This window comes from Youxingia wuxianensis, assembly GCF_014385085.1.
Taxonomy (GTDB): domain Bacteria; phylum Bacillota; class Clostridia; order Oscillospirales; family Ruminococcaceae; genus Youxingia; species Youxingia wuxianensis.
In genome coordinates this window covers 1-57,671 of record NZ_JACRTD010000005.1, presented here as the reverse complement: position 1 = coordinate 57,671, position 57,671 = coordinate 1, and the positions used below count along the sequence as shown (strand labels likewise).

The 57,671-nt window shown below is 47.3% G+C and carries 53 protein-coding genes (1 of these 53 running past the window's edge); 18 read left to right on the top strand and 35 right to left on the bottom strand.

Annotated elements, in window-relative coordinates:
- From H8705_RS07910 to H8705_RS07890, 5 genes are all read right to left on the bottom strand, one after another.
- Positions 1-418, bottom strand: partial view of a hypothetical protein gene (locus H8705_RS07910; RefSeq protein ID WP_262395299.1) — the 5' portion only. The gene continues 356 nt to the left of window position 1, outside the view; the window shows 418 of its 774 coding nt (coding positions 1-418); the start codon lies at positions 416-418; its stop codon lies off the left edge, out of view.
- A gap of 13 nt (positions 419-431) precedes the next feature.
- The gene (locus H8705_RS07905; protein ID WP_262395298.1) at positions 432-1,163 is read right to left on the bottom strand and encodes a cupin domain-containing protein; all 732 of its coding nucleotides are present in this window, start codon (positions 1,161-1,163) and stop codon (positions 432-434) included.
- Positions 1,164-1,659: 496 nt separating this feature from the next.
- A complete protein-coding gene (locus H8705_RS07900) occupies positions 1,660-3,072 on the bottom strand; it encodes an ABC transporter substrate-binding protein (RefSeq protein ID WP_262395297.1) in 1,413 nt (470 codons plus the stop codon).
- A 12-nt stretch (positions 3,073-3,084) separates the two neighbouring features.
- Positions 3,085-3,915 carry a carbohydrate ABC transporter permease gene (locus H8705_RS07895; RefSeq protein ID WP_262395296.1) on the bottom strand — a complete coding sequence of 277 codons (831 nt, stop codon included), beginning with the start codon at positions 3,913-3,915 and terminating at the stop codon, positions 3,085-3,087.
- The gene (locus H8705_RS07890; RefSeq protein ID WP_262395295.1) at positions 3,915-4,823 is read right to left on the bottom strand and encodes a carbohydrate ABC transporter permease; all 909 of its coding nucleotides are present in this window, start codon (positions 4,821-4,823) and stop codon (positions 3,915-3,917) included. The genes H8705_RS07895 and H8705_RS07890 overlap by 1 nt, the downstream gene beginning before the upstream one ends.
- Before the next feature lie 365 nt (positions 4,824-5,188).
- Between H8705_RS07890 and H8705_RS07885 the strand changes: the two genes are divergently transcribed.
- The gene (locus tag H8705_RS07885) at positions 5,189-7,096 is read left to right on the top strand and encodes a sensor histidine kinase (RefSeq protein WP_262395294.1); all 1,908 of its coding nucleotides are present in this window, start codon (positions 5,189-5,191) and stop codon (positions 7,094-7,096) included.
- 159 nt (positions 7,097-7,255) lie between these two features.
- Here H8705_RS07885 and truB read toward each other — a convergent pair whose 3' ends face one another.
- The 10 genes from truB to H8705_RS07835 all read right to left on the bottom strand — a co-directional run bounded on the left by truB (position 7,256) and on the right by H8705_RS07835 (position 16,760).
- A complete protein-coding gene (gene truB / locus H8705_RS07880) occupies positions 7,256-8,149 on the bottom strand; it encodes a tRNA pseudouridine(55) synthase TruB (protein WP_262395293.1) in 894 nt (297 codons plus the stop codon).
- Between the two features lie 64 nt (positions 8,150-8,213).
- On the bottom strand, positions 8,214-9,170 hold the full coding sequence (locus H8705_RS07875; protein ID WP_262395292.1) for a DHH family phosphoesterase: 957 nt from the start codon (positions 9,168-9,170) through the stop codon (positions 8,214-8,216).
- An 18-nt stretch (positions 9,171-9,188) separates the two neighbouring features.
- Complete coding sequence (gene rbfA / locus H8705_RS07870; protein ID WP_262395291.1) at positions 9,189-9,527, bottom strand: 30S ribosome-binding factor RbfA; 339 nt, start codon at positions 9,525-9,527, stop codon at positions 9,189-9,191.
- A gap of 68 nt (positions 9,528-9,595) precedes the next feature.
- Positions 9,596-12,088, bottom strand: coding sequence for a translation initiation factor IF-2 (gene infB, locus H8705_RS07865; RefSeq protein ID WP_262395290.1), 2,493 nt, complete (start codon positions 12,086-12,088; stop codon positions 9,596-9,598).
- Between the two features lie 87 nt (positions 12,089-12,175).
- A complete protein-coding gene (locus H8705_RS07860) occupies positions 12,176-12,511 on the bottom strand; it encodes a L7Ae/L30e/S12e/Gadd45 family ribosomal protein (RefSeq protein ID WP_262395289.1) in 336 nt (111 codons plus the stop codon).
- Positions 12,504-12,773 (bottom strand): RNase P modulator RnpM, encoded by a 270-nt coding sequence (rnpM, locus tag H8705_RS07855; RefSeq protein ID WP_262395288.1) that lies wholly within the window; start codon positions 12,771-12,773, stop codon positions 12,504-12,506. The genes H8705_RS07860 and rnpM overlap by 8 nt, the downstream gene beginning before the upstream one ends.
- Positions 12,774-12,809: 36 nt before the next feature.
- Entirely contained in the window at positions 12,810-13,871 is a 1,062-nt protein-coding gene (nusA, locus tag H8705_RS07850) for a transcription termination factor NusA (RefSeq protein WP_262395287.1), read from the bottom strand.
- A 36-nt stretch (positions 13,872-13,907) separates the two neighbouring features.
- Positions 13,908-14,390, bottom strand: a complete 483-nt coding sequence (locus tag H8705_RS07845) for a ribosome maturation factor RimP (RefSeq protein ID WP_262395286.1) — start codon at positions 14,388-14,390, stop codon at positions 13,908-13,910.
- A 125-nt stretch (positions 14,391-14,515) separates the two neighbouring features.
- Positions 14,516-16,186, bottom strand: coding sequence for an AMP-binding protein (locus tag H8705_RS07840; protein ID WP_262395285.1), 1,671 nt, complete (start codon positions 16,184-16,186; stop codon positions 14,516-14,518).
- A 25-nt stretch (positions 16,187-16,211) separates the two neighbouring features.
- A complete protein-coding gene (locus H8705_RS07835) occupies positions 16,212-16,760 on the bottom strand; it encodes a helix-turn-helix domain-containing protein (protein WP_262395284.1) in 549 nt (182 codons plus the stop codon).
- A 432-nt stretch (positions 16,761-17,192) separates the two neighbouring features.
- On the opposite strand from H8705_RS07835, the gene H8705_RS07830 reads away from it, so the two are divergent.
- From H8705_RS07830 to H8705_RS07820, 3 genes are all read left to right on the top strand, one after another.
- Entirely contained in the window at positions 17,193-17,924 is a 732-nt protein-coding gene (locus H8705_RS07830; RefSeq protein ID WP_262395283.1) for a DUF523 domain-containing protein, read from the top strand.
- A gap of 19 nt (positions 17,925-17,943) precedes the next feature.
- Complete coding sequence (locus H8705_RS07825; protein WP_262395282.1) at positions 17,944-20,499, top strand: 3'-5' exonuclease; 2,556 nt, start codon at positions 17,944-17,946, stop codon at positions 20,497-20,499.
- Positions 20,500-20,633: 134 nt separating this feature from the next.
- Entirely contained in the window at positions 20,634-21,590 is a 957-nt protein-coding gene (locus tag H8705_RS07820) for a carbohydrate kinase family protein (protein ID WP_262395281.1), read from the top strand.
- Positions 21,591-21,625: 35 nt separating this feature from the next.
- On the opposite strand, the gene H8705_RS07815 is transcribed toward H8705_RS07820, so the two are convergent.
- Positions 21,626-22,459: a DegV family protein gene (locus H8705_RS07815; RefSeq protein WP_262395280.1), complete on the bottom strand. Its 834-nt coding sequence runs from the start codon at positions 22,457-22,459 to the stop codon at positions 21,626-21,628.
- A gap of 314 nt (positions 22,460-22,773) precedes the next feature.
- Between H8705_RS07815 and H8705_RS07810 the strand changes: the two genes are divergently transcribed.
- From H8705_RS07810 to H8705_RS07800, 3 genes are read left to right on the top strand one after another with little or no spacing between them, the layout of a single operon-like run.
- On the top strand, positions 22,774-23,007 hold the full coding sequence (locus H8705_RS07810) for a FeoA family protein (RefSeq protein ID WP_262395279.1): 234 nt from the start codon (positions 22,774-22,776) through the stop codon (positions 23,005-23,007).
- The gene (gene feoB, locus H8705_RS07805) at positions 23,004-25,010 is read left to right on the top strand and encodes a ferrous iron transport protein B (RefSeq protein ID WP_262395278.1); all 2,007 of its coding nucleotides are present in this window, start codon (positions 23,004-23,006) and stop codon (positions 25,008-25,010) included. Before H8705_RS07810 ends, feoB begins: the two co-directional genes overlap by 4 nt.
- 16 nt (positions 25,011-25,026) lie before the next feature.
- Complete coding sequence (locus H8705_RS07800; protein ID WP_262395277.1) at positions 25,027-25,182, top strand: FeoB-associated Cys-rich membrane protein; 156 nt, start codon at positions 25,027-25,029, stop codon at positions 25,180-25,182.
- A gap of 140 nt (positions 25,183-25,322) precedes the next feature.
- Here the strand turns inward: H8705_RS07800 and H8705_RS07795 are convergent, their stop codons facing one another.
- Both H8705_RS07795 and H8705_RS07790 read right to left on the bottom strand, forming a co-directional pair.
- On the bottom strand, positions 25,323-27,011 hold the full coding sequence (locus tag H8705_RS07795) for an ammonium transporter (RefSeq protein ID WP_262395276.1): 1,689 nt from the start codon (positions 27,009-27,011) through the stop codon (positions 25,323-25,325).
- 125 nt (positions 27,012-27,136) lie between these two features.
- Positions 27,137-29,233 carry a glutamine synthetase III family protein gene (locus H8705_RS07790; RefSeq protein WP_262395275.1) on the bottom strand — a complete coding sequence of 699 codons (2,097 nt, stop codon included), beginning with the start codon at positions 29,231-29,233 and terminating at the stop codon, positions 27,137-27,139.
- A gap of 400 nt (positions 29,234-29,633) precedes the next feature.
- On the opposite strand from H8705_RS07790, the gene H8705_RS07785 reads away from it, so the two are divergent.
- From H8705_RS07785 to H8705_RS07755, 7 genes are all read left to right on the top strand, one after another.
- Positions 29,634-30,749, top strand: coding sequence for a class II glutamine amidotransferase (locus H8705_RS07785; protein WP_262395274.1), 1,116 nt, complete (start codon positions 29,634-29,636; stop codon positions 30,747-30,749).
- Positions 30,749-32,254: a glutamate synthase-related protein gene (locus H8705_RS07780; protein WP_262395273.1), complete on the top strand. Its 1,506-nt coding sequence runs from the start codon at positions 30,749-30,751 to the stop codon at positions 32,252-32,254. Before H8705_RS07785 ends, H8705_RS07780 begins: the two co-directional genes overlap by 1 nt.
- A gap of 3 nt (positions 32,255-32,257) precedes the next feature.
- On the top strand, positions 32,258-32,689 hold the full coding sequence (locus tag H8705_RS07775) for a 4Fe-4S dicluster domain-containing protein (RefSeq protein ID WP_262395272.1): 432 nt from the start codon (positions 32,258-32,260) through the stop codon (positions 32,687-32,689).
- Between the two features lie 4 nt (positions 32,690-32,693).
- On the top strand, positions 32,694-33,926 hold the full coding sequence (locus H8705_RS07770) for an NAD(P)/FAD-dependent oxidoreductase (protein ID WP_262395271.1): 1,233 nt from the start codon (positions 32,694-32,696) through the stop codon (positions 33,924-33,926).
- Positions 33,923-34,648, top strand: a complete 726-nt coding sequence (locus tag H8705_RS07765) for a GltB/FmdC/FwdC-like GXGXG domain-containing protein (RefSeq protein ID WP_262395270.1) — start codon at positions 33,923-33,925, stop codon at positions 34,646-34,648. The genes H8705_RS07770 and H8705_RS07765 overlap by 4 nt, the downstream gene beginning before the upstream one ends.
- A gap of 109 nt (positions 34,649-34,757) precedes the next feature.
- Entirely contained in the window at positions 34,758-36,077 is a 1,320-nt protein-coding gene (locus tag H8705_RS07760) for a glutamine synthetase family protein (protein WP_262395269.1), read from the top strand.
- Between the two features lie 42 nt (positions 36,078-36,119).
- Positions 36,120-36,686, top strand: coding sequence for an ANTAR domain-containing response regulator (locus H8705_RS07755; protein WP_262395268.1), 567 nt, complete (start codon positions 36,120-36,122; stop codon positions 36,684-36,686).
- A gap of 35 nt (positions 36,687-36,721) precedes the next feature.
- Here the strand turns inward: H8705_RS07755 and rbr are convergent, their stop codons facing one another.
- From rbr to H8705_RS07735, 4 genes are all read right to left on the bottom strand, one after another.
- Positions 36,722-37,264, bottom strand: coding sequence for a rubrerythrin (rbr, locus tag H8705_RS07750; RefSeq protein ID WP_262395405.1), 543 nt, complete (start codon positions 37,262-37,264; stop codon positions 36,722-36,724).
- Positions 37,265-37,379: 115 nt separating this feature from the next.
- A complete protein-coding gene (locus H8705_RS07745; protein WP_262395267.1) occupies positions 37,380-38,207 on the bottom strand; it encodes an Mrp/NBP35 family ATP-binding protein in 828 nt (275 codons plus the stop codon).
- A gap of 86 nt (positions 38,208-38,293) precedes the next feature.
- Complete coding sequence (locus H8705_RS07740) at positions 38,294-38,617, bottom strand: AzlD domain-containing protein (RefSeq protein ID WP_262395266.1); 324 nt, start codon at positions 38,615-38,617, stop codon at positions 38,294-38,296.
- The gene (locus tag H8705_RS07735) at positions 38,610-39,329 is read right to left on the bottom strand and encodes an AzlC family ABC transporter permease (RefSeq protein ID WP_262395265.1); all 720 of its coding nucleotides are present in this window, start codon (positions 39,327-39,329) and stop codon (positions 38,610-38,612) included. The genes H8705_RS07740 and H8705_RS07735 overlap by 8 nt, the downstream gene beginning before the upstream one ends.
- A 177-nt stretch (positions 39,330-39,506) precedes the next feature.
- Here H8705_RS07735 and dinB point away from each other — a divergent pair, with 177 nt between their 5' ends.
- On the top strand, positions 39,507-40,721 hold the full coding sequence (dinB, locus tag H8705_RS07730; RefSeq protein WP_262395264.1) for a DNA polymerase IV: 1,215 nt from the start codon (positions 39,507-39,509) through the stop codon (positions 40,719-40,721).
- Between the two features lie 37 nt (positions 40,722-40,758).
- On the opposite strand, the gene H8705_RS07725 is transcribed toward dinB, so the two are convergent.
- From H8705_RS07725 to H8705_RS07665, 13 genes are all read right to left on the bottom strand, one after another.
- Entirely contained in the window at positions 40,759-42,438 is a 1,680-nt protein-coding gene (locus H8705_RS07725; protein WP_262395263.1) for an ATP-binding protein, read from the bottom strand.
- Positions 42,435-43,115: a response regulator transcription factor gene (locus tag H8705_RS07720; protein WP_262395404.1), complete on the bottom strand. Its 681-nt coding sequence runs from the start codon at positions 43,113-43,115 to the stop codon at positions 42,435-42,437. Before H8705_RS07720 ends, H8705_RS07725 begins: the two co-directional genes overlap by 4 nt.
- Positions 43,116-43,150: 35 nt before the next feature.
- Positions 43,151-43,807 carry a phosphate signaling complex protein PhoU gene (phoU, locus tag H8705_RS07715; protein WP_262395262.1) on the bottom strand — a complete coding sequence of 219 codons (657 nt, stop codon included), beginning with the start codon at positions 43,805-43,807 and terminating at the stop codon, positions 43,151-43,153.
- Between the two features lie 18 nt (positions 43,808-43,825).
- Positions 43,826-44,575, bottom strand: a complete 750-nt coding sequence (gene pstB, locus H8705_RS07710; RefSeq protein ID WP_262395261.1) for a phosphate ABC transporter ATP-binding protein PstB — start codon at positions 44,573-44,575, stop codon at positions 43,826-43,828.
- Between the two features lie 14 nt (positions 44,576-44,589).
- Positions 44,590-45,498 carry a phosphate ABC transporter permease PstA gene (gene pstA / locus H8705_RS07705; RefSeq protein WP_262395260.1) on the bottom strand — a complete coding sequence of 303 codons (909 nt, stop codon included), beginning with the start codon at positions 45,496-45,498 and terminating at the stop codon, positions 44,590-44,592.
- A complete protein-coding gene (gene pstC / locus H8705_RS07700; protein WP_262395259.1) occupies positions 45,498-46,358 on the bottom strand; it encodes a phosphate ABC transporter permease subunit PstC in 861 nt (286 codons plus the stop codon). The genes pstA and pstC overlap by 1 nt, the downstream gene beginning before the upstream one ends.
- 105 nt (positions 46,359-46,463) lie before the next feature.
- Complete coding sequence (locus H8705_RS07695; protein ID WP_262395258.1) at positions 46,464-47,426, bottom strand: substrate-binding domain-containing protein; 963 nt, start codon at positions 47,424-47,426, stop codon at positions 46,464-46,466.
- A gap of 469 nt (positions 47,427-47,895) precedes the next feature.
- A complete protein-coding gene (locus H8705_RS07690; protein WP_262395257.1) occupies positions 47,896-48,717 on the bottom strand; it encodes a metal ABC transporter permease in 822 nt (273 codons plus the stop codon).
- Positions 48,710-49,420, bottom strand: coding sequence for a metal ABC transporter ATP-binding protein (locus H8705_RS07685; protein ID WP_262395256.1), 711 nt, complete (start codon positions 49,418-49,420; stop codon positions 48,710-48,712). The genes H8705_RS07690 and H8705_RS07685 overlap by 8 nt, the downstream gene beginning before the upstream one ends.
- Positions 49,420-50,385 (bottom strand): metal ABC transporter substrate-binding protein, encoded by a 966-nt coding sequence (locus tag H8705_RS07680; RefSeq protein ID WP_262395255.1) that lies wholly within the window; start codon positions 50,383-50,385, stop codon positions 49,420-49,422. The genes H8705_RS07685 and H8705_RS07680 overlap by 1 nt, the downstream gene beginning before the upstream one ends.
- Positions 50,375-50,812: a Fur family transcriptional regulator gene (locus tag H8705_RS07675; protein WP_262395254.1), complete on the bottom strand. Its 438-nt coding sequence runs from the start codon at positions 50,810-50,812 to the stop codon at positions 50,375-50,377. The genes H8705_RS07680 and H8705_RS07675 overlap by 11 nt, the downstream gene beginning before the upstream one ends.
- Positions 50,813-50,956: 144 nt before the next feature.
- Complete coding sequence (locus tag H8705_RS07670) at positions 50,957-52,441, bottom strand: UxaA family hydrolase (RefSeq protein WP_316248650.1); 1,485 nt, start codon at positions 52,439-52,441, stop codon at positions 50,957-50,959.
- A gap of 5 nt (positions 52,442-52,446) precedes the next feature.
- Positions 52,447-53,916 (bottom strand): tagaturonate reductase, encoded by a 1,470-nt coding sequence (locus H8705_RS07665; RefSeq protein ID WP_262395253.1) that lies wholly within the window; start codon positions 53,914-53,916, stop codon positions 52,447-52,449.
- A gap of 263 nt (positions 53,917-54,179) precedes the next feature.
- Here H8705_RS07665 and H8705_RS07660 point away from each other — a divergent pair, with 263 nt between their 5' ends.
- The 3 genes from H8705_RS07660 to H8705_RS07650 all read left to right on the top strand — a co-directional run bounded on the left by H8705_RS07660 (position 54,180) and on the right by H8705_RS07650 (position 57,530).
- On the top strand, positions 54,180-55,181 hold the full coding sequence (locus H8705_RS07660; protein WP_262395252.1) for a LacI family DNA-binding transcriptional regulator: 1,002 nt from the start codon (positions 54,180-54,182) through the stop codon (positions 55,179-55,181).
- A 47-nt stretch (positions 55,182-55,228) separates the two neighbouring features.
- Complete coding sequence (gene uxaC, locus H8705_RS07655; RefSeq protein WP_262395251.1) at positions 55,229-56,644, top strand: glucuronate isomerase; 1,416 nt, start codon at positions 55,229-55,231, stop codon at positions 56,642-56,644.
- A 187-nt stretch (positions 56,645-56,831) separates the two neighbouring features.
- On the top strand, positions 56,832-57,530 hold the full coding sequence (locus tag H8705_RS07650; RefSeq protein WP_262395250.1) for a FadR/GntR family transcriptional regulator: 699 nt from the start codon (positions 56,832-56,834) through the stop codon (positions 57,528-57,530).
- The last annotated feature ends 141 nt before the right edge of the window (positions 57,531-57,671 follow it).

Below are 57,671 nucleotides of genomic sequence, written 5' to 3'. Positions count from 1 at the left end.
CCTGATCATACTGCACACCGTCGCTGTACAAGCTGAAAAATGGGAAATGCAGGCTCCATTTGGCATAAAACTCTTTGTCCCATTTGTTAAGCCCAAAGACACCCATGATATATTCCATATCTTCCACCGCATGTACCGTATACGGCGTGCGGTCAAAATCCGGAGCAAAAAACGCCGGTTCTGTGATATTGAACATCTCTTCATTGGTGGTAATATACCCTTTTTTCCCGTTGAAGATCAAAACAACAAATTTTTCTCCATCCAAAGCGGGAGAGACTTTACACCCGGCCTTCAGAGAACATCTGTAAAATTTGATGTCGCCTACTTCTTCCCCCTGGGGAAGCTCGCTCTGGGCATAGCCCTGAGCATCGTAATTTCTAGCGGCTTTGGCCGCCTCAGATAAAAATTCTACACTCATTGCGCTGCCCTCCTTAATAAACTCCTTTTTGACTTGTGTACAGTTCAACCCAAACATAATAGACTTCTTTGCCAGGACCGGCTACCAAACTATGGTCATAGCCTGCGGGGATAAAGCTCCAATCCCCTGCCTTATGGTTATATTTTTCATCTTCTACCGTCATTTCGAAGTCGGAATTTCCTACGCAGTAGTTCCACTGATGCACTTCATTGTGGGCTTTTTCCACTGTACCGGCGTTGGTTCCCCGGCAAAGTCCCATGGTGATTTTTCCCAGCCGTCCAAAGTCGCCGAACAAAATGGAGCGGGACTGCATTCCCGGAGTTTTACAATCTTGTTCATACCGGTAACACTGATTTACCGTGCGGAAGAAAGGAAGATGCACCCTGCATTCGCCGGCTCTGAAGCGATCATAGTCGTCCATTTCGCTGACGCACATTACAAATTCCAAATCTTCGATAGCATGGATTACATAGTCCCCTTTGTCAAAATTCGGGGCATAGAAACACAGGTCGTCAATTTTAAATCCGCCGGCGGTATCCGCGATATACCCTTTTCCTTTTCCGAAAATAAATACCACCGCTTTGTCGGCGTATTTCTCCATAGAAACATCGCTGCCCGCTTTCAAGAAATATTTATACGCTTTCAGCGGACCGTCGAAGCTTCCGGGAAGAAGTTCCACCTTCGCGACGCCCTTTTGGTCATAGTCGCGTACGATCTCCTCATCTTTTGCAATGTAGGCTTTCATATTTTTCCCCCTCTGCTGTTACTTGTTTTCAGCGCGGGACAATCCCTTTTGCTGTACCCGCACTCCTTTATTTTATCCCGGCCTCGCCGAGAGACCATCCTTTGAATATATCACTACATATCCGCTTATATGTAAGCGATTACATTTTTGGGGACGTTTTTTGGGAAAGCAAAATACTTTCCCCATAAGGTATAGACACATCATCTCTGTAAATCTTTTATATAACGTAAGCTTGCAGAGCTGTCAAAATTCATCTCAAAAATGTAACCCGTTACATAAATTATAAAATTAATTTCCGTCAATGTCAATGGTTTTTTATCGGTCAAGAAAATTTCATCGCTTTAAACAAAAATAGCTCGTATTTCTATCAACCTAGATCAAATCATTGCATCGGCGGAACAGAAAACAAGGGCTCCGCGCAAACGCTTTTTTGTCGGCGGAGCCCTGTATTCACTTAACAGCTATTTCGGCAGCAACCGAAATAGATCCTCAAAAATTAGTCGTAGTAGCCGTTAGCATAGTTGGTGAAAATTTCCTGATAACGTTTGCAGAAATCTTCACGGCTAATCTGCTGTCCAACATACAGAGACCAGAGCTCTTCCATGTCTACGCTCAGGATAGACGGCATAAACTCGTACATGGACTCGCTGCCTTTACCATCTTTCATCATCTGAACAACGTCCTGCGCGATGCAAGGAAGCTTATCAGAGATTTCCAGAGAAGTGATGGATGTCGGGCTGCCCATTTGTTCCTGATGCCATACACGGGCGTCTTCAGAAGAAACGATATAGGACAAGAACTCTTTCGCTGCTTTCAGATTCTTAGAATCTTTGTTAACGCTGGCAGCGATGGTCTGGAGCTGCATATGGTTTTTCTCTTTGTCATTGCTGATGGGCAGATAGCTCTGTTTGATGTAATCCATCAGTTTCGGGTTAACATCCATGATGTTCGGATATTCCCAAGAACCTTCACCTGTCAGCATAGCGCCCTCTTCAAGGAAGAACGCATTTCTCGCGGTCCACTTGTCAGTAGCAATTGCATTGGGCTGCGCATATTTGATCGCCAGATCATAGTAATCCAACTGATCGTTCAGATCCGGGTCGTTGACCAGATCCATATCTTCGCCAGCAAGTAATTTGTCCAAGAAGTCCATGCCAGCGCCTTCTTTGTTGCCCAACCAGGTCGGTCCAACCCAGTTAAACAGGTTCAGATAAGTTTCCGCCCACTGATGCAGGAACGGCTGAATTCCTTTTGCCTGCAGGTCTTCACACAGCTGCGCAAGTTCGTCGCGGGTTTCCGGAACACGGTCCCAACCAGCTTCGCCCAGCAAACGCATGTTGTAGAGGATACCAGTACCTTCTACGTAGATCGGCATAATCAGCATACCATAGTCATCACACTGACCAATGGCAACCTGATCTTCGGTCAACAGACCATAAGCTTCACAGTCGGTGCTCAGGTCTGCCCAGTACGGCCACCATTCAGCCATACCAGCGCCGTAGCTGCTTCCCATGATGTCCGGCAGTTCGCCAGAAGCCAAAGCAGCTTTCAGCAGATCGTTGTAAACGTCACTGCTGGGGAAAGTAGCGTCAATCGCTTTAATTTCCGGATGAGTCGCCATATACTTCTCGATAAGTACATCAAAGTTATCGGTCCACTGACCCAAGGGCATCATTACCGTTAAAGTAATGGAACCGTCCGCCGGTTTCTCTTCCTCTGCAGGGGCCGCATCGCCGCTAGCAGCAGAATCATCCGCAGGCGCTGAAGGTGTGCTGGCCTCTTCGCCGCCACACGCAGCAAAGGAGAACAACATCGCCATCGCCAATAGGATAGCTAATACCTTTTTCATTTTTCTTACCTCCTGTTTTTGACGTTTCATATAATAAGCGCTTCCAGCGCTAGGAAACAACCTAAAAACATCTTAGCCTTTTACCGCACCGGCGGTAACGCCGTCCAATACCTGCTTCTGGGCAATAATAAAGAAGATAAACAGCGGCAGGATTGACAAGGAAACCGCACCCAGGGCCACATCCCATGCAAAGAACGCTTCATTAAACAAAGACTGCATGGCGATCTGGATGGTACGCATATCCTTTTTGGTAAGGATGAACTGAGTCATCAAGTAGTTGTTCCAGTAATCGATGATATTCAGACACGCCACTGTGAAGATCGTCCCTTTGATCAGCGGGAATACAATCTGCCAATACACTTTCAGCGGACCGCATCCGTCAATACGGGCGGATTCTTCAATTTCATAAGGCACGGATTTCACCGCACCGGCGGTGAGGAACATGCTCATAGGCGTGGAGAACACCCAGTTACTCACAATAACCCCCATCAGATGGTTTCCCATATTCAAAAGGCCGATCATTTTCGCATAGGTAATCATAATTCCCTGGAAGGGGATCGCCATACCAGCGATAATCAAGAAATACACACTATTAGTAAACTTATTTGGATGCCGGACAATCCAGTACCCCAGCATGCTGGCGAATACCACGCTGCCCACGTTAGAAAATATCGCGATAATCAAGGTGTTCTTAAATGAATTGGCAAAATCCAGCCTGGTCCAAGCCTCAATATAGTTGTTCCAGGTAAAATCAATCGGGAACGCAGTAATATCAGCGGCAATTTCCGGATAGGGTTTAAAGGAGTTTAGGATAGTCATGTAAAGAGGCATTACAACCGCTACTGCACTTATAATAAGGATAAGCAAATAGATAAACGTCGTAACTCGTTTTTCACGTTTCATTATTGCTCAACCTCCTTCCGTGAGGTAAGGATAACCTGCAGTATGGTAATGGCTACAACTACAAGCACGAAGATAGTCGACTTGGCCGCGCCGTAAGCCATCTGGTTGGTTCGGAAAGCAGTCGCATAGATGTTCATGGTGGCACCTTCTGACAACCTGAACGGATTACCACTTGTCAAAGAGATATTGGTATCATACAAAAGCATCGCCCAGTTGATACCGATAAACAGGCATCGTGTAATAGAAGGCATGAGCATCGGAATGATAACATCTTTAAGTATCTGGCCCTTTTTCGCTCCGTCAATGGTGGCCGCTTCAATCAGAGTATCCGGGATAGAAGCGAAGCCCGCACTGTAAATGAGCATCAGGTAACCAGAAAGAGTCCAGGTGAATACAATAACCAACGCCCAGAAAGAGGACGATTCGGTGGAAAACCAATCCTGAGCGAACCAAGAAAGTCCGGTAGCTTTACCGAATTGTACAAACACTTCTTGGAAGATAAATCTCCACAAGAAACCGAGGATTACACCGCCGATGATACGGGGCAGAAAGATAAGCGCTCTCCAGAAGTTTCTAAATGGAATATCGTGAGAAAGTATGTAGGACCACACAAACGCAATCAGGTTAGAAAAAATTACCGTAAAGAAAGAGAACTTAATCGTAAACCACATGGAGTACCAGTATTTTTCATCTCCAAAGGTTTTGATATAGTTTTTCAGTCCTACCATGTTAAAAGACGAACTGATACCATTCCAGTCGGTAAAAGAGTAAAAAACTTCCCCTATGAACGGAATGATAAACAAAAGCAAATACAATATAATCGTTGGTCCCATAAAGATCGCATAGTAAGGCAACTGCTTATAATTGTTTCGCTTTGCAGATGGATTTACATTGCCTTGTTTTTTCAAAAACCTTCCCCCCTCAAGCACAAAAGCTTAGTCACTGTCCTTTATATGTTAAATTATATGGCTTGCCTCATAAAATGAAAACGTAATATTTTGCGCCTTAGGTGGACGATTTTGACTATTTTTTTATATTCTTTAAAATAATACTAGTCATTTTGCTGAACATTTTAATATTTTTTTGGGAATAGATGTCTGAATTATTAACATAAAGGGAGTTTTTTCGTCATTTTGTCAAACACCGCCTTCTCATTCTTGACATATTCCTTCCCTTCTCTTACAATTCAAATAGAACTATTGTTACGGGCCCGCGGGCCCGTAACTCCTTTTGCGGCAAAAGGAGTTTTTATTATTTTAAAGGAGGTTAAACGATGACAAAACCTTTCCGAAGCATCAGTATTCGTCTGGTAACCCTCCTTATTGTTTCTACTATCGTGCCTATTTTATTTTGTTCTTTGATTTTCTATCGTACCATGCGGGATTATTCTATGAATCGTTACCTGGTGCAGGCTGAATCCACCATGGACGTTTCCGTGCAAAACATTTCACATTATGTTTCTACCTGCGTTTCCGCCTCCCGGGGGATATACATGAACTCCAATCCTACTAATGCGGCCCTCAAGGTGCTCACCTACGGAAATCATTCCTCCGTACTTCTTTCCCAGGATACCGAGCCTATCTTTTCCTATCTGTTCGGCATTTACGCCTCTACTCCGGATGCAGTACAGATACGTCTGCTCTCTTACCGCATGGAAAAATCCTTCCTTATCGTGAGCAAGGATTTCCAGCGCTCGGTAATGTCTGTGGACCTTTCCGAGCAGGGGCCTGTCCCAGAATTTGTAGCTTTTAACCAAGCGTACATCGAACCCACTCACCCCAAAAATTCCTATGGCCATCTGATTCATTATTCCACATTAGAGAAAAAAACTCCGTCGGAATCTGTCTTTACAATTTGGATTCCTATTTATAATCTTCCTTTTGCCAAAGATCCTATAGGCGTCTTGGCGGTGGATATCTCCAATGAATTTATCGAGCAGAACTGCCGATTTGCTTATGACAGCGATGAAGCGGTATATGTTTTGGATGAAAATTCTACCGTAATCGCCAGTACGGTTTTTCCGGAAAGCGCCAGCAGCAATCTCACGCTAAGTTATCAGCCTATGCCGGAAGACGTCACTTTTACTTATGAATTTCAGGGAGATATGTTAATTCTAAGAAAGAATTTCAGCTCGGAACTTTTCTCCTGGCAGGTGATAAAAACTCTGCCTGCCAATACGGTGTATGGGGACGTCAATATCCTGTTGACTACGTTTATGGCCGTATTTTCTGTGGGGTTAATTACTGCGGCTATCCTGAATTCTTTGACAGTGCTGCGGTACACCATTCCTATGAGAAAGGCCGCTTCTTACATTTCAGGAGTAGACAGCAAGAAAAAAGGCGGCATTGATTTCCAGCTTTCGGATTACGTAGCTTATCCCCATAACGATGAATTTAGTACATTGCTTAACTCGTTTGAGGATATGCTGCACTCTATCAACAAGTATAAAATTCGTCAGTACGAATTGGAGATAACTAACAAAAATACCGAATTGAATATGCTCCAAGCGCAGATTAATCCCCACTTTGTATATAATACCCTTCAGTGTCTGGCCACCAATGCTTTAAAAACCAATAATTATGAGCAGTATGATTTTATCTCTTCTTTCGGACAGATGCTGCAATATGCTATGGACATGAAGCATCCCGTGGTCACCTTAAGGGAAGAGCTCAACTATGTACAGAGATATGTCTCTCTGCAAAAGATGCGGTTTAAAAATGAGGATAGTATTACCCTGAATATTGATCCCCATGTGGAAGATGCGGCTCTTCCTAAAATGACTCTCCAGCCCCTGGTGGAGAACTCTATTTCGCACGGCCAGGTCTTTAACCACCCGGGAAGTATGCTTAAGTGCAGCGCCTGGCAGGAGGGAAACTTTGTCATTATTGAAATCGTTGACAATGGTATTCCTATTTCTCCCAAGGACTGTAAGCGTCTGCAAGCGGCCTTTCAGTCTTATCAGCAACGCTTTGATTCCCGGTCGTACACCTTCCAACGGCTGGAAGAATTATCTATCGATTCCAAAACAGTGCAGGAGGATACGGAGCGTCCGCATATCGGTTTGGAAAATGTTTATATGCGCCTGCTTCTCAATTTTGGCTCTGAAAGCTCTATGGAGCTGTTTCCCAATGAGTTTTCCGGAACCACAGTTCGGTTGAGGGTTCCCTATCGTCAACTATAAAGCTAAAATTTTATCGCTTCATACAGAAATTCCAAAATTGTTTCCCTATTGGCCTGTTATACTCTGGGGCAGCCTCATAAGCGGCCGGCAGAAAACCAGGCGATCTAATAATACCAACGAAAAGCCGGCGGGAAAACTTAGTTTTCCCGCCGGCTTTATTTATACAGTTAACGTAAACAGCTTTGTCATTTTAAAGTTTCCTTCGTTTACTGCGGCAGTTCCAAGAAATACGCCGCTTTGTGTGTATACTGCCAGCATTTCCTTCGTATCTGGGCAGTCCACCCTATCCGCGTCGAGGATGATCCCATTAAGGACCATTTTTGTCTGGACGTCAGTGAGATGGGCGCAGGGCAAAGAGGCGAACGCCTCTTTGATCGGCAGCATTACGCTGCCTAGCTGTCCGTGATCGGACAGCTCCTGCGCCCTTTCCAGCGTAATGCACTGTTCCAGTGTAAAACCGGCCGCCATGGTCCTGCGAAGACGGGTCAGCGTAGCTCCGCAGCCCAATTTTTTGCCCAAATCATCGACAAGAGCACGGATATAAGTTCCTTTAGAACAATGTACCTCCATCTGATAACAATGCTCCGCCGGATCCACCGGTGAAACATTCAGCGAATGTATGGTCACCGGCCGCGCAGGACGCTTTACTTCTACCCCTTGCCGTGCAAGGCGGTACAGCTTCTGCCCGTCAATTTTAACCGCGGAATACATGGGCGGCACCTGCATAATATCTCCTGTAAATTGCGCCGCCGTATCTACCACCTGTTCAAGTGTACAGTCTACCGGCCAGCGCCCGGTTACTGTCCCAGTAATATCCTGAGTATCCGTAGTATATCCTAGCTGAAACCACGCAAGGTAGCATTTGTCCTGCCGGGGAAGAATATCGCACGCCTTAGTACCCCGTCCAAAAAACAGCGGCAGCACACCGGTAGCCATAGGGTCCAGGGTTCCCGCATGGCCGATTTTTCTGGTTTTTGTAATTCCACGCATCTTTGCAACCACATCAAACGAGGTAAATTCCTGCGGTTTATCAATACATATGATTCCATCCATAGGCATCTTTTCTCTCCTTTCAGAGGGATAAGTAGAAAACAGGGCGGCCGAACCGCCCTGTTTTTTAAAATGCGTCTTTCAACTGCTCTATAATTTTCTTTTTCACCTGAACAAGGGTCCCTTCTACTGTGCAGCCTGCCGCACGGGCATGACCGCCTCCCCCCAGTCGAACGCAAATTCGGGACGCGTCAACATATTCTGACGTCCTCATGGACACTCGATAGGTCCTTGCGCCTTTCTGGCGCAAAGTCACCGCCACTTCTACCCCTTCAATTTGGCGAGGTATGGCGGAAACTCCCTCCAGCTCTTCTTCCGAAACGCCGGTGGTTTTCACCATTTCATCGGAGATCACGATTACAGCACACCGCTTGTCATAATAATATTCCAAAGTTTCCATGATCAGTTTTTCTACTTCCATACGAGCTACGGATTTGGTTTCAAACATCAATTTATTGATCCCATATGCATCCACGCCATATTCCATCATCCTGGCAGCCAGGTACATGGTTTCAGCGGTAACATTGGAGTAGCGGAAACATCCGGTGTCCGTAGCAAGCCCCGTATAAATGCAGGTTGCCATAAGCAGATCTATTTTAACTCCCAGCCCGTCAATGACTTTGCTGATTAGCTGGACTGTCGCCGCCGCCTGTGAATCCAACACCAGGTTTTTCGCATAATGGGTGTTGGAGGGATGATGGTCGATACACAAATCCACTCGATCTTTGTATTTTTCCGTTTTTTTACCCAGCAGCTGAGTATCCGCGATGTCCACCGCTACAATCATCCCCGGAGTAAACTGTTCCTGTTTATCCGGATCAAATCCATCTTGATACATAAACCCATACCGGGAGGGAAACCCGTCAGAACATTCAATCCGGGTTCTTTTTCCCAGCTTTTCCAAGGCATATTTCAGAGAAAAACCACTGCCTAAGGTGTCCCCGTCTGGTTTTTGATGGGATAGAATCAGGATATCGTCCCCTTTTTTCAGAAGGTCGCATGCCTTAGAAACATCAATGATCATAAAAAGCCCAGTCCTTTTCTATTTCAGGTCGTTTAACATCTTGGAAATATCCGCGCTGTGTTCAATAGAGTTATCTGCAATAAACTTAAAATCAGGCACTTTGCGCAGCTTCATCCTGCTGTTCAGCTCATGCTTAATAAATCCGGAAGCGCTGGTCAAACCTTGCACCGCCCTCTTTGCCGCTTCCAGTCCATCCATAGAACTGATATATACCTTACAGTGAGACATATCTCCGGACAGATCCATTTTCACAATACTGATTAACCCTGTAATTCTTGGATCTTTAAGAGAGCGCATAATATCGGTAAGTTCGCGCTTAATATCTTCCCCGGTTCTGGAGATTTTAAATGATGACATTAAAATCCCTCCTTCTTTATCACATACAAGAAAGGCAGCCGCCTTTCTTGTCACTATTGTGATATTTTTTAGTCGCGGTATTCTTCAATTTCATAAGCCTCAAATATATCCCCTTCTTTGAGGTCATTAAATCTCTCCAAAGCCATGCCACATTCAAAGCCCTTGGCCACTTCTTTTGCATCGTCTTTGAAACGTTTTAAGCTGCTGAGCTTATCATCCGCAATAATAATACCGTCACGGACGATACGGATATTGGCAGTCCTGGTGATCTTACCGGAAACCACATAGCCGCCGGCAACTGCACCAACACTGGATATCTTGTAAACCGCGCGTACTTCCGCACGTCCCAGCTCCACTTCACGAGTTTTCGGCGCCAACATACCCTTCATAGCGCTTTCCACATCGTTGATCGCATCATAAATGATACGGTACATTCTCATTTCGACCCCGTCCCGTTCCGCGTTTTCCTGTGCAATCGGATCTGGACGGACGTTAAACCCAACAATAATTGCGTTGGAAGCATTAGCGAGCATGACGTCGGATTCGCTTACCGCGCCCACAGCGCCATGGATTACTTTTACCCTTACCTCATCGTTGGACAGTTTCTCCAGAGACTGTTTTACCGCTTCCACCGAACCTTGTACGTCTGCTTTTACGATAATCGGCAGCTCTTTAATATCCCCTTGGGAAATATGGCTAAACAGGTTATCCAACGTAACTTTTTCGTAGGAATTAAACTGTTCTTCTTTTGCCTGCTGTTTTCTTTTTTCCACCAATTCTTTGGCCAAACGCTCATCTTCTACCGCGTTAAATACATCGCCCGCAGATGGTACGTCGCCCAAGCCAGTGATCTCTACCGGAGTGGACGGGCCAGCGGTTTCCACCTTCTCGCCCCTGTCGTTGAGCATTACCCTTACACGGCCGATAGCTGTGCCGGCAATTACGATATCTCCGGAATGAAGGGTGCCGTTTTGCACCAGAATGGTAGCAACCGGCCCCCTGCCTTTATCCAATTTTGCTTCGATAACCGTACCCTTGGCCATCTTATCCGGATTAGCCTTCAATTCACTGGTATCCGCAACCAGCTGAATCATTTCCAAAAGCTCTGGGATACCCTGCTGCGTTTTTGCAGAGACCGGGACGCAGATCACATCGCCGCCCCATTCTTCCGGAACCAGTTCATATTCGGTCAGTTCCTGTTTTACCCTGTCCGGATTGGCTTCCGGCTTATCCATCTTATTGATAGCTACGATAATGGAAACCCCCGCCGCTTTGGCATGATTGATGGCTTCCACCGTCTGAGGCATAATACCGTCGTCGGCCGCAACTACCAGAACAACAATATCCGTTACCTGTGCGCCCCGGGCACGCATAGATGTAAACGCCGCATGTCCCGGAGTATCCAGAAAGGTAATATTTTTGTTATTTACTTTTACCTGATACGCACCGATATGCTGGGTAATGCCTCCCGCTTCTCCATCCGTCACATTGGCGTTGCGGATAGCGTCCAAGAGAGAGGTTTTACCATGGTCAACATGGCCCATTACCACTACTACCGGACTTCTTTCCTGCAGGTTTTCATCCGCGTCCTGGGTCTCGTCAAACAACCGTTCTTCGATGGTGACTACCACTTCTTTTTCTACCTTTTTAGCTCCAATTTCTATCGCTACCATAGAAGCGGTATCAAAGTCAATAATATCGTTGATCGTAGCCATTACTCCCAGGCCCATCAAACGTTTGATAATTTCCGCCGACTGTACCTTTAATTTAGCGGCTAAATCCCCTACGGTAATCTCTTCCGGAAGGACCACTTCCAGTTTCTGCCGGCGTTGACGCTCCAGCTCTAGTTTACGAAGTTTAGCGTCCTCTTTTTCTTTTCTGGACATGATGGGTTTTCCCCGGCGGGCGGCGCTGCGTTGGGTAAGCTTCTGTTTTTGCGCAGCTACATCTCCCCGGCTGCCCAATTTGCTGGACGCCAGGTTATCGTATTTTTCGTTGTATTTTTCCATCTCCACCTGAGTAGACCCCGCACGCATATCCACTGTAGTTACCGCACGCTGACGAGGTTTGTTGGGAACGGTATTACTGCTGTTGTTTTGCACTTGCTGCGCCGGACGCTGTCCCTGCGCCGGGCGATTTTGCGCCGGCTGAGCGGGGCGGGACGCCTGAGGCGCCGCCGGACGCTGCCCCTGAGGGGCGGCAGCAGCCGCAGGACGGTTCTGAGCCGGGGCCGGCTGCGCAGCGGCAGGACGGTTTTGCGCCGGCTGGGCTTTGGGGGCGCTGGGCTGAACGGAAGTCTGCGGAACAGGGGGCGTATTGGGCGCTTTGCCCTGACCTTTTGCCTCCTGTTTTCTACGGGCGCCCTCCGCAAAATATTCGTCAAAGTTTTCTACTTTATTTTCATTGGTATAATGATTTAATATTACACTCAATTCCTGCTCATTCAGAGCCGTCATGCTCTTTTTTTCTGTATCAAAGTATTTTCCCAACAGGTCAACTACTTCTTTGCTCTGCAGGCCCAAATCTTTTGCGACCTCATGTACTCTATACTTTTCTATCATAAATTCGTTCCTCCTTATTAACCGGTATCCTCGATTTGCTGTGGGTTTGCTTCCCCCAGCAAACCGTGCGGGAGAAGTCAGAACTCGCTATTTTTTCATTTTGCTGTCCTGGGGATTGTCTTCCGGGGAACAAAGGCTGCAGATCATTTTACAAAACCCTCTGTCCTCCACTGCGAATATTCCGCATTTTCTTCCCGCTACGCTCCACAATTCTTCCATGGTCACGGGAAGCCGCGCCACTGGGACTTGGTTCTCCTGGCAGATATATTGCATCTGCTGCTGGGAACGCTCGGACAAATCGCTGCATAAAAGCACCACGTCCGCGTTTCCATATTTAACTTCTTCCTTGACAACATCAAATCCCATCTTTAGTTTCCCCGCTTTTCTACATAAGGAGATGGCGGAAATCAGTTTGCTATTCACTGTTTTTCATCTCCTCCTCCAAGCGGTCATAAACCTCGGCGGGAATAGCGCAGTCCAGCGCGCGTTCCAACCGGCGTGCTTTTCTAGCTTTTTTCAAACATTCGGAATTAGGACACAGATATGCGCCCCGCCCGGACTTTTTCCCGGTTAAATCCAGCAGGATCTCTCCTTCCGGCGTACGTACCACCCGTACCAGTTCCCGTTTTGGCTTGTGCTCACTGCATCCGGAACACATTCTGATAGGCACCTTTTTTTGCTGCATAAATTCCTCCTGTAAAAAGCCTGAGTATGGGATCTTTTATTCCTCTTCCCCGTAAAATCCGCTTTCCGGCTTAATATCAATCTTCCAGCCGGTAAGCTTTGCCGCAAGGCGTGCGTTCTGGCCTTTGTTGCCAATAGCCAAAGACAGCTGATGGTCAGGTACTGTCACCTTGCATACTTTCGTCCCTTCTGGGTCCACTTCCACTGAAAGCACATCCGCCGGCGACAACGCCGCAGCGATAAACTCCGCCGGGTCGCCAGAGTATTTTACAACATCAATTTTTTCCCCGCCCAATTCATCCACAATGGCGGAAACACGCTGTCCCTTAGGTCCAATACAAGCGCCTACCGGGTCCACATTCTCATCGTTGCTCCACACGGCGATTTTGGTCCTGGATCCCGCCTCTCTTGAAATAGATTTCACTTCAATGGTTCCGTCGAAAATCTCCGGTACCTCCATCTCAAACAAACGCTTTACCAACCCTGGGTGGGTACGGCTGATCATTATCCGGGGACCTTTCTCCCCATTGACCACGTCAACCACATATACTTTAATCCGCTCGCCGTCCTTCAGCTCCTCCCCGGGCACCTGCTCGCTTTTCGGCAGGATCGCCTCGGATTTTCCAATCTCCAAGGTAACATTTCCTTTTTTGGGATCGGTTTTGATCACGGTAGCAGTTACAATATCATGCTGGCGGCTGGAATATTCCGCAAACAGCTGTCCCCGCTCTGCTTCCCGGATTCCCTGACGGATGACATGCTTGGCTGTCTGGGCGGCGATACGTCCAAACTGTTTGGTATCCAACGCGATCTCCACTTTGTCTCCCACGGTAGCGCTGCTGTCATATTTTCTCGCTTCCTCCGGCAGGATTTCCAGCGCCGGGTCCTCAATCTCATCCACTACCACCTTGCGGATAGCCACATAAAATTTGCCTGTATCCGGGTCGATCTCTACAATATCGTCATCACTGGAACCCACATCTCTGCGGATGGCATTTCCAATGGCCGTTGCTATTTTTTCTGCCAGAAGCTTGGCAGGGATTCCTTTTTCTTTCTCAAGCAAAGATAATGCTTCAAAAAATTCGCTGTTGCTATTCATTTTCCGGTAGCCTCCATTTTATTGTTATTACGTCTGCTAAAATTCAACATACAATTTCACATAAGCGGTTTCATTTAACGAAACCTGCATTTCCAAATTCTCTTCCAGCAAAATGGTAATGGTGTTTCCATCGTCGCTAATCCCCAGCAGTTCTCCGACAAACTCCCGAACGCCTTCCACCGGCCGGATAAGTTTCACCAGAACCTGCTGGCCTGCATATTTTTTAAAGTGCCAGTCTTTTGTCAGTTTCCTCTCAATACCCGGAGAGCTTACCTCAAGATAATAGCTCTGGGAGATAGGGTCCGCTTCATCTAAAAGGGTATCCACTCTGCGGCTGAACGTCTCGCAGTCGTCGATAGTCACTCCGCCGTCCTTGTCGATGTAATACCGCAGATACCAAGATGTTCCCTCCTTTTCAAAGGTCACATCCCACAAATATACCCCCAATTCCTGAGCCAGTTCCTGGGCCAACTGGGTGCATACGAAGACGGTATTTGGCTTTTTGCCGCTCCCTGCCATTCCCTAAAATCCCTCCATACATAAACGAAAGAGTGAGGTTTTCCTCACTCTTTCCATCGTCTTGTTATCTTACTACTAAAATAGTATAGCACAGTCCTTCTTTAATTGCAAGTAGTATTGCATTTTTACTGTTTTTTTCGGTCTTCCTCGCGGATCTGTCCCCGGCGAATTTTGCCGCTCATAGTTTTGGGAAGCTCTTCCACAAATTCCACAATACGGGGATATTTATAAGGAGCCGTTTCTTTTTTCACATGGCTTTGGAGTTCTTTTTTCAGCTGATCAGAAGGAGTAAAACCACGGGCCAGCACTATGGTGGCCTTAACCACCTGACCTCTTACCGGATCAGGCGCGGCGGTTACTGCACATTCCAATACGCTGGGATGGGTCATCAATGCGCTTTCTACCTCAAAAGGTCCAATTCGGTAGCCGGAGCACTTAATCACATCGTCGTTGCGTCCTACAAACCAAATATAGCCATCTCCGTCCCGCCAGGCGGTATCCCCGGTGGAATACATATTATCGTAAAAAGACGCGGCATTTGCCTGAGGTTCCTTATAATATTCCACCAGCAGGCCCGGCGGATGGTACTTGTCCAAATTTTTCACCACAACTGTGCCTACGATACCGTCTTCACAGCTTTCTCCGTTCTCATCCACAATATCCAGATCATACAAAGGAGAAAACTTCCCGGTGGAACCTGGTTTGATTGGAAACCAGGGGAAATTTGCGATAATAACCGTGGTCTCCGATTGGCCGAATCCTTCGGTCAACTCCAGCCCGGTGGCCTCTTTAAATTTATTGAATACTTCCGGGTTGAGGGGTTCGCCGGCAATAGTGCATTTCTTTAAGCAGGACAGGTCGTATTTGGACAGGTCCTCCTTAATTAAAAACCGATAAACCGTGGGAGGCGCACAGAAGGTGGTGGGCTTGAGATATTCAATCGTTTTGAGCATATGGTGAGGATCAAATTTTCCTTCCGTATCATAGGCTACGATTACTGCTCCGCAGATCCACTGGCCGTAAATCTTGCCCCAGCCAAACTTGGCCCAGCCGCTGTCGGCGGATACAAAATGCAGTCCGCCTTCCTGCACCTGATGCCAATAATTGGCGGTGGTAATATGGCCTAAAGGATAAGCGTAATCGTGTACGATCAGTTTGGGCATCCCGGTAGTACCGGAAGTAAAATAGCCAAGCATCAGGTCATGGACATTGGTGCTTTCTTCTCCTACGGGGCGGGGAAACTCCTTGCTGCAGGCTGCTACCTCCTTGCGGAAGTTGATGCAGTCCTCCGGAATATTTCCCCCCACCACCGCCACATGCTCCAAACTCGGACATTGGGAGCGCACCTGGCGGATATTGTAAAGAAGCTCATCCTCATCAATACAGGTGATCATTTTTATCCCCGCTTTATTGCAGCGGTACTCAATATCATGAGGCATCAGCTGGAAGGTGGCTGGGATAACAATCGCCCCAATACGATGCAGGGCGATCATGCAAATCCAGGCCTCTACCCGCTGTTTTAAGATTAAAAGTACAAAATCACCTTTTTTAATTCCCTTCGCTTTATAAAAATTCGCCGCCTGGTTGGAACGCTCCATCAGGTCGTAGAAGCTCAGGCGTTCTTCCTGAAAATCATCGTTGACCCATACCAAAGCGGGCTTATTTTTATCCTGTTTGGCCCAGTCGTCAATAATATCGTAAGCAAAGTTAAAATCCTCTGGGATGGTTAATTTATAGTTGGCTTTAAAATCCTCGTAGCTGTCAAACTGCACACGGGGAAGGTATTTTTCTAACATAGGCTACATGCACCGTTCTTTCTGATTATTCATTAATAATAGTCAGGAAACGGGCGTGACCGCCGATCGCTCGCTGACCATGGGGCGTCGTGGGGTTAAAAAAGATGCTATCCCCCGCTTCCAGCTCAAACCGCTTGGCTCCGATAACCACCGCGATTTTCCCTTCCAGGACATAATTAAATTCCTGGCCGCTGTGGACGACCAGCTCCGCGCCTTTTTCATCCGGGTCCAGATCAACGATCATGGGCTCCAGCGTGCGGTCGATGTAATTAAACGCCAAGGAAGTGAACTTGTATCCTTTATAACGCTCCACCGAAACGCCCTGTCCCTGACGGACAATGGTATAATCGCTCATGCGCGGCGCTTCTCCTGTGAGGAGCACAGTCGGGTCCACATTCAGGACGCCGGCGACACCATAGATCACCCCTACGGGAATATCCACCTGGCCGTTTTCATATTTTAGGTACTCTTCCACCGGAACATTCACCTGTTCTGCCAGCTGGGCCACGTCTACGTCTAGTATTTCGCGCAGCTCTTTGATTCTCTGGGAAACCTGCATAATTTGTTCGTTCATGTTGCTCCTCCTTTTTCAAAATTTTAGATTTATATGTTTTTTAATTGTAGCATTTTACACCAATAAATTACAGTACAAAAGTTAACTATTTTTCATAAAAAAGATAGGGTTATTTTGAGGAAATACGCTAATTATAAAAAATTTCTGTCCAAGCGCCAATGATAAATCGTCTATTCTTTGGTCTCCGCCCCCCAGTTGTGACGGTTAATACTTTCAAACACCCCAATTGCCGCACCGCGGCATTTTATCCTGTTGAAAAAATCTCAAAAGTGCGTTACACTTAGTTTGCCGGATTGTATTTTTTCAGTGCTCGCCGGTGTTTTCCGGCTTTCCCACCCCGGCCGCTTTCTCTTACTATATTGCCGGTCTTGTCGGAAATCGTCAAGTTTCAAAAACAGTTTATTTTAAAAAGTTAGATTGCGGGGACTTTCTATGCCACTGGATCAAGCCACTCATATTATTTTAAATCATAATGTCTATTCTCCCGCCGTAATCCCCGTGGATTATGGCGGTACTCTTGTATGCAGCTATTTCTTTCATCTGTCCCATGGAGAATATCTGTGTGCCAGTTCCCTGCAGGCCCCAAGGGAGGCTTCACAGGAAGAAAAGGCAGAGTTTGCCTGCAAAATGGTATGCAAAGAGTGCCGTGAAAGACTGTCCCGGCATAAAGATCTTGCTATCCGGTGCGATTATCTGGATGTGGATTCTACCATTCAGTACCGCAAAGAGCACGCCGCGCTTTTAGATATCGAGTATTTAGTCAGCGCGTGCCTGTGCGGAGAACATTGCCGGTATGACGGAAAGAGCAATATTCAAAAAAGCGTTGCCCAGCTGGTTTCTCAAGGCAGGGCGCTTGCTGTATGTCCCGAACTATTCGGCGGCCTTCCCACACCCCGGCCTCCCTGCGAAATTTTCCAGGGGAAAGTATATGATGTACACAACCAGGAGCAGACGGCTGCCTTTTTAAAAGGGGCTCAGCGCACCTTGGACATAGCCAAAAAACTGGGTATTAAAAAAGCGATTTTGAAGGAAAAAAGCCCCTCCTGCGGCGTACATTTTATTTATGACGGCAGTTTTTCCGCGTCGGTGATCCCCGGCCAGGGGCTCACCGCCCGCTTGCTTTCTCAGCATGGCGTGACGCTTTTATCGGAAAACGACCTGTAGCTTAAAAAGGAGAAGTAGGATGAACACGACCTTGCCTATCACGCTCAATTCCCAGCAGAGGGAAGTAGTAGAAAACCTGCAGGAAAATATCCTTTTGTTAGCGGGCGCGGGCACCGGAAAAACCAATACGCTGGCCTATCGCATCGCCGCTATCCTATCCCAGAAAAAAGCGAGTCCAGAAGAGATTTTATGCCTTACTTTTACCAATCGGGCCTGTAAGGAAATGAAGGAACGCATTTCTTCCATCGTGGGGGCAGCTTCCCTTTCAGTAGATATTTTTACAGTACATAGTTTCTGCGCCCAGCTCCTGCGGACGGCTCCTTCCCAGTATACGGATATTTCCGGTGATTTTGCTGTATTTGATGAAACGGACTCCCTGGAAGTCGTCCGGGAAGTGATGTTTGAAATAAAGCAGGCCCAGGTCGCCGACCGTCCGGCCCAAATTGTACAAAGCTTTATCGGTCTGGTCAAGGAAATTTACCTGCTGGATCCTGCCGGAGGGTATACCAAAGCTGCCGCGCAGGCGTTTGTTTCCCAACGGGAGAAAATCGAGCGTCTATGCTTGGACCAATGGTATCAGCCGGATCCAAAATTTTTCAGGTTTCTTGGAAAGTACGGCGTTTCCCTAGTGGAACTTTATAATCAAAAAATGGCCCAAAACAACGCTTTGGATTTTAACGACCTGCTGATTAAAACAGGACTTCTGTTATCCCAGCCGGAGTTTTTCTCCCTGTGGAAAGAAAAATATAAATTTGTCCATGTGGACGAGGTGCAGGACGTGAGTATCGCTGAATACCGGTTGATACGCAAGTTGTGTCTAGCCGCCGTTACGCTGATCTGCGGGGATTTTAATCAAACCATTTATCAGTGGCGCGGTTCCCAGCCCAATGAGATCATACCTCTTTATCAGCGGGATTTTTCTCCTGTAACCATCCGTTTCACCTCGAACTACCGCAGCAGCCAGGGGCTGCTTTCCCTGGCCCGGCAGTTTTTATTCAACGCTTTTCATATAGGGGAAGCGGCATACTCTCCCGGCAGCTTAGTATCCGGTGAAAATCCGGATGTGATCCTGCGGGAGTTCGACACCTGCCAGGAGGAAGCGGATTTTATCTGTCAAACAGTCGCCGGTCTTTCTTTGCAGGATGCCTGTCAGGTAGCGGTCATCGCCCGTACTAATAAGGCCTGCGGCCAACTGTGCCAAATATTGCAGGAAACTCAAAAAATTTATAATAATCAGGTACAGTTTGTCCCTGGGGATCAGTACCGAATGTTCCGCTGCGCCTCGGTAAAAGATCTTCTGGCCGGTATTCATCTCTTGCTGCACCCCTTCGACAGCGAAAGCTTAAAACGTCTGCTGATTCGCTATGTGAAAGGGGTTGGCGAGGTTACTGTCAACGCTATTATTCAAGGGTATAAACAGGGCTTGGGAATTTCTTTGTGTGATTTTGTGGACCGCCGGACGTTTGAAAAGCAGGATTTCTTTTCGCCCCTGCTGGATCAGTTGGAGTGCGGAAATGTAATCGTTTTTGATGTGGAAAGCACTGGCACGGATGTATACACGGATGATATTATCCAGATTGCCGCTATACAGATTGACCAAACAGGCCGGGTTATTTCTCGGTTCCAACGGTTTTTGCGCCCTTCCAAGCCGGTAGGCAGCAGTGAAAAGGTGCATGGTTTCAGCGACCGTTTCCTTGAAGAAAACGGGGAAGACCCTGCTGTGGTTCTAAAGGATTTCCTTGCCTTTGCGGGGGAAGATGTGATCGTAGGGCACAATGTGTCCTATGATATGACTATTCTGCGGTATAATCTGTCTCGCTGCAACATTTCCTCGCCGTTAGAAAATCTATACTATGATACCTTGTATCTAAGCCGGCGGTATCTCAAGGATCTGCCCAATTACAAGCTTTCTACTCTGGCTCAGCGGTTTAACACTCCCCACCAGCCTTCCCATGACGCTATGGATGATATTTTGGCTACCGCTGATCTGCTGGTAATATTAGCCGACCAATACCTGCGTCCCACACGGGAGGCGCGTACGGCATTGTATAAGAAGTATCTAAGCCGGTTTGAAGAAATTTCTCTGAATACAGCCCGCCTGCGGCAGGAAAAAAATAACCTGGATGCGTATACGCTCCTGACGCAGCTGACGCAAATGCTGGGAATAAAAGAAAAATACAAGGATCAGGAAGAAAACCTTGCGGCATTGGAATGGCTTATGGAATTTGCCCGGGAGATGGAGGAAAAAGACGCCTGCGCTTTGTTGTCCCGTTTGTTGGAGATTTCCGCTCTTTCCGCAGGGGAAATGGGGGAAATCGGCGCTTCTAAAAATAAGATTATGGTGATCACCGCCCATCAGGCCAAAGGCTGCGAGTTTGATTATGTTTTTCTTCCCATGCTCCAGGATTTTGTTTTCCCTACCTACCTTTCGATTAAATCGGGAAATTTGGAGGAGGAAAAACGGGTGTTTTATGTTTCTATCACTCGGGCCAAGAAAAAACTTTTCCTCACCTGGTCCGCTTACGGGGATGGGAAAATGAATAAAGCCAGCCGCTTTTTGAAATATATCGAATAAACAGCAACCGCCCGGTATCCACCGGACGGTTGCTATTTCTTTTAAATGGGAATTTTTTTCTTTTGCTATTTACCCCTTAGGATTAATTTGTTATTCTAAAGGAAAAGATAATCTTTAAAGGGGTGATATGGTCAATGTATGACGTGGTTGCTATGGGAGAAATCCTGATTGATTTTTCTCCGGCGGGAACTGCCCAAGGCGGCTGTCCCCTGTTTCAGCAAAGTCCTGGCGGCGCTCCAGCAAATATGGCCTGCGCCTGCGGGAAATTTGGATTGAAAACCGCTTTTATCGGAAAAGTAGGCGCGGACAGCTTCGGCCGTTTTTTGAAAGATACGCTAATTTCCAATGGGGTGGATGTTTCCGGGCTTCTTTTAACGGATCAGTTCCATACCACCCTTGCCTTTGTTCATCTCTCGGCGGATGGGGACCGTTCTTTCAGCTTCTACCGGGATCAAACTGCAGACGTAACCCTTTGCAGCAAGGAAATCAATAAAAATCTGTTTAAAAACTGCCGTCTGTTCCATTTCGGGTCGCTTTCCATGACCACCCAGCCCTGCCGCGACGCGACAATGACCGCTTTGTCCTACGCCAGGCAGTCCGGCTGCCTCATCTCCTACGATCCTAATCTTCGGGAGCCTTTATGGGCGGATTTATCCCAAGCGAAACAGACCATGCTTTCTGTGATGGAGGATACTGACATTTTAAAAATTTCCCAAGAGGAGCTGGTCTTTTTGACTGGTATTGATCACTTGGAAAAAGGCGCTCACTACCTCTCGCACAAATATCATATTCCTCTGGTGCTAATTACCCTAGGCGCCCAAGGTTCATATGCCTATTTTAACGGATTTTCTCTGCGCCTGCCTGCGCTGCCGGTGCGTGCAGTTGATACCACTGGAGCGGGAGATTCCTTTATCGGTGGATTTCATTACATGCTGCTGACCAAAACAAAAGGGAAACTGGCATATCTGACGCCGGAAATCTTAAAAGAATGTCTTATCTTTGCCAATGCTACCGGTTCTTTAACCACCACTAAAAAGGGCGGTATTTCAGCTCTGCCCTCCTTGTCGGAAGTGCAAAATGCCATAAAATAAAAAAAGCGGGGACATCGTCCCCGCTTTTTATCCAGTTAAAAGGCGATGATTACGCCGCCTTCATTGGCGTACATACTGCTTAGCCCTCGTGTAGGCACCACTTTAATATCTTTAAAGTTGTATCGTTTTTCTGCTTCTTCTTTAATAAAGTTCGCCTGTTTTTCATTATTGCAGTGGGTAATAACCAGGGTGTGTTCCTTAAAGTTGGTGCAGCACTCCCCTATGATCTCCACCAGCCGGGCAAACGCCTTATCCGATCCCCGGACCTTTTCATGGAGCTTGATATTCCCCATATGAGCGGTCATAATCGGCCGCATGGATAATACTGTGGCCAGGTGGCCGGTCACCATCCCCATACGCCCCGCCTTAATCAAAGTATCCAGGCTTTCCAAAATAAAGAAGGTTTTCATATTGTCGATAAAATCGGTTACTTTAACTACAATACTGTCAAAGTCCAGCTTCTGATCGATACATTCCTTTATTTTTAGTCCTACCGCAATCTCGCCTGCAGAGGCGCTCAGAGAATCAAATACATGAATTTTTTTCTCCGGCTCTTCATGCTCTACCAGACCCTTTGCGATCATAGCGCTGTTATAGGAACCGCTCAGTTTGGAAGAGAGCGTTACCACAAACGTATTCATACATCTGCGCAGTTTATCCGCATACGCTTGAGGAGAAGGGCAGGAGGACTTGGGGCCTTTTCTACTTTTTTTCATCGCGGCAAGAAATTCATTGACATCCAGGTTCTGATCGTCTACATACGTAACCCCATCTACCAGCATAGACAGAGGCACCGCCTGGGCGCCCAAAGATTCCTCTAGCTCCGGGATCAGTTCGCAGCAGCTGTCAACTATCAATTTATGTTCCATAACCTCTATCCTTTCCCGCCGATTAAAACCGGCTCCAATTACACATATCTTATCCTATCGTATTTCACATTGGGAATCAATGGTTATTAGGCAAATTTTCTATAAATTCCAAATAATTTATCTCTAAAATTGTTATTTCGCTATTATTATATGTAACCGTTGAAAATAACATTTATATTTTATCCTGGGTATGTCATAAAATCATAGGTTATCGTTGACAAACTATATAAAAACGATTAAAATTTAAACGGCGGCCGCTAGAGCCGTTTTATTTGTGTTTTAGCGTTAGCATTGGCTAACGCCGGGAGGTTATTATGACATTGGATCAACTGAAAACCGGCAGCAGCGGTATTATTATCAGTGTTGGCGGCAGCGGCGCTTTGCGGCGGCGCTTATTAGACATGGGACTTACCCCTAACACCAAGGTATATATACGCAAAGTCGCCCCGTTGGGCGATCCCATTGAACTGCATCTGCGTAGTTACGAGCTTACCATCCGCCGGGAGGATGCGGCTAATATTGAGATAGATGAGGTGGTGGATGGATGATTATCGCTTTAATTGGAAATCAGAACTGCGGTAAAACAACCTTGTTTAACCAACTCACCGGCAGTAACCAGCACGTGGGAAATTTCCCCGGCGTTACAGTAGACCGCAAAGAGGGTATTATCCGCAAACATGAATCCATGCAGGTAGTGGACCTTCCTGGGATTTATTCTTTGTCTCCTTATACCTCAGAAGAGGTGGTAACCAGGGATTTTCTCATCAAGGACAAGCCGGATGCGATTTTAAATATTATCGACGCCACTAATATTGAACGAAATCTATATCTCACCCTTCAGTTGATGGAACTGAATATTCCTATGGTATTGGCTCTGAATATGATGGATGAGGTCCGCTCCAGCGGCAACTCCATTGACGTGAAAAAACTTTCTGCTACCATCGGGCTGGAGGTGGTTCCGATTTCCGCCAGCAAAAACGAAGGCGTCAGCGAGTTGATCGCCCGGGTGGAGGAAGCGGGACGGCTGCATCTTCTCCCTAAAAATCACGATTTTTGCCGGGGAGAAGTACATACTGCCATTCACGCTATCAAACATATCATCGAGCCCAAAGCTGATGCAATCGGCGTGCCCGTTCGCTTTGCCGCCACCAAGTTGGTGGAAGGGGATCAACCAATGCTGGCTCAGCTGGGTCTGACAGAGTACGAAATTGATATTATCGGGCATATTGTAGATAATATGGAAAAGGTCATGGGGACCGATCGGGAAGCGGCGCTGGCAGATATGCGGTATTCCTATATTGAAGAGGTGTGCGAGGCGTGCGTCCACAAACATCAGGAAACTTATGAGCAGCAGCTTTCGGTCAAAATTGACGGCCTGCTCACCCACCGTGTTTGGGCTATTCCTATTTTTATCGCAATCATGAGCTTAGTGTTCTGGTTAACCTTTGGCGTCATTGGCGCTACCTTAAGTGGTTGGTTGACAGTAGGAATTGATAGTGTTACGGCTCTGACCGATCAGGCGCTGACAGGCCTAAATGTCAATACTGCCATCCATTCTTTGATTATCGATGGTGTATTTGCCGGAGTGGGAAGTGTGCTTTCTTTCCTGCCGACCATTGTAGTATTGTTCTTTTTCCTCTCTCTTTTGGAGGACAGCGGCTACATGGCTAGGGTCGCTTTTGTTATGGATAAACTGCTTCGAAAAATCGGTCTTTCCGGGCGCTCCTTTGTACCTATGCTCATTGGCTTTGGTTGTACGGTGCCGGCAGTAATGGCGACCCGTACTCTGTCCAGCGAGCGGGATCGAAAAATGACGATTGCCCTGACGCCATTTATGTCCTGCAGCGCTAAACTGCCTATTTACGCTGTATTTTCTCAGGCGTTTTTTCCAAAGTACGCTCCCCTGGTTATGATTTCTCTTTATGTGCTGGGAATGGTAGTGGCTGTTTTAGGCGGGCTTTTGTTGAAAAGCACAATATTTAAAGGAAATCCTGTTCCTTTTGTCATGGAACTTCCCGCATATCGCCTGCCCTCCGGGAAAACCATCGCACTTCATATGTGGGAAAAAGCGAAGGATTTTTTGGTTCGGGCCTTTACAATAATTTTTGTGGCCACCATTGTTATCTGGGTGTTGCAGACGTTTGATTTCCGCTTCAACATGGTCACCGACAGCTCTCAAAGCATGCTGGCGATGATCGGTTCTGTAATCGCTCCAATTTTTGCTCCTCTAGGATTTGGAGACTGGCGGGCGTCTACCGCTTTGATTACCGGACTCACCGCCAAGGAAGCGGTTGTCAGTACCTTGGCAGTACTTACGGGGGCGGGTAATTCCGCCATGCTCACCCCCCTGTTGGCAGGAATCTTTCCTACTCAGGCGGCGGCATACTCCTTTCTGGTGTTTACTCTGTTGTATATGCCGTGTGTGGCGGCCTTCGCCACCATTAAACGGGAGCTGACCTCTTTAAAAAAGGCCGTGGTTTCCATGGCAATACAAACAGGGGTCGCCTGGTTGATCGCGTTTATCATTTATCGTCTGCTCCTGCTGCTATAAGAAAGAAGGGGGTTCTATGAATTTAGCCGATATCTTTATTCTTATAATTTTAGCCGTTTTCGTGGTTGCCGCGGTAGTTTTCCTGCACGCCCGCAAAAAAAAGGGCGGTTGTGGCTGTAGCGGCTGCAGCGGCGGATGTATAGGCTGTGAAAAATCGGAAAAAGAAGAATAAGTAAAGACGTCCGCAGACGTATACTTCTTTTTATAGACGACAAAGGACCCCCGTCGAAAGACAGGGGTCCTTTGCCGTGTTGTGTTTATCTATAAGAAGAGATGGGTCAAAACAAAATAGGAAAAGGGATTGGGGCGCTGCTATTCTATATCCTGAAGAGCGTCGTAACCTTCTTCCCCAGTGCGTACCTTCACCACGTTTTCCACATCGTATATGAAGATTTTTCCGTCCCCGATGTGCCCGGTGTAAAGCACCCGTTTGGCAGTTTCAATGACAGTTCTCACCGGAACTTTGCATACAACGATTTCCACCTCAATTTTAGGAAGCAGGTTCATTTCCAGAGGAATGCCCCGGTAGTATTCTGTACTGCCCTTCTGCATGCCGCATCCCAGTACCTGGGTTACAGTCATACCGGTGATCCCGATCTCGTTCATCGCTACTTTTAGCGCTTCGAATTTGTTTTGTTTACATACTATCGCGATCTTAGTCATCTTAACATCACTGGCCTCTGGTCTGCCATCCACCAGTTCCACCGGTACTGCTTTCGCAACCGAAACCGCATCTGCAGGCAACGCCTCCCCTGCGTCACTGCTATCGATGGATTCTACCATAGGCATAAAGTCCGCATAGCTGCTGACGAGTCCGTGTTCTTCAATATCCAGTCCGACTATTTCCTCATGAGGGGATACCCGCAGTCCTACGGTATGTTTAATAAGCTGAAATACAATGGTCATAGTAACCGCCACCCAAGCGATTACCGTCACTACGCCTAAGATCTGGATGATCAGGAAGTGTGCGCCCCCTCCATAAAGAAGTCCTCCGTCTACTGCAAATAATCCGGTTAAAATGGTTCCTGTCGCACCGCACATACCATGTACGCCGATTGCGCCTACCGGGTCGTCAATTTTGCACACTTTATCAATAAACTCAATGCCGAACACCACTACAAAGGCGGCGATCAAACCAATGAAAAAAGCGCCGGTAGGGGTTACCATATCACATCCTGCGGTGATTGCCACCAAGCCGGCTAAAGAGCCGTTTAACGTCATAGATACATCCGGTTTTTTATACCGCACCCAGGTGATAATCATAGTGGTTACCGTAGCGGTAGCCGCCGCCAGGTTGGTCGTGACAAATATGTTGGACGCCGACAGGAGAGCGTCGTCTCCGGTCATGGATACCGTGGAGCACCCGTTAAACCCAAACCAGCAGAACCACAGGATAAATACACCCAAAGCGCCTAAAGTCAAACTATGGCCAGGAATGGCCCGGGGTTTTCCGTCCTTTCCATATTTTCCAATACGAGGGCCCAGGATTTTTGCGCCTATCAGGGCCGCAACTCCACCCACCATATGTACTGCGGTAGATCCGGCAAAATCATGAAATCCCATTTGGGAGAGCCATCCGCCTCCCCAGATCCAATGCCCGGAAATAGGGTAAATAACGGCGCTGATAACCGCACTGTAAATACAGTAGGAGATAAATTTGGTTCTCTCCGCCATAGCGCCGGATACAATCGTAGCCGCCGTCGCGCAGAATACCGTCTGGAAAATAATAAACGCCGCCGTAGGGTAGGTCCCGGAATAATCTCCCCGGATCAGGAAATCAAATCCACCGATCAGCGGGCCGGAACCCGCGAACATCAGCCCAAATCCAAGAGCCCAAAAGATCGGGGTGCCTATAGCAAAGTCCATAAGGTTTTTCATAATGATGTTGCCGGCGTTTTTTGCCCGGGTAAAACCGGTTTCTACCATGGCAAATCCAGCCTGCATAAAGAATACCAAGGTTGCGCCAAGTAACACCCAAATGGTATCTACAGACGAATACATATGCTTACTCCTCCTCAAAACAAAGGACGTGTGTTCTTTGGAAAGGATGCTATCCTTTGTCCATTTTTAAGAACACACGTCTTTGTGTTTTTTTGTTATTTCTCCTTTTTTATCCTGCCAAACTGTCAAACTCCAAACAGCAGCTCGCCATAGGTAGGATACGGCCAATATTTTTCACCCACAAGGGTTTCAATCTCATCCGCTACTACTCTGAGTTCCTGCATTGCCGCAAATACAGTGTCACGATAGTAATGAGCGCACCGGACCATATCACTTTCCTCATTTTTGGCGTCTACCAGCGCCTTATCCAGCACCTCGGCTTTCTTTGACAGGCACCCGCACAAGGTGGAGAGTTTGCAGATCAGTTTGGTTTCGCTTTCACAGGGAATATCCGCGCTTAGCGCTTTTGCTGCCGATGCAGTTTCTCCAACGTCTTTGATATAGGAATAGGCCGCAGGCAGAATTTGCTTTTTTACCATATCAAGCATGGTTAATGCCTCAATATTAAGCACCTTACAGTAGTTTTCCAGCAGGATCTCACAGCGGGAGCGCATTTCGGTTTCTGTAAAGATATGATGCTTAGTAAACAGCTTGATATTTTTATCACTTACGAATAAGGGCAGGGCGTCCGCAGTGGATTTCAAATTGAGAAGTCCGCGTTTCTGTGCCTCTTGTACCCATTCATCCGAATAGTTGTTGCCATTGAAGATGATGCGTTTATGTTTTTTTAGAGTTTCTTTGATGATAGCATTGATCTCCGTCTTAAAGTCAGAAGCCGTTTCCAGGCGGCTGGCAAACTGATCCAGCGCATCCGCGATGATCGTATTAAGTACAATATTGGGCCCGGCGATCGACACGGTGGAACCTAACATTCGAAACTCAAATTTGTTTCCAGTAAAAGCAAAGGGGGAAGTTCTGTTGCGGTCGGTCGTGTCTTTTGGGAAGTGGGGCAGGACATCTACGCCGATAACCATTTCCGACTTCTCTTTTTCATCGTAGGAACTGCCGTTTTCAATGGATTCCAAAATCTCCGTCAGTTCATCTCCCAAAAACATAGATACAATAGCCGGAGGCGCTTCGTTGGCCCCCAAACGATGATCGTTTCCTGCGCTGGCTACCGAGATGCGAAGCAGATCCTGATGCTCATCCACCGCTTTGATCACCGCACACAAAAACAACAGGAACTGAGCGTTATCATGAGGAGATTTCCCTGGTTCCAGCAGGTTTACGCCGGTATTGGTGGAAATAGACCAGTTGTTATGTTTTCCGCTTCCATTGACCCCGGCAAAGGGTTTTTCATGGAGGATACAAGCCAGTCCATGGCGTAAAGCTACCTTCTGCATCATTTCCATAGTCAGCTGGTTGTGATCGGTGGCAATATTGGTATTTGCAAAGATCGGCGCCAGTTCATGTTGGGCGGGTGCAACTTCATTATGCTCGGTTTTTGCCTGAATGCCCAGTTTCCAAAGTTCTTCGTCCAGATCCTTCATATAGGCGTGGACCCGAGGCTTGATGGAGCCGAAGTAGTGGTCTTCCAGTTCCTGTCCTTTAGGCGGTTTCGCCCCGAACAGGGTGCGTCCTGTATATACTAGGTCTTTTCTTTTCTTAAACTGTTCCCGGTCCACCAAAAAATATTCCTGTTCCGGCCCGACGGTGGTGATCACTCGTTTCACGTCGGTATTCCCAAACAGCCGTAAAATACGCAGAGCCTGGGTGTTGACCACTTCCATAGAACGAAGAAGAGGGGTCTTTTTGTCCAGCGCCTCTCCCCCGTAAGAGCAAAATGCAGTGGGGATGCAAAGAACGCCTTCTTTAATAAAAGCATAGGAGGTCGGATCCCATGCGGTATAACCCCTGGCCTCAAATGTAGCCCGCAGGCCCCCGGAAGGAAAGCTGGAAGCGTCCGGCTCCCCTTTAATGAGTTCTTTCCCGGAAAATTCCATAATTACCGTGCCTTCGCTGCCGTTGGGGGAGAGAAAACTGTCATGCTTCTCAGCAGTAACGCCGGTCATCGGCTGGAACCAGTGGGTAAAGTGGGTAACTCCTTTTTCCAACGCCCAGTCCTTCATTGCATTAGCCACTACATTTGCTACGGTAATGTCCAGTGTTTTACCATCCTGGACAGTTTTTTTCAGAGCTTTATACGTGTCTTTCGGCAGACGCTCTTTCATCACAGTGTCATTGAACACCATACTGCCAAACAGTTCCGGGACCTTGCTCATAAAACACAACCTTCTTTCCATTATTCTCTGACAGATAGTTTTAAAGCAAAAGAGAAAGACGCCTATAGGTGACATGCACCTACAAGCGTCTTTGCTTTGGTATGCCCAAAGTATATACCCCGGCAGTTTGTTTGTCAACGGATTTTTTGAATATTTTGCAAGATTTGTAAAATTAACTTGCATTTTTTTATAAGAGGAAGAAATAATAGTATAATTTTAACAAAATTTTTTATTTTAACTTGTTTCATCTGACTTTTCCCTTGACAGGGGCGGAATATATAAGGTATACTGCATTCACTGAACAAGGACGTTCATTGAACCCGCTCTATATGCGGGCTCAATGAACGTCCTTTTGTGTTTGTCTATATTATTGCGGCAACAAAAAGGAGGCCTATTACAAATGAGACAGGATAACGCTCAGCTTCCCCAGCGGGAGGGCGAGATAAGAATTCCCTCCGGATGTGCTATCTCCGGGATTTTTTCCAAAACCGGCGAAAAAATAAACGGCAGAAAAATTATCGACTCCATCGCCACTATGCACGACCGTTCCAACGGCTTGGGCGGAGGATTTGCCGGTTATGGTATCTATCCCCAATATAAGGAGTATTACGCGCTGCATGTGTTTTACGAAAGCAGCAAAGCCAAAGAAGAATGTGAAAAGTTCATTGATAAAAAATTCGACATCATTAACCTTTCCAAAATTCCTGTTCGTCCCACCCCAAAAATTACCAACGAACCGCTGATTTGGCGGTACTTCGTAAAGCCTCAGCACAATATGCTGGAAAGCAGCCATCTAGATGAGGCGGAGTATACCTGCCGCAATGTCATTCAAATCAACACCACGATTGAAGGCGCTTATGTTTTTTCTTCCGGAAAAAACATGGGGGTGTTTAAAGCGGTTGGTTACCCGGAGGATGTGGGGGAATATTATGGCCTGGAGGATTACGAGGGTTACTGCTGGACTGCCCACGGACGGTATCCCACCAACACTCCCGGCTGGTGGGGCGGGGCCCATCCCTTCGCCCTGCTGGACTATTCTATTGTACATAACGGCGAAATCTCTTCCTATGACGCTAACCGCCGCTATATAGAAATGTTTGGCTACAAATGTACCCTGCTCACAGATACTGAAGTGATTACCTATATTATTGATTACCTGGTGAGAAGGCAAGGCCTTACCTTGCAGGAAATGGCAAGTGTAATTGCAGCGCCCTTCTGGTCCACGATTGAGAAATATCCTCCCGAAGAACGGGAGCGGCTCACCTATCTGCGCAATACTTTTTCCAGCCTTTTAATCACCGGTCCGTTTTCTATCCTGCTGGGGTTTTCCGGAGGAATGATGGCTCTTAACGACCGTCTGAAACTGCGTTCCATGGTCATCGCGGAAAAAGGCAGTACCGTTTATGTGGCAAGTGAGGAATGTGCTATCCGTGTAGTGGAGCCAACGCTGGATAAACTCTGGTCTCCCAAAGGCGGAGAGGCGTTTATCGTAACTTTGGAAGGAGGCGAGCGGTAATGGCTGTAGATTTCCTGTATCCCCCATATGAAGTCATCCGTAATCATGATAAATGTATCACCTGCCGTGTGTGCGAACGGCAGTGCGCCAATGAAGTTACCCGGTATGATCCCCAGCACAATCGTATGATCAGCGACGACGCCAAATGTGTCAACTGTCACCGCTGCGTTTCTCTGTGCCCTACCCGGGCAATTAAAATCGTAAAAACCGATCACACCTTTAAAACCAACGCCAACTGGACAGGGGATACCATCTCCGCGGTCTACCGACAGGCGGGTACCGGCGGCGTGCTGCTTTCGTCCATGGGTAACCCGGAAGCTTATCCGGTCTATTGGGATAAAATGCTGATCAATGCTTCCCAGGTAACCAATCCTCCGATCGATCCCCTGCGGGAGCCTATGGAAACAAAAGTTTTCTTGGGTCAAAAACCGGATGCGGTTCAGCGTGACGAGCAGGGTAAGCTGATAAATAATTTGGCCCCTCAGCTGGAGCTGTCCACCCCGGTAATGTTTTCCGCCATGTCCTATGGTTCTATCAGCTATAATGCTCACGAAAGCCTGGCCAGAGCAGCCCAAGAGCTGGAAATCTACTATAATACCGGTGAAGGCGGGCTGCATGAAGACTTTTATAAATATGGAAAAAATACAATTGTTCAGGTGGCTTCCGGTCGTTTTGGGGTATATAAGGACTATTTGGAGGCGGGAGCCGCTATTGAAATCAAGATGGGTCAAGGGGCAAAGCCCGGAATCGGAGGTCATCTGCCAGGTGCAAAAATTGTAGGGGATATCTCTAAAACCCGTATGATTCCTGAAGGTTCCGATGCGATTTCCCCTGCCCCCCACCATGATATTTATTCCATTGAGGATCTGCGTCAGCTGGTATTTTCCTTAAAGGAAGCCACTGAATATAAAAAGCCCGTTATTGTAAAAATTGCAGCGGTCCATAACGTTGCTGCCATTGCCAGCGGCATCGCCCGCAGCGGCGCGGATATCATTGCTATTGATGGGTTCCGGGGAGGGACCGGCGCGGCTCCTACCCGTATCCGGGATAACGTGGGGATCCCTATTGAGCTTGCCCTGGCCAGTGTGGATGAACGTCTGCGTCAGGAGGGAATCCGAGGAAATGTATCCATTGTAGTCGGGGGCAGCATCCGCAACAGTGCCGATATTGTAAAGGCCATCGCTCTGGGGGCGGATGCAGTATACATTGCCACCAGCGCTTTACTGGCGCTTGGATGCCATCTGTGCCGCAGCTGTCAGACCGGAAAATGCAACTGGGGTATTGCTACCCAGCGCCCGGAACTGGTAAAACGCCTAAACCCGGAAATCGGTTATCAGAGGCTGGTTAATCTGATTACTGCCTGGACCCATGAAATTGAGGAAATGATGGGCGGAATGGGGATCAATTCCATCGAAGCGCTCAGAGGAAACCGCTTGATGCTTCGGGGAATCGGGCTCACTGAGAAGGAACTTCAGATTCTGGGAATCAAGCACGCGGGGGAATAAAGGATGAAAAGAATTTATGTAAATGAAAAATGGTGCCTTGGCTGCCATCTTTGCGAATACTACTGCGCTTTTGCCAATTCCGGCAGCGACGATATGGTAAAGGCATTAAAGGACATTACGATCCACCCGCGCATTAAAATTGAGGAACGGCAGGGTATCAGTTTTGCCGTTTCCTGCCGCCACTGTGAGGAGCCTTTGTGCGTTAAGAGCTGCATTACCGGCGCCTTAACCATCCATGACGGCGTCATCACCATCGACAGCGACAAGTGCGTGGGCTGCTATACCTGTATCCTTTCCTGTCCATATGGCGCGGTAATGCCGTCGGGAAGCGGGGCGATTCAAAAATGCGAGCTGTGCGTCAAAAATTCTTTTGGCACCCCTGCCTGTGTTCAAGGCTGCCCCAACAAAGCTATTGTTTATGAGGAAAGGGCGTGAGCATATGAACTATGTAATTATCGGCAATTCCGCGGCGGCAATAGGCGCGGTAGAAGCGATCCGCTGCCAGGATGACCAAGGAAAAATTACCATAATCGCCAGTGAGCCATACCATACTTATTCCCGTCCTCTAATTTCCTATCTTCTCTGCGGTAAAACTGATCTGCAGAGAATGCGGTACCGCCCGGAGAGTTTCTATTCCGACCGTCAGGTTACTCCCCTGTTGGGAAAAACCGTATCAGCTATCGATCCGGCGACAAAAACGGTAACCCTTACGGACGCAAGGGTTATCCCCTACGATAAGCTGCTGGTAGCTACCGGTTCTGTCCCCTTTATTCCACCTATGCAAGGGTTAGACCAGGTGGAAAAAAAGTATACTTTTATGACTTTGGATGACGCTAACGCATTGGAAGAGGCGCTTACTCCAAAAAGCCGGGTACTTATTCTGGGCGCTGGTCTGATTGGGCTAAAATGCGCCGAAGGGATTTCCAATAAATGCGCTCATATTACCGTTATTGATCTGGCGGATCGGATACTCCCCAGTATTTTAGACGAAAGGGGTTCCCAGATTGTCCGAGAGCATATAGAAAAACAGGGGATTCAATTTAGTTTACAAAACAGCGTCGCTTCTTTTGAAAATGGTACTGCCCACCTAAAAAACGGCGAAAGCGTCCCGTTCGACGTCCTGGTGATCGCCGTAGGAGTGCGCCCCAACACCGAGCTTGTGAAAAATGCCGGCGGAAAAGTGAATCGAGGAATTGTAACCGACCAGTACTGCCTCACCTGTCTGCCGGATGTATACGCTGCAGGAGACTGCGCTGAAAGCCTTGATATCACCACCGGCTCCCAACGGGTACTGGCCCTTCTGCCCAACGCTTATATGCAGGGGGAGTGCGCCGGAACCAACATGGCAGGCGGAGAGAAGAAATATGATCACGCCATCCCTATGAACGCCATTGGATTTTTTGGGCTTCATATTATTACAGCCGGGTGTTATGAGGGGGAGGAATATGTGGATGAAAAATACGGATGTTATAAAAAACTGGTCACCAAAGATGGTTTGCTAAAGGGGTATATCCTCATCGGCGCCATAGAACGGGCAGGGATTTACACTTCCCTGATCCGGCAAAAAACGCCTCTGGATACCATTGATTTTGAGCTCATTAAAGAAAAGCCTCAATTGATGGCATTTTCCAAAATCGAAAGGCTCAAGCAGTTAGGAGGAGTAAAGGGATGAAGATCGAAGCGAGAAATATGCATTTTAAAGATTTAAACGAAGCCGTCCGCCATACTTCAGATACGAACATCGAGATTGACCAATGTTTGGGGCAGCGATATATCGCTAGCGGCCTGGGCGGGAAAAGCATCACTATCAATGGCATCCCAGGCAACGCCTTAGGTTCTTATTTAAACGGGGCTGATATTGTAGTCAACGGCAACGCCCAGGACGCCACGGGAGATACTATGAATGAAGGACATATTTATATTCACGGCTCCTGTGGAGATGCGACTGGCTATGGAATGCGGGGCGGAAAAATTTATATCCGCGGAAGTGCAGGATATCGTGCCGGGATTCATATGAAAGCGTACAAAGATAAACTTCCGGTCATCGTCATTGGCGGGAGCGCCGGCAGCTTTCTGGGGGAATATCAGGCAGGCGGTATTATCATTGTATTGGGGCTTGATCGGGAGGATTCGTCTGCACCAGTGGGACGCTTTTGCGGTACGGGGATGCATGGAGGAAAAATCTTCCTTTGCTGTGATAACGTTCCGGACGACCTGCCGGGACAGATCATTGTACACAAAGCAAAACGGGAAGAACTTGGGGAAATAGAACATTATATCTCTGAGTATTGTGCACATTTTGGAGGCGAAGAAGAGCGAATTCTTTCAAAAAACTTTTATATTTTGTCCCCAAACAGTAAAAATCCTTACAAACAGCTTTATACTTATAATTAAATCGTGTATAATTAGAAAAAACAATCCGTCTTTAAGGCAGACTTTTCTGCCTTAAAGACGCAATATTTTTATTCGGATAAGCCCTGCGCCAATGGGAGGTACGCAAGTAATGGATTATACAATCAATGAAGTCCTGCAGTTTGTTGCTGAAAATGATGTGAAATTTGTAAAACTGGCTTTTAATGATATTTTTGGGGTATCCAAAACGATTTCAATTATTGCCGACGAACTTCCTCGCGCATTTAAAAGCGGCGTTTCTTTTGAAGCCTCTAAAGTCGACGGGTTTCTTACAAAGGAAGAACAGGACCTTTTCCTGTTCCCTGATCCGGCAACCCTGGCGGTTTTACCCTGGCGGCCCGCCCAAGGCCGGGTAGTTCGGTTTTACTGCAACACCCGCCATCTAAGCGGCGATCCCTTTGAAGGAGACGGCCGCAATATTCTTAAAATGGCGGTGGCCAAAGCCGCACAGATGGGTTATACCTGCAAGATTGGCTCGGAATGTGAGTTTTATCTGTTCGAAATGGATCAGCTTGGAAATCCCACCCAGGTTCCCCACGACCAGGCGGGATATATGGATATCGCTCCGCTGGACAAGGCAGAAAACGTCCGCCGGGAGATCTGTCTTACTCTGGAGGAGATGGGGATTAAACCAGAAAGCTCCCATCACGAACAAGGTCCTGGTCAAAATGAAATTGATTTCAGGTACAGCGACGCTCTCACCGCGGCGGACGATCTGGTTACCTTCAAAGGCGTTGTCCGCACGATCGCCGCCCGCAACGGCTTATTTGCCTCTTTTATGCCCCGCCCTATTAAGGATCAGCATGGCAGCGGGCTTCGTATCGATCTTTCCCTGTATAAAAACGGCGTCAATCTGTTTGAAAATTTCACTACAGAACAAAACCCGCAGGCCCAAAGCTTTATTGCAGGGATTATCCATCATATTGGCGAAATGACCGCCTTCTTAAATCCCATTACCAATTCTTACAGCCGATTCGGACGGCTGGAAGCGCCAAAATACATTACCTGGTCCAACCAAAACCGGGCGCAGTTAATCCGTATCCCCGCGGCCAAAGGCGATCTTTCTCGGATGGAACTTCGTTCCGCCGACCCCTCCTGTAATCCATACCTGACATTTGCCCTGCTGATTTTGGCGGGCATGGATGGGATCAGCAATAATATGACATTGGGGGATCCGTCCAATTTTAATTTGTATGCCTGCCACCCGAAGGATCTTACAGGAATTCCTACCCTGCCGGACAATTTAGGGGAAGCGCTGCAGCTAGCCCAGCAAAGCGAGTTTATAAAGGCGATTTTCCCTCCCTTTGTTTTAGAAACCATTTTCCGGGAAAAATTTTCCCTTTGGGAAAATTATTGCAGCGCTCAGGACAAAGACGCTTTTGAGAAAGAAACCTATTTTAAAACTGTCTAGCGTTAGCCTTTTTTATTCTATCAGTACAGGGGGTGGTCTGAAGTGGATAGTGTGCTTATTGCCTCCAGTTCCCAAAAGGGCGGCGAGCTGTTAGCGGGGCTTCTTAAGGCCGCCGGATATACGCCGAAATACACCCTTGCTTTTAGCGGAAGCGAAGCTAGGCGGGCTTTAGTGGACAATGATTTCGATCTGGTGATTATCAATACTCCTCTTTCGGACGAGTTTGGAAATGAGCTTTCCACCTGTGCATCAGATACCTCGGGAGTGATATTAATCGTAAAAAATGAAATCGCAGACGAAGTTTCTTCCCGTGTGGAAAATTATGGCGTCCTAGTAGTGGCCAAACCGGTAGGCCGCGCGGTATTTTTTCAGGCGGTAAAATTATTAAACGCCGCTCATCAGCGGCTGCAGGGATTAAAAAACGAAAACGAACGCCTTCAAAGCAAAATTGAGGAAATACGCCTGGTAGACCGGGCAAAGTGCGCATTGATTCAGTATTTGGATATGACAGAACCCCAGGCCCACCGATATATTGAAAAGCAGGCTATGGATATGCGTACTACCAAACGGGAAATTGCCCTGGGTATTCTCTCCAACTATGAAAATTAAAAAGCTCTCCCAAAAGGGAGAGCTTTTTTATAAACTTAATAGTCTACCACGTGCATCTGGAAGTAGGACTGCTCGTGGGAACAAACCGGACACACCACAGGAGCGCTTTCCCCTTCCACCATATATCCGCAGTTTAGGCAGATCCAAACTACCTTTTGCTCTTTCTTAAAGACCTTTTGATCCTTTACATTCTTGGCCAAAGCATTGTAGCGCTGTTCGTGATGTTTTTCAATTTCCGCTACCTTTTCAAACAAAAACGCAATCTGGTCAAATCCTTCTTCTCTGGCTTCTCTGGCAAAGTCCGCATACATCTGTGTCCATTCGTACCGCTCGCCTGCGGCGGCGTCGTTTAAACTTTCTTCCACACTGGGCATGGTATTATCATGCAGCAGTTTAAACCAGATCTCCGCATGTTCTTTTTCATTGTTGGCAGTCTCGTCAAAAATGTCCCCGATCTGCTGATATCCATTTTTTTTGGCGTTTGCGCAGTAATAGGTATACTTGTTTCTCGCCTGGGATTCCCCTGCGAAGGCCGCCATCAAGTTTGCCTGTGTACGGGTGCCTTTGAGTTCTTTCAAATCTTTCATATAAGCTCTCTCCTTTTTCTGTATGGGAAATAATACTATTAATTTTTCCCTTTTACAGAAAAAAATACAGGGAAAATAGAAAAATCTATTTCCCCTGTAAAAAGCTTTATTCCAAATTTTCAATGACATCAGCGGCCCCGTCCATCCAATCTCCTTCGAACAGCTCCACAACACCGCTATCGCATATGCTGGCCAGATGGGGAGTAAGCGGAAGCTTCGCCAATACTTTCAAATCAAATTCCCGCGCTATCTGCTCAATATGGCTTTCCCCAAAGATATTGATCTTCTTTGCACAATCCGGGCACTGGACATAACTCATATTTTCTACCAGTCCCAAAATCGGAATATTCATCATCTTCGCCATTTTTACCGCTTTTTCCACTACCATGGAAACCAGTTCCTGCGGGGAGGCAACTACGATAATCCCATCCAAAGGTATGGATTGGAATACGGTAAGGGGAACGTCGCCGGTGCCCGGAGGCATATCCACAAACATAAAGTCCACATCATTCCAGATTACGTCGGTCCAGAACTGCTTGACTACCCCGGCAATGATAGGACCTCTCCACACCACTGGATCGGTATCATTCTCTAAGAGCAGATTGATAGACATAATTTCAATTCCGGTTTTACTTCTTACCGGATAAATTCCCGTTTCATCCCCGCCGGCTTTTCCAGTAATCCCAAAGGCTTTGGGAATCGAGGGACCGGTAATATCCGCGTCAATAATGGCCGTATTATACTCTCGGCGTTTCATCAGTACTGCCAGCAGGGAAGTCACCAGGGATTTCCCAACGCCGCCTTTTCCGCTGACAACGCCAATTACTTTTTTAATGCTGCTCAATTCGTGGGGCTTTTCAATAAAGTCCGCCGGATTTTGACGCTCACTGCAGTTTTCACCGCAGGTTTCACAGTTGTGGCTGCATTCGCTCATTCGGGTGCATCTCCTTTATCCTATCACATATGTTAAGGCGCCCTGTCATGGGCCCACAGATAGTATACTTCTTCAGTGCACTTTTGTCAAACACACATACGTATCATCCATTCTACCGCTAACACCGCACCGCAGGCGGACAGCGCCACCGGCAAAAGCCCCTTCTCATAATAAGCCAATACCACCGCCACCAACAGTCCCCCAAGGGCGGAATATAAACTGGCGGTAGAGGCAAAGATTGCCGGGAAGGTCATAGCGCCTAATACGGCATAGGGAACATAAAACAGAAAAGATTTGATAAATCTGCTCTCAATTTTTCTCTTAAAAATAACCAGCGGTAACATGCGAATAAGGTAAGTAACCACCGCCATAACCAGCACATATAGTAAAACCGTTTTTATTTCAGGCATCTCCACCCTCCTCTACAGGGAACAGCCAAGCGCCCAATGCGGACGCGGTCACGGCACACAAAATAATTACAAAGCCTGCTGATACCCGATTTAATACAGGAACATAATTAAAAAGGCAGCTCATCCCCACAGAAAATAGAATTACGTAAAGCACTGGCCGGTAATGTTTTGCCGGAGGGATTATAATTGCTAAAAACATCCCGTATATAGCAATCCCCAAGGCAGAACGAATGGTCTCCGGCAAAAAGGAGCTTGCCGCAGCTCCGATAAAAGTCCCCAGCACCCAGCCGATAAACGGGGCGCAAATCAGACCGTACAGGTATCTTTTTCCCACTTCCCCTTTCTGTCCGCTGGCAACAGCGAACACCTCGTCTGTATTACCAAAGGCAATCGCCAGGCGATGCAGGGTGCTCACTCCATTGTCCAGTTTCTGAGAAAGGGACAGAGACATCAGCGCGTAACGCAGGTTGATCACCAGCTGGGTCAGCGCCATCTCAAACATGGGGGCTCCGGCTGTAATCAGCGTAAGCCCGGCAAACTGGCCGGCAGAGGTTAAATTTGTCATTGAAATCATCACCGCTACCCACACGGGCAGCCCAGAGGATACCGCCATCATACCAAAGGTAAAGGAGACGGAAAGGTAGCCAAGACCGATAGGCACTCCGTCTTTAAATCCTTTGGAAAAACTGTTTTGCGATTGCATCTGCTGCATATGTCTTTTCTTACTCCTGCATAAAATTACCCTGTTTAAAAAACAGGTTTTATGATATTATTTCATTATAACCCTTCATACGGACTGAAAGCTTGTCCGCTGCTGAGAAACGCAAGATTTTCCGTTACTTATTATAGCAATATATTTCTTTCAAGAAAAGAGAGAGGCGTAAATTTGGTGGATCGTACAATTTTACACTGCGATTGCAACGGATTTTATGCGTCTGTTGAATGCGCGATGCATCCGGAATATAAAAATGTGCCTATGGCGGTATGCGGAGATCCGCAGAACCGTCATGGGATTATATTGGCAAAAAACGAACTGGCTAAAAAATACAATGTTCAAACCGCAGAAACTATCTGGCAGGCGAAACGAAAATGTCCCGATCTGGTGCTGGCGGCGGCCCACCATCGGGAGTACCAGCGGTATTCCCGCATGATCAACGCTATTTATCAGCGATTTACCGATCGGGTGGAACCGTTTAGCATCGATGAGTCTTGGCTGGACGTCACTGGCTGTCAAAATTTATTCGGGGACGGAAAACAGATTGCCGATACTCTGCGAAATACCATTCGGGAAGAATTGGGAATTACTATTTCCGCCGGGGTCTCGTTCAACAAGATTTACGCCAAACTGGGCAGCGATTATAAAAAACCGGACGCCACTACCGTCATTACCCGGGGAAACTATCAAGAACTGCTTTTTCCTCTGCCGGTAAGCGCGCTGATGTATGTGGGACGCTCCGCCAGAGAACAGTTGGACAAATTATACATTAAAACTATCGGAGATCTGGCCAGAAGCGATAAACGGCTGATTGCCGGGAAGCTGGGCAAGGTAGGGGAACTGATCCATGATTACGCCAATGGTATTGACGACAGCCCGGTTGCCTCTATTTATGAACAGCGGGAAATTAAATCCGTAGGAAACGGGATCACTTTCCGGCGCAACTTAACCGGAATTGAAGATATTCGCCTGGGGGTCCGGGCGCTGTGTGACACAGTTGCGGGGCGGCTGCGCAAACACGGGTTAAAGTGCCAGACTCTTCAGGTGACAATCAAAGATCCGCAGTTTAAAGTCATCACCCGGCAGCGTCCTCTTCCTTTTCCAACCAATCTGTCCCAGGAGTTGATCGATCTGTCTTTGGAGATTGTCAGTTCTTCCTGGCGTATAGGCGCTCCTATTCGTATGCTGGCAATTACCGGCTCTGGTCTTATTCCCGCCGATCAGGTAGAGGAACAGCTTTCCTTTTATACAAACCCAGATGCGCCAGCGCGGAAAAAACAAGAAAAACTGGAGAATGCAATGGACATTATCCGAGAAAAATACGGTCAGGGAGCCATTTCATTCGGGACGGTGATTCATAACGATCTGGGGATTGAAAAAGACGATTAAAAAGGCCATTTGCATATGCAAATGGCCTTTTGGCTTGTTATAAGGGAAAACGTATGGTCACCTCAGTGCCTTCGCCTTCCTGGCTTTCCAGCGTCAGGGAACCGCGGTGGCTCTCCACAATATGCTTGACAATCGAAAGTCCAAGCCCCGTGCCGCCGGTTTGTTTGGAACGGCTTTTATCCACACGGTAAAATCTCTCGAAAATACGGGACTGATGTTCCTTGGGTATCCCAATCCCTGTATCTTTTACCGAAAGGACAACTTCCCCGGGTTCCTGCCTGATCGAAATTTTCACGCTGCCCCCGGGTTGATTGTACTTGATCCCATTATCGCAAAGGTTAAAGATCAGTTCCTCCATCATTCTGGGATTGGCGCTGAGCTGGCCTTCTTCCCCTTGGATGCTGAGGGATACCTGTTTTTGCTGAGCAATGATCTGCAGGGTATTTAGTACATTCTCACAAATCGGCCTCAGCGATATTGGTTCTTTTTCCGGATCGGTGCCTTCCTCAATCTGGGAAAGCCGAATAATATCATCCGTCAAGGTAATCAGCCTGCTGGCCTCCCGATAAATCCTTCCGGCAAACTTTTTGATATCCTGGGGGGAACTTACCATCCCCCCCGAAATCATCTCCGCAAAACCAGAGATGGATGTGAGAGGCGTTTTTAGTTCATGGGATACGTTAGCGGTAAAATCCCGGCGGATTTTTTCCGCTTTCTGCTGCTGCGTCACATCTACCAGCAGGATAATCCCTCCGCATACTTTTTTCCCGGCAAATACTGGATTGGCATATACCTGTACAGAGCCGCGGCCGTTTTCCAGAAGAATATCACATCCGGTTCCTTCCACCGCCTGATCTACGCAATGAGAAAACTCTACGTTCCGGCAAAGGGTCAATATCCCCTTCCCCTCATAGTCGCCTTTTTTTACTTCCAGCAGGGAGAGGGCGCTTTTATTTACCGAAAGAATATCCTTTTGCAGATCAACTAAAATGAGGCCTTCCCGCATATTGCTTGTGATTGTGCTGATTCGATCCCGCTCGTCCGCCAGTTTATCCATCTGGGACTTAATCATCCGGTTCTGTTCTTTGATCTTGTGATAGAAAGGCTCCAGCTCCCCATATCCCGAATATTCCTGATCGTCCTCAATATTCTGAGCCAGTTGTTTTACGGGGAGAAGGATTCGTTTTGTCAGTTGGGAAGCAATAATAAAGCAAGCCCCCAATAACATAACAACTATCCCCAGCACCAACGGCAGCGCATTTTGAAATACGGTACCTACACTTTTGGTCTGCATGGACAGACGCAGCACCGAGCCGTCGGAAAGCCTTTTGGCATAATATACGCTGTCCTGTCCTACCGTTTGAGAGTGACGCACATCCGTCCCCTCCCCTTTTTGCAGGGCCGCTATCATTTCCGGGCGCTGGCTGTGGTTTTCCATGGACGCACTGTCCGCTGAAGTGTCAAAGAGGACGGATCCGTCCGCGTTGAGCCAGGTAATACGCATATCCCGAAGCCCTTTTACCTCCGTATCCAGATATCCCAACTGCTCATCGCCTACGAAGGATATTCCATTTTCTATCATAATCGTCTGGTTTTTCAAACTGTTCTTCGCTTGAGAGATCCCCATACCATAGGATACCCACAGCATCACCCCTGCTGTCAGAAGAACCAGCACCAGAGAGGTGAAACACAGGCTGATGTATATCCGCTTTTTCATCTCTCCTGGCCTCCTATTTTATAACCTACTCCGCGCACGGTCTGTATCAATTCTCCGCTGGACCCCAGCTTGTGGCGCAGGGATTTAATATGCATATCCACTGTCCGGCTTTCTCCTTCATAATCGAATCCCCATACCTTTTCCATAATTTTTTCCCTGGTCAGAACAATTCCTTCATTTTTCAAAAGGTAACTGAGCAGCTCAAATTCTTTAAAGGTCAGGGTTACCGGCACGTCCGAGGCGGTAACCGTCCTTCTTTGAGGATCCAGCCGGATAGTTTGATAAACCAGCGCTTCCTCTGACGGCGCCTGCACATTGGACCGGCGCAGTACCGCCCGGATGCGGGAGATCAGCTCCATAACCCCAAAAGGCTTGGTTATATAATCATCCGCTCCCAAATCCAGTCCTTTTACTTTATCATATTCCGCCGCCTTCGCTGTAAGCATAATTACCGGGGTCTGTCTCATCTGAGGGTTTTGGCGGATTTTTGATAGGATTTTCAGGCCGTCTTCTCCGGGAAGCATAATATCCAAAAGCACCAGATTTGGAGTGCCAGCCTTAATTGCCGGCCACAACTCCTCCGCGCTGGAAAAGCCCCGGCCCTCAAAGCCGCTGCTATGCAAAGCGTACAATATCAGTTCCCGTATACTTTCGTCATCTTCCACAAGATAGATCATAGCGTCTGCCATATCCTCTGTCTCCTATCCTCAGTTTAAATCACCCGCTGGCTCCCATGCTGGCCAGTAATTGAAAATACCACCCATTCCGCAATGTTGGTGGCATGGTCGCCGATACGCTCAAAATACTTGGCAACCATCAGCAGATCCACTGCCTGTTCGCCATTATCGGCGCTTTCCCGAATCAGCCCGATTAAATCGGCCTTTACCTTATCAAATAATCCGTCTACCACATCGTCATATTCGATGACTTCCTGAGCCAGCTTTAAATCATGAGCCACATAAGCGTCCACACTGCGGGTTACCATGCTGATCGTATCCTTGGCCATTTTGCTGATATGTTCCATGGAGGTGATATAATCTTCATTAATCAGCCGGATGGTAATTTCCGAAATGTCCCTTGCCTGATCGCCGATACGCTCCATATCCGTAATCATTTTCAAGGCGGTGGAAATCATTCGCAGATCTGCCGCCACCGGCTGCTGCTGAAGCAGCAGCTTTAAACACCGGCGCTCAATGTCTTTTTCTTTTTCATCTACTTCGCTGTCAAAATCAATGGCTTTATAGGCAAGCCCTGCATCTTTTTCTATTAACGCTTTTACCGCGTCGCCGATGGCATTTTCAATAAGCGCCCCCATAGAAATAAGCTCGTTATTGAGAACTTCCAGTTCCCGGTCAAATCGATTTCTCATTGCAGTTTTCTCCCTTCATCATCCAAAACGGCCAGTAATATAATCTTCTGTCCGTTTGTCCTTGGGCATGGAAAACAGATTTTCCGTCTGATCATATTCCACCACCTCACCCAGTAGAAAAAACGCGGTGCGATCAGAAATTCGGGTAGCCTGCTGCATGTTGTGAGTTACTATAATTATAGTATACTCCCGTTTAATTTCCAATACCAGATCTTCAATTTTGGATGTGGAAATGGGATCCAGCGCGCTGGTAGGCTCATCCATCAAAAGCACTTCCGGCTCTACCGCCAAAGCTCTGGCAATACACAGCCTTTGCTGCTGTCCGCCGGAAAGCCCCAAAGCGCTTTTTTTCAGGCGGTCCTTTACTTCTTCCCAAATAGCGGCGTTGCGCAGAGATTTTTCCACAATATCATCCAGTTTGGATTTGCTGTGTATCCCATGGGTGCGAGGTCCAAAGGCAATATTGTCATATACGCTCATCGGAAAAGGATTTGGTTTTTGAAATACCATGCCCACCCGTTTGCGCAGTAGGTTTACATCCATATTGCCGTAGATATCTTCTCCATCCAGCAGAAATTCTCCGGTGATTTTGCAGCCTTCAATTAAATCATTCATTCGGTTTAAGCTTTTAAGTAATGTAGATTTTCCGCAGCCGGACGGACCAATAAAAGCAGTAATTTGTTTTTGGGGGATATCCAGATTAATATTTTTTAACGCGTGGAAATCATTATAATAAAGGTCCGCATTTTTAATTTCAAATTTTCCCATGATCTCACCCTTTCCTAGCTCTTGGCAAGCCTTTTCGCTACTGCCGCCGACAGCCAGTTAATCAAAAGCACCACAATCAACAAAACTACCGCCGTGGCATATGCCTGGTTGGTATTCAGCCCTTCCCCCGATAAGGCCCACATGTGGATCGCCAGCGTACGCCCGGACATGAAAAGGAACTCTCTTCCCGTAGGGATTTGCGCCACAGTTCCCGCTGTATAGATTAACGCGGCGGTTTCTCCTACAATCCTGCCGATCGCTAAGATCACCCCGGCCAAAATTCCCGGGATCGCCGAGGGGAGTACAATTCGGAATACGGTGCGAAGTCTGCCTGCTCCCAAACCGAAACTTGCTTCCCGGTAGGTGTCAGGCACCGATTTCAGCGCCTCTTCCGTGGTGCGCATAATCAGCGGCAGGATCATAATCGCCAAGGTAAACGCGCCGGCGATCAAGGAAAATCCCCAATGCAGCGCCGTTACAAAAAATAACATTCCGAACAGCCCGTAAACAATAGAAGGTATCCCCGACAAAGTTTCGGAGGTAAGACGTACCAGCTCTACTATCTTGTTTCCCCGCCTTGCATATTCCACTAGATAAATAGCGGTGAAAATTCCCAACGGCACCGCCAAAATCAGCGAAAAAACTGTCATCATAATCGTAGTAATAATCGCCGGAAACATCGAAACATTCTCGCTGTTATACTCAAAAGCGAACAGGGAAGGCGTCAAATAGGGAATCCCTTTGATTAAAATATATAGGATCAAAAAGAAAAGCACGAATACGGTAATCAGAGTAGCGGCCGCAACAATCAAAAATAAAAATAAGGAAAGAGGATGCTTCAAATAGCTTTTTATCCTTTGCTTAAGGGTCAACCGGTTAATCGGATGCTTTTGCGGCCTTGCAGAAGCTGCTGTCTGGTTCATCAATCCACCTTCCTTTTCAAAAGCGAAAACGCCAGATTAATAATTAGGATAAATACGAACAGCACCACCCCGGTAGCGATGAGCGCTTCCCGGTGCAGATCGGCCGCATATCCCATTTCAATAACGATATTGGCCGTCATTGTCCGTACCCCTTTGAGAATTCCAGCGGGCATCCTGGGCTGGTTTCCCGCTACCATAATCACCGCCATGGTCTCGCCGATGGCACGGCCGATTCCCAACACTACCCCAGCTAGGATTCCCGATTTAGCGGCAGGAAGCACGGTAAAAAATACCGCTCTCTCATGGGTGGCTCCTAAGGCCAGGGCCCCCTCATAGTAGCTGTCCGGCACCGCCCGGATAGAAGATTCACTTACGCCAATAATCGTGGGTAAAATCATAATCCCCAGCAAAATCGACGCGGTCAACATGCTGGTGCCTTTTCCGCCAAAGGTTTCCCGGATCAATGGCACCAGCAGCACCAGTCCAAAAAATCCGTATACAATGGACGGAATACCCGCCAGCAGTTCCACCGCTGGCTTTAATATTTTATATAAGGGCTTGGGACACATTTTCGCCATAAATACCGATGTTAAAATTCCAATAGGAACTCCAATAATAATCGCTCCCGCAGTGACATAAATGCTGCCTAAGATCATAGGAAAAATCCCAAAGGACGCAGGAATATCCTGCGGCGTCCATTTGGTTCCCAAAAGGAAGTTAAATACCCCGATTTTAGACATGGCGGGAACTCCATTAGCAAATAGAAAAATGCAGATCAATAATACTGCTATAATAGAAGTCAAAGCACAAATAAGAAAAAGGATTTCCATTGCCTTTTCAATCAGCTTTTGCCTGCTCATACACGTTTACCTCATCCCTCTATGTAAAAGAAGTGTAAAATACCCTGTTTCCAAGAAAGGGGCGGATATTCGTATCCGCCCCTGGAGGATTTCGGCCTGTTGGATTTATTTAATGATATCGCTCCATACAAGTGTTTCACCGGTAAAGATAGATTTTACCTGCTCAGAAGTCATTTCTCCTGCTGGGTTCGCCGCGTTTACAATAACCGCGATCCCGTCGTTGGCAATGGCGGTAGCAGTAAGTTCGGCAGCTTCGCTTTCTTTAAGCTCACGGGAGGCCATACCGATATCACAGGTACCTTCCAGCGTGGCGGTCATGCCGGCGGTGGAGTCGCTGGTCTGGATTTCAATCGTTGCCGCAGGATTGACAGCGATATACGCTTCTTTGAGTTTTTGCATAATCGGAGATACCGAGGAGGAGCCGGCAACTACAATTTTTCCCTCCGGCTTGCTTCCCGCATACGCCTGAGCCGCGTCGTTTACCGGGATGTAGCCGTCAGAAACCACTTCCTGGCCTTCTTTGCTCATGATAAAGTCGATAAAGTCTTTTGCAAGCCCTGTAGCTTCGCCTTTGGTGGCGATATTAAACGGACGGGAAACTTTATACGTGCCGCTTTTTACGTTTTCAGCGGTAGCTTCTACTCCATCAATGTTCAGCGCTTTTACAGTGTCATTTAACGAACCCAAGGATACATAGCCGATAGCTGCTGGATTGCCTGCAACGTTGGTAAGCATCACATCGGTTTTGGAAGCGATATCCGCCTCTTCGGTGGTGTGGTCGACTTTGTTGCCATCCGCATCCTTTTCTTCAATGCCGAACAGTTCAACAAAAGCGCCGCGGGTTCCGGAACCTGGTTCCCGGCTGATTACCGCAATTTCCGCGGCAGTATCAAAATCCGAGGAAGCATCCTCCTGGGAAGGGGCCTGCTCTTGGGAGGAAACCTGCTCCTGGGAAGGAGCCGCCGGGGTATCGCTTGTAGAGGGAGTACTGGCGTCTGTGGAAGAACAGCCCGCGAATACAGACAATGCTAACATAGCTACCAGCAAAACACTTACTACTCTTTTCATTTGTTTTTCACCTTTCTTTTACACGGGTTTTCCCCGCTGCATATTTTTCTCAAATTCATGTAAACTCTATGTACTTTTTTCTTTCGTTTACAAGCTACAGTATAGCGGCCGATTGTAAAATCCAAAGAGCAGCTATGTAAAATCCAGGTAAAATATTTGGTGATTTTGTCTTGTTATCCCTGATGTTTTTAGTTAATCCTGCACATTAGAAATAGTTTCATCACAAAGTTTTACAATTTAATTTTATTATTCTTCAAACGGACTTCACATTCTCCCGGTATACTAAGACCATAGCAAACGCCCCCTCTATTACTTTTAAAATACATGCTGTTAGCCCGCCGAATGGTCGGAATACCGGTCCGGCGGGCGGGACAGACCAAAAGAACCAAAGTGCTTTTTCTTTCACTTTTTTATATAAATAGAAAGAGGCCTCCCGCATGAATGCGGGAGGCCTCTTTCTATTTTCTTTTTATGTTTTCTCTTTTATGACTCCAACAATAAAAAATATCCCGAATACCGCCAGATTTACTACTACAATACTCGCCCCCGCAGGCAGGGAAAAGGCAAAGGAGGCAAGTATTCCCAAAAAGAAACAAACCACCGAAATGATCGCCGAACTGATCACAACAGTTTTAAAGGTCCGGCAAACGCGCATAGAGGTCAGCGCCGGGAAAATAATCAGACTGGATATGAGCATGGTACCCATAATCCGCATCCCCACCACGATAGTCAATGCCGTTAGCAATGCAATCAGAATGTTATAGTTTCCTACCTTAGTGCCCGTAGCCTTAGCAAAGCCCTCGTCAAACGTCACAGCGAAAATCCGATGATAAAAAAATACAAACATCACCAGCACAATCACCGAAAGAATCACACTGAGAAATACATCACTGGAACTCATAGCCAGGATGCTGCCGAACATGTAGTTATAAACGTCCGTATTCATCCCCTGGGACAGGGAGGTGACAATAACTCCGATGGCCACTGAGCTGCTGGCAATAAGCGCGATCGCCGCATCCCCTTTGATCTTGCTGTTTTCACTGAGCCGTAAAAGCAAAAACGCCGCAATCACCACAACAGGCACCGACACCTGCAAAGGCGCCAAATTTGCCGCCAAAGCGATAGACAGCGCGCCAAAGCCCACATGGGAAAGGCCATCCCCGATCATAGAGTACCGTTTGAGCACCAAGGTAACTCCCAGCAGGGCGGCGCATAAGCTGACCAAAGTTCCCACCACCAGCGCCCGGCGGATAAAATCGTAGGAAAACAGCCCTATCAGCATCTCAAGCATGGTCTCCACCCCCTGTAAATCGGCGGCCGACGTCGCTTTCCAGATAGTCTTTTACATCTCCAAAAAAGCTGACTCCCGCGCTGAGGTGCAGGATTTTGGTAGCATATTTTACTGCACAGCTCACATCATGGGATACCATAAGGATCGTCACGCTGCTTTGCCGGTTGAGCTGGCCGATGATCTCATACAATTCCCCGGAAACAATCGGGTCCAGCCCTGTGATAGGCTCGTCTAATAACAACATCTTTTCCGTAGCGCACAGGGCTCTGGCCAACAGCACTCTCTGCTGCTGCCCGCCGGAAAGGTCCTGGTAAGATTTATTCTTGATCTGTTCAATACCCAGCCGCTTTAGGTTATCCATCGCCCACTGGCGCTGGGATTTTCCATAAAAAGGATGACGCTTCATCCGGTTTAAACAGCCGGATAGTACAACCTCATACACGCTGGCCGGAAAATTTCGCTGAATTTCCGTCTGTTGGGGGAGATACCCAATTTCATCTCTGCTGACTCCGCCCGAAAAAGCAATTGTTCCGGACTTTACTGGGGTAAGGCCTAATATACCCTTGATCAGCGTACTTTTTCCCGATCCGTTTTCTCCTACAATACATAAGTAATCCCCCGCCTGTACCTCAAAGGAAACGTCCTTCAGCGCCACGGTATTTTCGTATGTCATCGTCACATTTTTACAGGAAAGCTGTACCATTAGTTTAGCCCCTTTTTCAGGTTTTCCGCATTTTGTTCCATTAAATCCAAATAGGTGATCCCCTGGTTAAATTGTTCTTTGCTCACGTTGTGACAGGAATGAAACAGCAGCATTTCTGCCCCGGTTTCCTCACTGATAGAACGGGCCACCTTGGGATCGGTAAGCTCTTCATAGTAGACCACGGGGATCTCTTCGGAGCGGATTTCATCAATTAACTGCGCGACTTTGCGTACGCTGGGCTCCGTTTCCCCGGAGCAGTTGTCATACGCCGCGTCATACGCAAGCCCATACCGGGCGGCAAAATAATAAAACGGGAATTTTCCCCCAAAAATCATTTTCTTTCGTTTGCCTTCACTGACAATCGTCTGAAACTTTTCATTTAATTGATCCAGCCGCGCTTGATACGCTTCTCCATTGGCCTTATAATAGGAGGCGTTCAGCTCATCCACTTCACAAAAAGCCTCTTGAATCGTACTGACCATCGTCTTTGCCAGCACCGGATCCGTCCAAAAGTGCGGATCATATTCATGGACATGTATCTGATCTTCCTTAGCATGTTCCTCTTGTGCCAGCGGCTCTTCCTGTGTTTTTACCAGAGCGATGTTCTGGGACACATCCACAATTTTAACATCTCCGGTGATACCATCAATAATGCTCTTAGCCCAAGGCTCCATCTCTTCCCCAGTGTAGATAAACAAATCCGCTTTTTCAATGTTAATAATATCCGCCGGCGTAGGTTCGAAATTGTGACTTTCCACCCCCGGCGGCAAAAGCAGGCTTACCTCCCCTTTCTCCCCTGCCAGCTGGCGGGCAAAATCATACTGGGGAAATAGTGTGGTCACTACCGTCAGTGTCCGCCCGTCCTCCGACACCGGCGCTTCGCTTTGGGAGCAGCCGGTAGCTCCCGGGACAAGAAGCAGAAGTGCCGCCGCAACCGCTAAAAAAGAATAGATTTTATTTTTCATGTTTTTCCTCCGATTGTTTGCCTGCGCATTTAGCGCACAGGCCATATAGGACCGTTTTGCTGTTATCTATGGTAAAACCATGGTGCTCGAACACATGGGAATTTACCTGATCTAAATACTCGCATTCCACGTGGATCAGCTCGCCGCAGCCGCTGCATTTTAAATGGTAGTGGGCGTGGCAGTCCCCGGAATTATCAAAATATTGATAACAGGCGCTGGCCCCTTCCTCCACAATATATTTCCGTACGGCCCCGCTTTTCACCAACAAATCAAGATACCGGTAAACGGTGGATTTTCCCACTGAATTTCCAGTTTTCTTAAAATGTTCCACCACATCGTCCGCGGTAATGTGAACGCCTTTGCGGGAAACGAGATACCCAAGTATCAAATCCCGCTGTTTTGTTTTATATCCACCTACCTGTACCATATAAATTCTCCTAAATTGAAATTGAGTTTCAATTTCATATTATATCTATAGGATGCCCACAAGTCAATAAAAACATACAAAAAGGCGAGGGATGTTTTTACAAAACATCCCTCGCTTTACAAATAAAACAGCGATTATATTGAATTATAGAGTAACTCCATCTTTAAAAATAGCCAGGTCCCGTACGCCGTGCTGTTCCGTTTTGGTTTTAATGCGACCGGACGCCACATCTAAAATAAAGCTGTAAAAATACTGGGAAAGCTTTTCCATGGGCACGCCGTCAATAAAGTCTCCGGCATTAAAATCAATCCAGTTGCGTTTTACCTCAAACAGCCGGGTGTTGCTGGAAATTTTCACCGTAGGCACCGGACAGCCAAAAGGCGTTCCTCTGCCAGTGGTAAACAACACTAACTGCGCTCCGGATACCGCTAAGGCGGTGGACGCTACCAAATCGTTGCCCGGAGCCTGTAAAAGATTGAGCCCCTTTACCTGGTGAGGATCTCCATAGGCCAGCACGTCGGTAACAATGCCGGAGCCGCCCTTCTGTGTGCATCCCAGAGATTTATCCTCCAGGGTAGTAATCCCGCCGGCCTTGTTGCCCGGAGAGGGATTTTCATACACCGTCTGGTGGTAACGGACAAAGTAATCCTTAAAATCATTGATAAGATTCACCGTTTTATCAAAGGTAGCTTTGTCCTTGCACCGATTCATCAGGATTGTTTCCGCGCCGAACATTTCAGGCACTTCTGTGAGTATGGTGGAACCTCCCTGGGAAAGAAGAATATCGGAAAAGGCTCCCACCAACGGGTTAGCCGTAATGCCGGAAAGTCCATCGGAGCCGCCGCATTTCAGTCCGATTACCAACTCTGAGGCTGGACATTCTTCCCTGGTAAAAGTATTGGCATACTCCTTTAGTTCCCCAATCAAGCGCACCGCATCCCCCACTTCGTCAGAGGTGCTCTGGCAGTTGAGAAATTTTACCCGTGCAGGGTCATATGGGCCTAACACTTTTTTAAATACGTCGATATTATTGTTTTCACAGCCCAACCCCAATACCAGCACACCGCCGGCATTGGGATGGCGCACCAGTCCAGCCAGGGCTTTCTGGGTATTAAGATGGTCCTGGGAAAGCTGGGAGCAGCCGTAGGGGTGGCAGAAGCTGTAAATTCCCTCCACGTTCTCCCCCACCAAATGCTGGGATTCTTTTTCGATTATCTGCGCAATGGAGTTAACACATCCCACTGTGGGGATAATCCAAATCTCATTGCGGATCCCCACCTTTCCGTCCGGGCGCTTGTATCCCAGGAAGGTTTTGGGCTTCTGGGGAGAAAGTTCTTTCAAATTGGGCTGGTAATCATACTCCTGTTTTTCACTGAGTTTGGTTTTCAAGTTATGGGTGTGCACCCACTCCCCCGGTCCAATGTCCGCGGTGGCCACGCCAATGGGATGGCCGTATTTTATTACGTCCTCTCCCGATTTAATAGGGGAAAGGGCAATTTTATGTCCAAATGCCACTTCCTGCAAAATTGTAATCTTTTGTTTGCCGGCGGTTACCGCCTCTCCCTTTTCCAAGGGCTGAAGAGCCACTCCTACATTGTCGTCCGGATGGATGACTAAGAAATTCAGCATACCTGTTATCCCTCCACCACTTCATGGATCAGCTGTTTCATGCCTTTTTGGGCCGCTTGAGCGAGATATCCGCTGACAGTGTCCACGAAACCTTCATAACGGGTCAGGTCCTCGCCCCAGAATTTCTCATTGGAGGCTACCGCGGCAACATAATCCTGAACGGGCAGAGATTTGGAATTTTTAGCAAAAAACTCCAATACTTCCGCCCCGTCTTTAATGTTGTACTCCTGTCCGTCCCGATGTCCGATCAGAACGCCGTCGCGCAGTTCGTCAGAGGTATAAAACGCCAACAGCGCCGCAAAAGAGAAAGTTAACAGGCGGGGAATTTTTCCGTTGGCCTTATAGCAGTCACGGAAGGTAGGCAGAATACGGGCTTTCCATTTGGAGATAGAGTTTAAGGAAATATCCAGCAGGCGATGCTTGATAAAGGGATTTTCAAACCGTTCCAGAACAGAATCCGCAAAGGCTTTTACCTCTTGCGCCGGCAATTTTACCGTAGGCGCAATTTCCTCGAATACGATGCTTTCCATCAGCTTGCGGATATCCGGATCTTTCATACATTCCAAGACAATTTCTTTGCCCGCCAGATAAGCACCCAGCACAGTGGAGGTATGCGCTCCGTTTAAAATACGTACTTTCCGTTCCCGGTAAGGAGTTTGGTCCTCGGTAAAGATCACCGGCAGTCCCGCTTTGTCCAGAGGGAAGTCGGCGGAAATATCCTTTTCACTTTCAATGACCCACAGGCCGAACGGTTCGCAGGTATCCACCAGATGATCTATGTAACCCAACTGCTGGTAAATTTCGTCCACAATATCCCTGGGATATCCGGTAACAATCCGGTCAACCAAAGTATTGCAGAAAACGCAGCTGTTTGCTACCCAAGTTTTAAATTCATCGCCCAGATTCCACAGGTCAATATACTGGTTGACGCATTTTTTCAGATTGTCGCCGTTATGCTCGATCAGCTCGCAGGGGATAATGATAAGCCCCTTATCCGCCGCTCCCTTAAACTGTTCAAAACGGCCGTAGAGGAGTTTGGTCAGCTTTCCGGGATAGGTGATGGGCGGGCAAAGCTCAAACTTATCCTGGTCATCATAAACAATTCCCGCCTCGGTGGTGTTGGAAATAATAAACCGCAGGGTATCCAGCTTAGAAATCGCTACGTATTCCTCGTAATTTTCATATGCGCCGACCGCTTTCTGCACGCTGGTAACCACACGGCTGGAGTTTACCACTTCCCCGTTCATCACTCCGCGCATTAAAACGGTATACAAATTATCCTGTTTTTTAAAGTTATCCAGATTGCCGAATTCGATGGCTTTTACAATGGCTACACCCATATCCGTAACGCCTTTTTCGTTGGCGATGTCAATCATATAATCGACAAACGCCCGTAAAAAGTTGCCTTCCCCGAATTGCATCACCCGAATAGGATGCTGTTTTAACTGCACCAAATTTTTATTTAATTGTTCCACCGCTATATTTCCTCCTATAAATTAATTGCGCTATTTTAAAAAATATCGTAAGCGTTTACGTTAATCTAATAATAAATTTTACAGGGCAATCTGTCAAGTGTTCTCCGGAATTTTTTGTAATTTTCTATATAATCCCCTTATTCTATGGGAAATTTCACAAATCCTCTGGGATTTTTAAAAAAATACTTGTAAAAAGATGCCGCCCATTGTATAATCTAAATTGTAAGAGCTTACGGAGCGTATAACAATGAGGAGCGTGTCTAATGCAAACGACCATTTACGATATTTCCAAAAAATCCGGCGTTTCCATCGCTACTGTCTCCCGTGTGCTTAACAATAAAAAAGGCGTCAGTGAAAAAACGCGGCAAAAAGTCCTTGCCGTTATGGAAGAGATCGGCTATACTCCAAACGCTTTTGCCCGCGGGCTGGGGCTGAATACCATTAAAACCGTAGGGATTATGTGTATGGACGTATCGGATATCTACCTTGCCAGTGCGGTTTCCACCTTGGAGCGTGAACTGCGGCATAAAGGCTACGACAGTTTACTATGCTGCACCGGCGCCAATGCGGAAGATAAGCGCAGCTACCTTCAGGTGCTTTTGTCCAAGCGGGTAGACGCTATTATCCTGGTAGGTTCTCATTTCATTTCCGGCGGGGACAGCGGTTATATTATTGAGGCCGCCCGGCAGGTACCGATTATTTTAATCAACGGTTACATTAAAGGGGAAAATATCTACTGTATGCTGACAGATGATTTCGGACTAGTGCGGGATGCGGTCAGCCAGCTTATCAACGGGGGGCACCGGCGGATTTTATATGTATATGACACCACCACCTACAGCGGCCGCCAGAAGATGGACGGTTATAAAACCGCTCTTACCCAGGCGGGGATTCCAATAGAAGAAGAGCTGATCCTCTTTTGCAAAAAAAACTTAGAGGAAAGCCAGGAGAAGATCGGCCAACTGCTGGATCAGGGGGTAGGTTTTGACGCTGTGGTATGCGCGGAGGACGAGCAGGGTGTCGCCGCTGTCAAAGCGGCTATTGAACGCGGTATCCCCATTCCGGAAAAAATGGAGGTTATCGGATACAATAATTCGATTCTTTCCCGCTGCAGCGAACCTGGGTTGACTTCCATCGATAATCGTGTGGAAGCCTCCTGTATGACCGCAATCAATACCTTATTCGGCGTATTTGAAGGGAAAGATTTTCCAGATCGGATTTTAATTTCCGGAGAACTGGTAAAGCGCAGTTCTACTAAAATATAATCGTTAAACAGTTAAACAATATTATTTTAAGAAAAGAGGTTATATAAATGTCAAAACAGTTTATGGATAAGGATTTCCTCCTATCCAATGAAACAGCTAAAGTCTTGTTCCATGAGCATGCGGCGAAAATGCCCATCATTGACTATCACTGCCACATCAATCCCCAGGAAATCGCTGAGGACCGGCAGTATGAAAATATCGCCCAGCCTTGGCTTCAGGGAGACCATTATAAGTGGCGTGCCATGCGTTCCAACGCTACTGACGAAAAATATGTCACCGGAGACGCCAGCGACCGGGAAAAATTCCAGAAGTGGGCGGAAACATTGGAAAAGGCCATCGGTAATCCGCTGTATCACTGGACCCATCTGGAACTGCAGAGATATTTTGATTACTACGGCTCGTTAAATGGTAAAACCGCAGAAGAGGTTTGGAATCTGTGCAACAAGAAATTAGCCCAGAAGGATATGAGCGTTCGCGGTATTATCCGCCGTTCCAATGTAAAACTCATCTGTACCACCGACGATCCGGTAGACGACCTTCGCTATCATAAACAGCTGGCTGCTGACAAGGACTGGGAAGTGAAAGTTCTGCCTGCTTGGCGCCCGGACAAAGCAACTAACATCGAGGCGGATGGTTATGTGCAGTACATAAAGACGCTTTCTGAGGTCAGCGGCGTTGCCATCAATGATTTTGACAGCTTATGCGCGGCCTTGAGCAAACGTCTGGATTTCTTTGACGAAATGGGCTGTGTGGCTTCCGACCATGCTCTTGCTAAAGCCATTTATGCCCCCGCTTCCAAGGAGGATGTAGACGCCCTGATGAAAAAAGCCCTCGCCGGAGAAAAACTGTGCGAGTGCGACGCGGATAAATATAAGACCGCCCTGCTCCTGTTCCTCTGCCGGGAGTACGCCAAACGCGGCTGGGTGCTCCAGCTGCATTATGCCGCAGTAAGAAACAACAATTCCCGTCAGTTTGCAAAGCTGGGACCGGATACTGGGTATGATTGCATCGGCTCTTCCTTGGACGCCGCTTCTCTGACCGCCTTCCTGGATGCTTTGGAAAAAGACGGCTTGCTTCCAAAAACGATTTTGTATTCCCTAAATCCACAGGATAACGCTATGCTGGGTACTGTTCTGGGCTGCTTCCAAGGCAGCGAAGCCGCTGGTAAAATACAGCAAGGCTCCGCCTGGTGGTTTAATGATACGAAAAACGGCATGGAGACACAGCTGAAGAGCTTTGCCGATCTCTCCCTGCTGGGCAACTTCATAGGTATGCTTACCGACTCCAGAAGCTATCTGTCCTATACCCGCCATGAATATTTCCGCAGAATCCTGTGTAACCTGATCGGTACCTGGGTAGAAAACGGCGAGTTCCCAGCGGATATGGACCTTCTGGGAAAAATGGTAGAGGATATCTGCTTTAATAACACCAATAACTTCTTTGGTTTTGATGTAAAACTTTAAACATGTCCTAAAAAAGGCCGCGGCAATGCCGCGGCCTTTTTTTGATGTAGGTAAAATTCATACAAAAATACATCAGACGTCTGATCAATATTAACAAAATTTTGTCAAAACACTAAAAAAATCAGAAAATCCAGTTGATAATTCTATTACAATTATATTATAGTTAACCTAAAGGGGGCGTCAAAAGATGAACCATACTTTAATGTCTCAAAAAGAGCTTCCATCTGTTGCCGCCCAACGGCTGCGGGAAATGGTGCTGGAAAAAAAGATGAAACCCGGGGATAGATTTCCCACCGAAGGCGAACTGATCAGCATGTTTGGGGTAAGCCGTTCCACCGTCCGGGAAGCGGTGAAAATATTAGTAGCAGAAAATCTGGTGGAGATTCATCGCGGACGGGGTACCTTTATCGCTCAAAAGCCAGGCATGGTTCGGGATCCTTTGGGGCTGAGCTATACCGATCAGAAAAAGCTGTTTGAAAATCTAATGGAAACCCGTATGATGATCGAGCCTCAAATCGCTTACTTGGCCGCTCAAAGGGCCAATGAAGAAAATCTCTCCCGGCTGCGCGGTGCTATTGCTGCAATGGAACAGGCGCAGGAACAGCACATTGATTATCGGCCTTTTGATGTGGAATTTCATTCCGCCGTCGCCGAGTGCAGTCACAATGATGTGCTTCAGCGAATTTTGCCGATTATTTGTGATTCCATCCGTACTGGTTATTTTAAAACTTATAATGTGCCCGGCAGTTATCAAAAGTCGGTTGTGTATCACAACAAGATTTATCTGGCGATTAAAAATCATGATTCGCAGGCGGCAAAATTTGAAACCGAACAGCATATTAGACAAACCATGGAAGACGCAAAATTAATACCAAGGGACAAGTAGAATTTTTTGATTTGAAGGAAGTGAGGTGGCCCACAGTGGGGAAGAAGAAGAGCGGGATATGGCCGTATCTGCTGATAGCGCCGGCACTGATAATAGTGGTAGCAGTGGTGTTCATCCCAGTAATCAACGCGGTATCGATGA

Excerpts from the sequence above, each read along its gene's own strand:
- H8705_RS07905 (WP_262395298.1), bottom strand. The coding sequence starts at position 1,163 with ATGAAAGCCTACATTGCAAAAGATGAGGAGATCGTACGCGACTATGAC.
- H8705_RS07895 (WP_262395296.1), bottom strand. The coding sequence starts at position 3,915 with ATGAAACGTGAAAAACGAGTTACGACGTTTATCTATTTGCTTATCCTT.
- H8705_RS07885 (WP_262395294.1), top strand. The coding sequence starts at position 5,189 with ATGACAAAACCTTTCCGAAGCATCAGTATTCGTCTGGTAACCCTCCTT.
- truB (WP_262395293.1), bottom strand. The coding sequence starts at position 8,149 with ATGGATGGAATCATATGTATTGATAAACCGCAGGAATTTACCTCGTTT.
- H8705_RS07875 (WP_262395292.1), bottom strand. The coding sequence starts at position 9,170 with ATGATCATTGATGTTTCTAAGGCATGCGACCTTCTGAAAAAAGGGGAC.
- rbfA (WP_262395291.1), bottom strand. The coding sequence starts at position 9,527 with ATGTCATCATTTAAAATCTCCAGAACCGGGGAAGATATTAAGCGCGAA.
- infB (WP_262395290.1), bottom strand. The coding sequence starts at position 12,088 with ATGATAGAAAAGTATAGAGTACATGAGGTCGCAAAAGATTTGGGCCTG.
- rnpM (WP_262395288.1), bottom strand. The coding sequence starts at position 12,773 with ATGCAGCAAAAAAAGGTGCCTATCAGAATGTGTTCCGGATGCAGTGAG.
- nusA (WP_262395287.1), bottom strand. The coding sequence starts at position 13,871 with ATGAATAGCAACAGCGAATTTTTTGAAGCATTATCTTTGCTTGAGAAA.
- H8705_RS07845 (WP_262395286.1), bottom strand. The coding sequence starts at position 14,390 with ATGGCAGGGAGCGGCAAAAAGCCAAATACCGTCTTCGTATGCACCCAG.
- H8705_RS07840 (WP_262395285.1), bottom strand. The coding sequence starts at position 16,186 with ATGTTAGAAAAATACCTTCCCCGTGTGCAGTTTGACAGCTACGAGGAT.
- H8705_RS07835 (WP_262395284.1), bottom strand. The coding sequence starts at position 16,760 with ATGAACGAACAAATTATGCAGGTTTCCCAGAGAATCAAAGAGCTGCGC.
- H8705_RS07830 (WP_262395283.1), top strand. The coding sequence starts at position 17,193 with ATGCCACTGGATCAAGCCACTCATATTATTTTAAATCATAATGTCTAT.
- H8705_RS07825 (WP_262395282.1), top strand. The coding sequence starts at position 17,944 with ATGAACACGACCTTGCCTATCACGCTCAATTCCCAGCAGAGGGAAGTA.
- H8705_RS07820 (WP_262395281.1), top strand. The coding sequence starts at position 20,634 with ATGTATGACGTGGTTGCTATGGGAGAAATCCTGATTGATTTTTCTCCG.
- H8705_RS07815 (WP_262395280.1), bottom strand. The coding sequence starts at position 22,459 with ATGGAACATAAATTGATAGTTGACAGCTGCTGCGAACTGATCCCGGAG.
- H8705_RS07810 (WP_262395279.1), top strand. The coding sequence starts at position 22,774 with ATGACATTGGATCAACTGAAAACCGGCAGCAGCGGTATTATTATCAGT.
- feoB (WP_262395278.1), top strand. The coding sequence starts at position 23,004 with ATGATTATCGCTTTAATTGGAAATCAGAACTGCGGTAAAACAACCTTG.
- H8705_RS07800 (WP_262395277.1), top strand. The coding sequence starts at position 25,027 with ATGAATTTAGCCGATATCTTTATTCTTATAATTTTAGCCGTTTTCGTG.
- H8705_RS07795 (WP_262395276.1), bottom strand. The coding sequence starts at position 27,011 with ATGTATTCGTCTGTAGATACCATTTGGGTGTTACTTGGCGCAACCTTG.
- H8705_RS07790 (WP_262395275.1), bottom strand. The coding sequence starts at position 29,233 with ATGAGCAAGGTCCCGGAACTGTTTGGCAGTATGGTGTTCAATGACACT.
- H8705_RS07785 (WP_262395274.1), top strand. The coding sequence starts at position 29,634 with ATGAGACAGGATAACGCTCAGCTTCCCCAGCGGGAGGGCGAGATAAGA.
- H8705_RS07780 (WP_262395273.1), top strand. The coding sequence starts at position 30,749 with ATGGCTGTAGATTTCCTGTATCCCCCATATGAAGTCATCCGTAATCAT.
- H8705_RS07775 (WP_262395272.1), top strand. The coding sequence starts at position 32,258 with ATGAAAAGAATTTATGTAAATGAAAAATGGTGCCTTGGCTGCCATCTT.
- H8705_RS07770 (WP_262395271.1), top strand. The coding sequence starts at position 32,694 with ATGAACTATGTAATTATCGGCAATTCCGCGGCGGCAATAGGCGCGGTA.
- H8705_RS07765 (WP_262395270.1), top strand. The coding sequence starts at position 33,923 with ATGAAGATCGAAGCGAGAAATATGCATTTTAAAGATTTAAACGAAGCC.
- H8705_RS07760 (WP_262395269.1), top strand. The coding sequence starts at position 34,758 with ATGGATTATACAATCAATGAAGTCCTGCAGTTTGTTGCTGAAAATGAT.
- H8705_RS07745 (WP_262395267.1), bottom strand. The coding sequence starts at position 38,207 with ATGAGCGAATGCAGCCACAACTGTGAAACCTGCGGTGAAAACTGCAGT.
- H8705_RS07740 (WP_262395266.1), bottom strand. The coding sequence starts at position 38,617 with ATGCCTGAAATAAAAACGGTTTTACTATATGTGCTGGTTATGGCGGTG.
- H8705_RS07735 (WP_262395265.1), bottom strand. The coding sequence starts at position 39,329 with ATGCAGCAGATGCAATCGCAAAACAGTTTTTCCAAAGGATTTAAAGAC.
- H8705_RS07725 (WP_262395263.1), bottom strand. The coding sequence starts at position 42,438 with ATGAAAAAGCGGATATACATCAGCCTGTGTTTCACCTCTCTGGTGCTG.
- H8705_RS07720 (WP_262395404.1), bottom strand. The coding sequence starts at position 43,115 with ATGATCTATCTTGTGGAAGATGACGAAAGTATACGGGAACTGATATTG.
- phoU (WP_262395262.1), bottom strand. The coding sequence starts at position 43,807 with ATGAGAAATCGATTTGACCGGGAACTGGAAGTTCTCAATAACGAGCTT.
- pstB (WP_262395261.1), bottom strand. The coding sequence starts at position 44,575 with ATGGGAAAATTTGAAATTAAAAATGCGGACCTTTATTATAATGATTTC.
- pstA (WP_262395260.1), bottom strand. The coding sequence starts at position 45,498 with ATGAACCAGACAGCAGCTTCTGCAAGGCCGCAAAAGCATCCGATTAAC.
- pstC (WP_262395259.1), bottom strand. The coding sequence starts at position 46,358 with ATGAGCAGGCAAAAGCTGATTGAAAAGGCAATGGAAATCCTTTTTCTT.
- H8705_RS07695 (WP_262395258.1), bottom strand. The coding sequence starts at position 47,426 with ATGAAAAGAGTAGTAAGTGTTTTGCTGGTAGCTATGTTAGCATTGTCT.
- H8705_RS07690 (WP_262395257.1), bottom strand. The coding sequence starts at position 48,717 with ATGCTTGAGATGCTGATAGGGCTGTTTTCCTACGATTTTATCCGCCGG.
- H8705_RS07685 (WP_262395256.1), bottom strand. The coding sequence starts at position 49,420 with ATGGTACAGCTTTCCTGTAAAAATGTGACGATGACATACGAAAATACC.
- H8705_RS07680 (WP_262395255.1), bottom strand. The coding sequence starts at position 50,385 with ATGAAAAATAAAATCTATTCTTTTTTAGCGGTTGCGGCGGCACTTCTG.
- H8705_RS07675 (WP_262395254.1), bottom strand. The coding sequence starts at position 50,812 with ATGGTACAGGTAGGTGGATATAAAACAAAACAGCGGGATTTGATACTT.
- H8705_RS07670 (WP_316248650.1), bottom strand. The coding sequence starts at position 52,441 with ATGCTGAATTTCTTAGTCATCCATCCGGACGACAATGTAGGAGTGGCT.
- H8705_RS07660 (WP_262395252.1), top strand. The coding sequence starts at position 54,180 with ATGCAAACGACCATTTACGATATTTCCAAAAAATCCGGCGTTTCCATC.
- uxaC (WP_262395251.1), top strand. The coding sequence starts at position 55,229 with ATGTCAAAACAGTTTATGGATAAGGATTTCCTCCTATCCAATGAAACA.
- H8705_RS07650 (WP_262395250.1), top strand. The coding sequence starts at position 56,832 with ATGAACCATACTTTAATGTCTCAAAAAGAGCTTCCATCTGTTGCCGCC.